This is a genomic window from Alphaproteobacteria bacterium (genome assembly GCA_002869105.1).
GTDB lineage: Bacteria > Pseudomonadota > Alphaproteobacteria > UBA7879 > UBA7879 > UBA7879.
In genome coordinates this window covers 1-57,671 of the sequence record PKTP01000005.1, presented here as the reverse complement: position 1 = coordinate 57,671, position 57,671 = coordinate 1, and the positions used below count along the sequence as shown (strand labels likewise).

49 protein-coding genes, 5 tRNA genes and 2 pseudogenes (1 of these 56 running past the window's edge) are annotated in these 57,671 nt (G+C 41.5%); 34 read left to right on the top strand and 22 right to left on the bottom strand.

Annotated elements, in window-relative coordinates:
* The 4 genes in view from hemC to C0582_02620 are tightly spaced (at most 17 nt apart) and all read left to right on the top strand, a layout consistent with a single transcriptional unit that may run on beyond the window.
* Positions 1-167: the 3' end of a hydroxymethylbilane synthase gene (gene hemC, locus C0582_02635; protein ID PLX29899.1), read on the top strand. 505 nt of this gene lie to the left of the window's left edge; only the last 167 of its 672 coding nucleotides appear in the window; its start codon lies beyond the left edge, outside the window; its stop codon occupies positions 165-167.
* Positions 164-883: a hypothetical protein gene (locus C0582_02630; GenBank protein ID PLX29898.1), complete on the top strand. Its 720-nt coding sequence runs from the start codon at positions 164-166 to the stop codon at positions 881-883. Before hemC ends, C0582_02630 begins: the two co-directional genes overlap by 4 nt.
* 17 nt (positions 884-900) lie before the next feature.
* Positions 901-1,752, top strand: a complete 852-nt coding sequence (locus C0582_02625; GenBank protein ID PLX29897.1) for a hypothetical protein — start codon at positions 901-903, stop codon at positions 1,750-1,752.
* Positions 1,749-3,059, top strand: coding sequence for a hypothetical protein (locus tag C0582_02620; protein PLX29896.1), 1,311 nt, complete (start codon positions 1,749-1,751; stop codon positions 3,057-3,059). Before C0582_02625 ends, C0582_02620 begins: the two co-directional genes overlap by 4 nt.
* A gap of 285 nt (positions 3,060-3,344) precedes the next feature.
* Here C0582_02620 and C0582_02615 read toward each other — a convergent pair.
* Positions 3,345-3,432 (bottom strand) — tRNA-Leu (locus tag C0582_02615).
* A gap of 51 nt (positions 3,433-3,483) precedes the next feature.
* Here C0582_02615 and C0582_02610 point away from each other — a divergent pair.
* Positions 3,484-4,458 carry a hypothetical protein gene (locus C0582_02610; protein ID PLX29895.1) on the top strand — a complete coding sequence of 325 codons (975 nt, stop codon included), beginning with the start codon at positions 3,484-3,486 and terminating at the stop codon, positions 4,456-4,458.
* Positions 4,459-4,460: 2 nt separating this feature from the next.
* On the opposite strand, the gene trpS is transcribed toward C0582_02610, so the two are convergent.
* Positions 4,461-5,456 (bottom strand): tryptophan--tRNA ligase, encoded by a 996-nt coding sequence (gene trpS, locus C0582_02605; GenBank protein ID PLX29894.1) that lies wholly within the window; start codon positions 5,454-5,456, stop codon positions 4,461-4,463.
* 93 nt (positions 5,457-5,549) lie between these two features.
* On the opposite strand from trpS, the gene C0582_02600 reads away from it, so the two are divergent.
* Positions 5,550-5,635 (top strand) — tRNA-Leu (locus C0582_02600).
* Between the two features lie 81 nt (positions 5,636-5,716).
* On the top strand, positions 5,717-6,316 hold the full coding sequence (locus C0582_02595; protein ID PLX29893.1) for a hypothetical protein: 600 nt from the start codon (positions 5,717-5,719) through the stop codon (positions 6,314-6,316).
* Between the two features lie 235 nt (positions 6,317-6,551).
* Here C0582_02595 and C0582_02590 read toward each other — a convergent pair whose 3' ends face one another.
* The 5 genes from C0582_02590 to C0582_02570 all read right to left on the bottom strand — a co-directional run bounded on the left by C0582_02590 (position 6,552) and on the right by C0582_02570 (position 12,485).
* Complete coding sequence (locus tag C0582_02590; GenBank protein PLX29892.1) at positions 6,552-8,369, bottom strand: elongation factor 4; 1,818 nt, start codon at positions 8,367-8,369, stop codon at positions 6,552-6,554.
* The gene (locus C0582_02585; GenBank protein PLX29891.1) at positions 8,366-10,759 is read right to left on the bottom strand and encodes a phenylalanine--tRNA ligase subunit beta; all 2,394 of its coding nucleotides are present in this window, start codon (positions 10,757-10,759) and stop codon (positions 8,366-8,368) included. Before C0582_02585 ends, C0582_02590 begins: the two co-directional genes overlap by 4 nt.
* Complete coding sequence (locus tag C0582_02580; protein PLX29890.1) at positions 10,756-11,838, bottom strand: phenylalanine--tRNA ligase subunit alpha; 1,083 nt, start codon at positions 11,836-11,838, stop codon at positions 10,756-10,758. Before C0582_02580 ends, C0582_02585 begins: the two co-directional genes overlap by 4 nt.
* Positions 11,839-11,915: 77 nt before the next feature.
* Positions 11,916-12,272 carry a 50S ribosomal protein L20 gene (locus C0582_02575; protein PLX29889.1) on the bottom strand — a complete coding sequence of 119 codons (357 nt, stop codon included), beginning with the start codon at positions 12,270-12,272 and terminating at the stop codon, positions 11,916-11,918.
* Positions 12,273-12,284: 12 nt separating this feature from the next.
* Positions 12,285-12,485: a 50S ribosomal protein L35 gene (locus C0582_02570; GenBank protein ID PLX29888.1), complete on the bottom strand. Its 201-nt coding sequence runs from the start codon at positions 12,483-12,485 to the stop codon at positions 12,285-12,287.
* A gap of 333 nt (positions 12,486-12,818) precedes the next feature.
* On the opposite strand from C0582_02570, the gene C0582_02565 reads away from it, so the two are divergent.
* Positions 12,819-13,802 carry a hypothetical protein gene (locus C0582_02565; protein PLX29887.1) on the top strand — a complete coding sequence of 328 codons (984 nt, stop codon included), beginning with the start codon at positions 12,819-12,821 and terminating at the stop codon, positions 13,800-13,802.
* Here C0582_02565 and C0582_02560 read toward each other — a convergent pair.
* On the bottom strand, positions 13,799-15,019 hold the full coding sequence (locus C0582_02560; protein PLX29886.1) for a hypothetical protein: 1,221 nt from the start codon (positions 15,017-15,019) through the stop codon (positions 13,799-13,801). The genes C0582_02565 and C0582_02560 overlap by 4 nt on opposite strands.
* Positions 15,020-15,117: 98 nt before the next feature.
* Here C0582_02560 and C0582_02555 point away from each other — a divergent pair, with 98 nt between their 5' ends.
* Entirely contained in the window at positions 15,118-16,155 is a 1,038-nt protein-coding gene (locus C0582_02555) for a hypothetical protein (GenBank protein PLX29885.1), read from the top strand.
* On the opposite strand, the gene C0582_02550 is transcribed toward C0582_02555, so the two are convergent.
* Positions 16,152-17,351, bottom strand: coding sequence for a coproporphyrinogen III oxidase (locus C0582_02550; protein ID PLX29884.1), 1,200 nt, complete (start codon positions 17,349-17,351; stop codon positions 16,152-16,154). The genes C0582_02555 and C0582_02550 overlap by 4 nt on opposite strands.
* Positions 17,323-18,045 (bottom strand): ribonuclease PH, encoded by a 723-nt coding sequence (locus tag C0582_02545; GenBank protein PLX29943.1) that lies wholly within the window; start codon positions 18,043-18,045, stop codon positions 17,323-17,325. Before C0582_02545 ends, C0582_02550 begins: the two co-directional genes overlap by 29 nt.
* Positions 18,046-18,159: 114 nt before the next feature.
* Between C0582_02545 and hrcA the strand changes: the two genes are divergently transcribed.
* From hrcA to C0582_02530, 3 genes are read left to right on the top strand one after another with little or no spacing between them, the layout of a single operon-like run.
* Positions 18,160-19,212, top strand: coding sequence for a heat-inducible transcriptional repressor HrcA (hrcA, locus tag C0582_02540; protein ID PLX29883.1), 1,053 nt, complete (start codon positions 18,160-18,162; stop codon positions 19,210-19,212).
* A gap of 31 nt (positions 19,213-19,243) precedes the next feature.
* Positions 19,244-19,819 carry a nucleotide exchange factor GrpE gene (gene grpE / locus C0582_02535; protein PLX29882.1) on the top strand — a complete coding sequence of 192 codons (576 nt, stop codon included), beginning with the start codon at positions 19,244-19,246 and terminating at the stop codon, positions 19,817-19,819.
* Between the two features lie 21 nt (positions 19,820-19,840).
* On the top strand, positions 19,841-21,766 hold the full coding sequence (locus C0582_02530) for a molecular chaperone DnaK (protein PLX29881.1): 1,926 nt from the start codon (positions 19,841-19,843) through the stop codon (positions 21,764-21,766).
* A 78-nt stretch (positions 21,767-21,844) separates the two neighbouring features.
* Here the strand turns inward: C0582_02530 and C0582_02525 are convergent, their stop codons facing one another.
* Positions 21,845-22,102 (bottom strand): hypothetical protein, encoded by a 258-nt coding sequence (locus C0582_02525; GenBank protein PLX29880.1) that lies wholly within the window; start codon positions 22,100-22,102, stop codon positions 21,845-21,847.
* A 337-nt stretch (positions 22,103-22,439) separates the two neighbouring features.
* Here C0582_02525 and C0582_02520 point away from each other — a divergent pair, with 337 nt between their 5' ends.
* The gene (locus C0582_02520) at positions 22,440-23,063 is read left to right on the top strand and encodes a hypothetical protein (protein ID PLX29879.1); all 624 of its coding nucleotides are present in this window, start codon (positions 22,440-22,442) and stop codon (positions 23,061-23,063) included.
* Between the two features lie 198 nt (positions 23,064-23,261).
* Here C0582_02520 and C0582_02515 read toward each other — a convergent pair whose 3' ends face one another.
* The 5 genes from C0582_02515 to C0582_02495 form a co-directional block, all read right to left on the bottom strand.
* Positions 23,262-23,990, bottom strand: coding sequence for a glutaredoxin (locus tag C0582_02515; GenBank protein ID PLX29878.1), 729 nt, complete (start codon positions 23,988-23,990; stop codon positions 23,262-23,264).
* 130 nt (positions 23,991-24,120) lie between these two features.
* Positions 24,121-24,197: transfer RNA gene (locus C0582_02510), tRNA-Met, on the bottom strand.
* Between the two features lie 165 nt (positions 24,198-24,362).
* On the bottom strand, positions 24,363-27,419 hold the full coding sequence (locus tag C0582_02505) for a hypothetical protein (GenBank protein PLX29877.1): 3,057 nt from the start codon (positions 27,417-27,419) through the stop codon (positions 24,363-24,365).
* Positions 27,420-27,628: 209 nt separating this feature from the next.
* Positions 27,629-28,765, bottom strand: a complete 1,137-nt coding sequence (locus tag C0582_02500; protein ID PLX29876.1) for a hypothetical protein — start codon at positions 28,763-28,765, stop codon at positions 27,629-27,631.
* A 33-nt stretch (positions 28,766-28,798) separates the two neighbouring features.
* Positions 28,799-31,210, bottom strand: coding sequence for a hypothetical protein (locus tag C0582_02495; GenBank protein PLX29875.1), 2,412 nt, complete (start codon positions 31,208-31,210; stop codon positions 28,799-28,801).
* 196 nt (positions 31,211-31,406) lie between these two features.
* Here C0582_02495 and C0582_02490 point away from each other — a divergent pair, with 196 nt between their 5' ends.
* From C0582_02490 to C0582_02470, 5 genes are all read left to right on the top strand, one after another.
* The gene (locus C0582_02490) at positions 31,407-32,885 is read left to right on the top strand and encodes a leucyl aminopeptidase (GenBank protein ID PLX29874.1); all 1,479 of its coding nucleotides are present in this window, start codon (positions 31,407-31,409) and stop codon (positions 32,883-32,885) included.
* Between the two features lie 8 nt (positions 32,886-32,893).
* Positions 32,894-33,376: a hypothetical protein gene (locus C0582_02485; GenBank protein ID PLX29873.1), complete on the top strand. Its 483-nt coding sequence runs from the start codon at positions 32,894-32,896 to the stop codon at positions 33,374-33,376.
* Between the two features lie 79 nt (positions 33,377-33,455).
* The gene (locus C0582_02480) at positions 33,456-33,878 is read left to right on the top strand and encodes a nucleoside-diphosphate kinase (GenBank protein PLX29942.1); all 423 of its coding nucleotides are present in this window, start codon (positions 33,456-33,458) and stop codon (positions 33,876-33,878) included.
* Positions 33,856-35,043: a hypothetical protein gene (locus C0582_02475; protein PLX29872.1), complete on the top strand. Its 1,188-nt coding sequence runs from the start codon at positions 33,856-33,858 to the stop codon at positions 35,041-35,043. The genes C0582_02480 and C0582_02475 overlap by 23 nt, the downstream gene beginning before the upstream one ends.
* Positions 35,033-35,593, top strand: coding sequence for a CDP-alcohol phosphatidyltransferase (locus C0582_02470; protein ID PLX29871.1), 561 nt, complete (start codon positions 35,033-35,035; stop codon positions 35,591-35,593). Before C0582_02475 ends, C0582_02470 begins: the two co-directional genes overlap by 11 nt.
* Here C0582_02470 and tsaB read toward each other — a convergent pair.
* The 4 genes from tsaB to C0582_02450 form a co-directional block, all read right to left on the bottom strand.
* On the bottom strand, positions 35,590-36,228 hold the full coding sequence (tsaB, locus tag C0582_02465; protein PLX29870.1) for a tRNA (adenosine(37)-N6)-threonylcarbamoyltransferase complex dimerization subunit type 1 TsaB: 639 nt from the start codon (positions 36,226-36,228) through the stop codon (positions 35,590-35,592). The genes C0582_02470 and tsaB overlap by 4 nt on opposite strands.
* A complete protein-coding gene (locus C0582_02460) occupies positions 36,228-36,866 on the bottom strand; it encodes a (d)CMP kinase (protein ID PLX29869.1) in 639 nt (212 codons plus the stop codon). Before C0582_02460 ends, tsaB begins: the two co-directional genes overlap by 1 nt.
* 23 nt (positions 36,867-36,889) lie before the next feature.
* Positions 36,890-36,966: transfer RNA gene (locus C0582_02455), tRNA-Pro, on the bottom strand.
* A 112-nt stretch (positions 36,967-37,078) separates the two neighbouring features.
* Positions 37,079-37,155, bottom strand: a tRNA-Met gene (locus tag C0582_02450).
* 168 nt (positions 37,156-37,323) lie between these two features.
* Between C0582_02450 and C0582_02445 the strand changes: the two are divergent.
* The 10 genes and pseudogenes from C0582_02445 (at position 37,324) to C0582_02400 (ending at position 46,889) form a co-directional block, all read left to right on the top strand.
* Positions 37,324-37,870: pseudogene (locus C0582_02445) on the top strand (type VI secretion system contractile sheath small subunit).
* 32 nt (positions 37,871-37,902) lie between these two features.
* A pseudogene (locus C0582_02440) lies at positions 37,903-39,373 on the top strand (type VI secretion system contractile sheath large subunit).
* Between the two features lie 24 nt (positions 39,374-39,397).
* Positions 39,398-39,919, top strand: coding sequence for a hypothetical protein (locus C0582_02435; protein PLX29868.1), 522 nt, complete (start codon positions 39,398-39,400; stop codon positions 39,917-39,919).
* 55 nt (positions 39,920-39,974) lie between these two features.
* Entirely contained in the window at positions 39,975-40,604 is a 630-nt protein-coding gene (locus tag C0582_02430; protein ID PLX29867.1) for a hypothetical protein, read from the top strand.
* Positions 40,605-40,607: 3 nt separating this feature from the next.
* Positions 40,608-41,087, top strand: a complete 480-nt coding sequence (locus C0582_02425) for a type VI secretion system baseplate subunit TssE (protein PLX29866.1) — start codon at positions 40,608-40,610, stop codon at positions 41,085-41,087.
* 77 nt (positions 41,088-41,164) lie between these two features.
* Positions 41,165-42,967, top strand: a complete 1,803-nt coding sequence (gene vasA / locus C0582_02420; protein PLX29865.1) for a type VI secretion system baseplate subunit TssF — start codon at positions 41,165-41,167, stop codon at positions 42,965-42,967.
* Positions 42,946-43,992 (top strand): type VI secretion system baseplate subunit TssG, encoded by a 1,047-nt coding sequence (locus C0582_02415; protein ID PLX29864.1) that lies wholly within the window; start codon positions 42,946-42,948, stop codon positions 43,990-43,992. Before vasA ends, C0582_02415 begins: the two co-directional genes overlap by 22 nt.
* Before the next feature lie 2 nt (positions 43,993-43,994).
* A complete protein-coding gene (locus C0582_02410; protein PLX29863.1) occupies positions 43,995-44,366 on the top strand; it encodes a hypothetical protein in 372 nt (123 codons plus the stop codon).
* Positions 44,321-46,123, top strand: coding sequence for a type VI secretion system tip protein VgrG (locus tag C0582_02405; GenBank protein PLX29862.1), 1,803 nt, complete (start codon positions 44,321-44,323; stop codon positions 46,121-46,123). The genes C0582_02410 and C0582_02405 overlap by 46 nt, the downstream gene beginning before the upstream one ends.
* A 10-nt stretch (positions 46,124-46,133) precedes the next feature.
* On the top strand, positions 46,134-46,889 hold the full coding sequence (locus C0582_02400; protein ID PLX29861.1) for a hypothetical protein: 756 nt from the start codon (positions 46,134-46,136) through the stop codon (positions 46,887-46,889).
* A 117-nt stretch (positions 46,890-47,006) separates the two neighbouring features.
* Here the strand turns inward: C0582_02400 and C0582_02395 are convergent, their stop codons facing one another.
* The gene (locus C0582_02395; protein ID PLX29860.1) at positions 47,007-49,934 is read right to left on the bottom strand and encodes a hypothetical protein; all 2,928 of its coding nucleotides are present in this window, start codon (positions 49,932-49,934) and stop codon (positions 47,007-47,009) included.
* Positions 49,935-49,981: 47 nt separating this feature from the next.
* Here C0582_02395 and pgk point away from each other — a divergent pair, with 47 nt between their 5' ends.
* A complete protein-coding gene (pgk, locus tag C0582_02390) occupies positions 49,982-51,181 on the top strand; it encodes a phosphoglycerate kinase (GenBank protein PLX29859.1) in 1,200 nt (399 codons plus the stop codon).
* Positions 51,182-51,227: 46 nt separating this feature from the next.
* Entirely contained in the window at positions 51,228-52,631 is a 1,404-nt protein-coding gene (locus tag C0582_02385) for a hypothetical protein (protein ID PLX29858.1), read from the top strand.
* 7 nt (positions 52,632-52,638) lie between these two features.
* Here the strand turns inward: C0582_02385 and C0582_02380 are convergent, their stop codons facing one another.
* Complete coding sequence (locus C0582_02380; GenBank protein PLX29857.1) at positions 52,639-53,787, bottom strand: hypothetical protein; 1,149 nt, start codon at positions 53,785-53,787, stop codon at positions 52,639-52,641.
* Between the two features lie 788 nt (positions 53,788-54,575).
* On the opposite strand from C0582_02380, the gene C0582_02375 reads away from it, so the two are divergent.
* The 4 genes from C0582_02375 to C0582_02360 all read left to right on the top strand — a co-directional run bounded on the left by C0582_02375 (position 54,576) and on the right by C0582_02360 (position 57,479).
* Positions 54,576-56,129, top strand: a complete 1,554-nt coding sequence (locus C0582_02375; GenBank protein ID PLX29856.1) for a hypothetical protein — start codon at positions 54,576-54,578, stop codon at positions 56,127-56,129.
* A gap of 81 nt (positions 56,130-56,210) precedes the next feature.
* Positions 56,211-56,795 (top strand): hypothetical protein, encoded by a 585-nt coding sequence (locus C0582_02370; GenBank protein ID PLX29855.1) that lies wholly within the window; start codon positions 56,211-56,213, stop codon positions 56,793-56,795.
* Complete coding sequence (locus tag C0582_02365; GenBank protein ID PLX29854.1) at positions 56,795-57,139, top strand: hypothetical protein; 345 nt, start codon at positions 56,795-56,797, stop codon at positions 57,137-57,139. Before C0582_02370 ends, C0582_02365 begins: the two co-directional genes overlap by 1 nt.
* On the top strand, positions 57,111-57,479 hold the full coding sequence (locus C0582_02360) for a hypothetical protein (GenBank protein PLX29853.1): 369 nt from the start codon (positions 57,111-57,113) through the stop codon (positions 57,477-57,479). Before C0582_02365 ends, C0582_02360 begins: the two co-directional genes overlap by 29 nt.
* Positions 57,480-57,671: the final 192 nt, after the last annotated feature.

Below are 57,671 nucleotides of genomic sequence, written 5' to 3'. Positions count from 1 at the left end.
CCGTTGGCGCATATGCGCGTCTTGATGGCTCAACGTTGTCCCTTAAGGCGATGATGGCAAATGAAACGTTAAGCCACACTGTTTTTGCTGATAACAGTGGTATAGACTTTGAAGGTGTGGCTGAGAAAACAGCGCATGATTTACGCGCAAAACTCAAAAACACATGACTTTGCTTTTAACGCGCCCCCATGGTGACAATGAAAAAGTGTCAACTTTTCTTTCTCATTATGGAATTGAGACACTGACTTGTCCGTTGTTAAACGTCTTTTCAAAACCTATTGCGGATGAGGACTATCAAAAGTATATAGCTTCTGCCGATTGCCTTATTATAACGAGCAAAAATGCGATCAAATCTCTTAAGGAGCTCCCATGCGTGCGCGCTATTTTTGTTGTCGGCGATAGGCTTGCTGAGAAAATAGTTAGGATTTATCCTGGCATTAGCGTGCACGTTGCTCAAACTGCGTTAAGCCTTCTAGAAATTATTTTGGCGAGTTCAAAACAAGGGCGTTACGTTTTTGTCTCTGGAAATAAAGTAACTCTCGATTTTTCTACTCATCTTAAAAGAAAAGGGGTTCAGTGTAGTAGAGTGATTGCTTATCAGACTCTTCCCAGGGAAGATGCCAATCAGGATCTTATTAACATGATACAATCAGGCTCTATCAGAAGTGTCGCTTTTTTTTCAAAATATTCAGCTCAAACATATGTTCGAATCATTGAGCGTCAAAATCTTAGAAAATACTGTCATTCTCACAAATTATTCATGCTTAGTAAAAACATAAGTGAGGTATTTAAAAATCTCCCTGTTCATGAATTTCACATTGCTCCTCAGCCAACTATAAAAAGCCTTTGTTCAATGATGGTAGAAGTGCTACAAAAGAAGTAAGTATTTTTTTATCGTAAATGTCTAACCAACCAAAAAGTAAAACTCTTTTTCATTTTATAACTATCCGCATAGTTGTGCCTTTGGTGCTGTTTTTAGCGGCGGTTATCGCTGTTTATTACTTTGCTTTTTATCAAAATAGACATGAAGACCAACAGACGATGAACTCTGAAGCAACTGAATTGTTGAACGATGCATCCTTAGCTCAAAGTGGGGAGGAGCCTTCCCACCCTCAATTGTTGCCGAAACAAGAAAACCAGCCTATTTATAACACTGAAAAAGCGACTGTTTACAAAGAGAGTGAACAATTGCCGCAGGCACACCCTGATAAAAGTGCAATGCGTGAAAAAGAGCACGATTTAAAGCTATGCATTTTATTCTCTGACTTTATTGTCAGAGCAAGAACTGGGCTTTCTTATGAATCAGCCCTGTTTCATTTACACGAGGCCTTGAGAGATGAGAGATTGAAAGACCAACTCAAAAGACTGTCCCCTTATGCAGAGCAAGGTATTGGCGTGTGGTCTGTTATATTAACTGATTTAGATAAAATTGTTGATAAAGGCGTTCATAGTCGCGCGCGACAATCAGATCCTTGGATTATTAAATTCATTAAAAGCTTTGTTCATGTTCGTAAAAAATCTGAGCTAACACCTTTGCTGAAAGAAGCAATCGCCCAACATGATTGGCCCGAAGCCTACCGTTTGACGGATGAATTGATTGATCAAGGGTTTAAGCTTAGACGGTGGAGAAGGCGATTAAAAAACTATGTGCAAGGTCATGTTTTATTAAATTCTTTCTTCTTAACTTATCAATCGAGTTCTTTATATTCACAGTCTTTGAACGCGCACAGTGATCCTGAGGGAGGCAAATGATCTACTTTGTTTGGGTTATTAAACTTCTTATAATTTTTGCGGCAATTGCTTGGGCTTCTTATGTCCCCGGAGAAATTACCCTCGATTGGCAAGATTATATTATTAAATTTTCATTGAGAACCTATGTTGGCTTTACAGTTACACTGCTTATTCTTTTGCTCACCCTGTATGATGCATATAAAGATTTGTATAATCGCATTCGTACCAAGCTTGAACGCAAGACCTATTTAAAGCTTGTTAAGTTTCATGAAAAACTCATACAAGGATTTATCGATCTTGAACTTCATAATGTTAAACTCGTTGATCAAGAGAGAAAATTTTTAAGCTCAAAATATCCGGATAATCTGCTTGCGCTATATTACCAATATCGTGTTGCTGTGACGCGGGATGAAAAAGATAAGCTTGAAGATTTAATTGCAAAACTTCAACTGAATCCAATACTAAAACCCTTGGCCTTAAAGATCCAAATTCGAGCTGCTGTTGCAATGGGCAACGATACATTGGCGTTTAAGTTAACCGAGGAAGCTTTAAAAACATCTCCTTCAGCATGGTTCTATAAGTCAGCTGTTTTTTTATGTATCAGCACCAAAAAGTACCAAGAAGGGCTTGAGTATCTTCGTGAGGGTGGTAGCTTATATAGCTTGGACACAGCTTATGAAAATTATCTCTTTTCGATGATTTGGTATCAATATGCAAAACATCTTGGTCCTGAGAATGAAAATTATATGGCCTATCTTCAAAAGGCGCACGAGCATAATCTATCTAATCCACAACCTTCTCTCAGTCTTGCTTCTTTTTACGTTGATAAAAATCAGTCTGATCGTGCTAAGAAAGTATTGATCGAGACATGGAAAAACAACGCCCACTCTTTTTCTATTGCCAATATGTATGCTGAGCTTGGCGCAACACAGGTTGAACAAGCCCAGCAAGCGCGAGAATTGGTTAAAGTAACCCCTGAGGCACCGATTGCACAACTGGTTTTGGTTCTAAAATATATCCAAGCTAAGTTGTGGGGTGAAGCGCAGCGCGAGCTTGATGACTTTTCTCAAAAATATCATGAGTCTCATCAGCCAGAGATCGACTATTTGACTGCTCTTTTGGTTCATGATGAGCAGGGTGAAAATGAGAAAGCTTATGAAATTTTAAATAAACTTTTACAACAGAGACTGCGGCGTAAGTGGTCTTGTAAATTTTGTGGACATCAAGCAGAATCTTGGCAGCCTTTCTGTGAATCATGTAATAAATTTGATCACCTGGAATATGCTGAGGTTTCACAGAACCCACTTTTATTGCCTTTCATTCCTTAGGATTCGAGACTACTTAAAAACTCTTTCTCTTTGACGCGCTGTAAAGCCAGAGAGCTTTCCTTGTGGATGTTCGCGTTCTTTTTGGATTGCAGAAGAGAGTATGACTTGTTGTCCCCCTCAAATTTTAGTCGCACCCCCTGGGGCCTCAGGAACTGCTCTCGTGGAGCATTCACTTATCTCGTTGGTTTGAAATGGGCAAAAAGCCATTCATGCGTAGATGTTTTTAAATATGAGGGTATACTGGGAGGCAGTACAGAACCAGCATTTCAAATGTAAGGACAATGATGGTGCCCGCTGCCGGACTCGAACCGGCACGGCCGCAGTGGCCGAGGGATTTTAAGTCCCTTGTGTCTACCAATTCCACCAAGCGGGCGACCAACGTCAAACTAGCCCAACAAGCCCACACTTGCAATAAAAATATGAGCTGGAAGTTCGTTTGAAATGCGGTATCATAAAGTTCTCTTTGCGTTCAATTTATATATGCTTAACCCAAGGTGAAACTGTGATTGGCAAAATTCAGAAGTTGATATCTCCTAATATCTATGGATCTCTTTTAATCATTGCATCGGGTTTGTTAGCGGCGCTTTCTAACAGTTTTATCCATGGTATGTCAGTTAAACTCTCTGTGTTTGAATTGGTTTTTCTGAAAACAGCTGTTGGACTTATGGTCTTATCCATCGTTTATATGCGCTCAATAACAATCATTACAAAAACAAGGATATTAAAATTTCATCTTATAAAATCTATCTTTGGTGTTTTGGGAAATTTTTTTTGGATAGGGGCTTTACTTTACTTGCCTTTGGCGCAATCAGCATCCTTATCGCTCACCAGTGCTCTTTTTACGTCACTAGGGGGGTGGCTTTTATATAAAGAGCGCTTTAGATGGCCTGTTTTTCTAAGCTTGGTTATTGGTTTTGTGGGAGTTTTGATTATCTTAAACCCGCTAAACACTCAAATTGATCACCTTATTTATATTGTTTTCCCACTTATTTCTGCGATGTTATTTTCGGGATCCTCACTTATTATTAAAACCATTTCAAAATCAGACTCTTCTCTGACAACTTTATTTTACCTTATGCTTTTTATGTGTCTATTCTCGGCGCCATTGGCCTTGTGGTATTGGCAGTGGCCAGAGCTTTCGGATACTCTACGGATTGTATTGGTGGGGTTGTTTTATATCTTAACGCAGATGGCTCTCATTGAAGCCTACACTAAGGCCGAGACGTCTTTCATTGCCCCCTTCAAATTTGCTCGGTTTCCTTTAAATATTTTTGCTGGGATGGTATTTTTTATGGAAATACCTATTTTTGAAACACTGTTTGGGGCACTTTTGATCCTTGTCTCTAATCTTTTACTCATCCGTTTTGATAGACCGAGAAAAAAAGCGAAGATGGGTTAAAATTACAAGGGAAGCCCAAGGGTTTTTTTAACATTTTTTAGGGTTTTTTCTGCAATGGAATTGGCTTTTTCCTGCCCTTGCCTCAAAACATCTAACACGTAATCGGATTGATTGGTCAGTTGCAGATAGCGCTTCCGAATGGGATCGAGGTGATCAATGCATATTTCAGCAAGATCTTTTTTGAAAAGGGCAAAACCTTTATTTTGATAATTGTCACAAATATTTTCCGAGGAGTCGCCAGACAAAACGCTGTATATTTGAATCAGGTTTTTGATATCCGGGCGTTCAGATAAATCTTCATCACGCGCCGGAAAATCACCGCTGTCTGTTTTGGACTTTTTAAACTTTTCTACAATCATCTCCGGTGTATCAAAGATGCCAATGCGGCTCATGTCTGATGGATCTGACTTGCTCATCTTTTTAGTTCCATCTCGTAAACTCATGATACGACAGCCAGTATTTTGAATGAGAGGTTTAGGGATGGTAAAAAGATCTTGGTTGAATCGTTGATTCAGGGCGATCGCTAGATCACGTGTTACTTCTATGTGTTGCTTTTGATCATCACCAACAGGAACATGCGTTGTTTGATAAAGTAAAATATCAGCTGCCATCAAAACAGGATAAGAGTAAAGACCCAAAACCGCTTTATCTTTGTTTTTACCAGATTTTTCTTTAAATTGTGTCATGCGATTAAGCCAGCCCATGGGGGTATAGCAGCTGAGAAGCCACATCAGTTCACTATGAGCAGGAACCTGGCTTTGGATAAAAATAGAGGATGTTTTAGGGTCAATCCCCGCCGCAAGGTATAAAGCCGCTCCTGAGAAGATGCTATCATTCAAGCTTTTTGGGTCAGGTTGCGTTGTAAGGGCGTGTAGGCTTACTAGACAAAATAAACATTCATTTCCATCCTGAAGAGGGACCCAGTTTTTAATAGCACCTAAATAATTTCCAAGGTGCATGTTGCCAGTGGGTTGTATGCCAGAGATAATTTTTTTCATGAATTTTATGTAACAAATTTTTATAAGGTTATCCAGGACTATAAATCTGTATTGATCTTTATGCAAGATTGAGTATAGTGCAACTAATGGTGCGCCCCTGTGGCGGAATTGGTAGACGTGGCAGACTCAAAATCTGCTGTCCTTCGGGCGTGGGAGTTCGAGTCTCCCTGGGGGCACCAAAAAATTATTTATCCCAGCTATTTCTCAGATACTTGTATTAATTATTCGCTCAATATACACTGTGTATAGACAGGGAGTTAATGATGCTGCGTTCATTTGTTTTATTTTTTGTTATTATTACTCAGTCTGGGGCGGCTCAAGCTGAAAAAACACACCGATTCCGGTCAAAAGTAGGCCCCTCAAGCGCCTCTTCTAAGAAGTCTGATTTTAAAAGTTTAGAAAAACCTGCTGACGACTATGACAGAAAGACATCTTCAAGTTTCAGCTCAATATCTTCACCTAATTTAATTAAAAATGATGACTGTTTAAGTCGAGGAAAAAAGTTTCAATCTATGAAAGATCTAGAAAATCATTTTTTTTCAGGCAAAACAAAAATGGAAATATTTCAATACTGCTACGATTTGATCAAAAAAGATTGTAACAAAATAGCTGCACTTGTTGATATCCATCAAAAAAAATTTCTAAAGGGATTATCAAAGAAAAAAAATGGTGATGCCCTCTATAATTTGAGACATCATTTTATTAGACTCGCTATCTTTGTTCCAAGTACCTATCGTATGGAAATCATGATGCACCTTGTTCGCCTACCAGCCAAAAAAGCAGATAAAATTGCCCTTGCGGCTTTTAATATGTCACAGGGCAGTTGCCGTTCAGACATTATTATTGAGAAAATTAAGTGAAATGCTTTCCAAAGATTTGAAAGAGCCGGTGTCCATAGGAAAGTTACAGGCGAATCCCCTTTATCAATCATCTAGGGATTAATAACTAAAACGGAGGTAATAAAGATGAATAATCAATGCTCTTGCAAAAACTGTTCGTGCACAACTTGTGGATGCACTAAAAATTCTTGTCAGTGCCAAGGATCAAATTGTGGATGTGACTGCTGTTAGAAGCTAAACTACTGAGCAGTTTTTTTTAATCGTCATCCCCCATTTTAAGGGCAGCAATAAAAGCGCTCTGTGGCACTTCAACATTGCCAATGTTGCGCATCCGCTTTTTCCCTTTTTTCTGCTTATCGAGCAGCTTTCGTTTACGGGATACATCGCCGCCATAACATTTAGCTGTTACATCCTTGCGCATGGCTGAAACGGTTTCTCTTGCGATGATTTTACCCCCAATGGCTGCTTGAATAGCAATTTTGAAAAGTTGCCTGGGAATGAGTGCTCTTAAGCGTGTGCAAAGAAGGCGTCCACGATACTCAGCTTGGCTTCGATGCACAATTAGTGAGAGGGAATCAACAGGTTCGCTGTTGATCATAATAGAAACTTTAACTAAATCACTGCGCCGATAATTTTCGATTTGATAGTCAAAACTGGCATATCCGCGAGTAATTGATTTGAGGCGGTCATAGAAATCAAAAACAATCTCATTGAGAGGGAGTTTATAAACAACCATGGCACGATTGCCGACGTAGGTAAGTTGCGTTTGTTCACCGCGCCGTTCTGTGCACAGGGCTAAAACAGGCCCTAAAAACTCATCTGGAACCATAATGGTTGCTTCAATCCAAGGCTCTTCAAGATAATCAATTTTCATGATATCTGGAAAATCAGCAGGATTGTGCAGCTCAATGTTTTGGCCATTCCGTAAATAAATCCTATAGACCACGCTAGGAGCTGTGGTGACGAGGTCTAAATCAAATTCACGCTCGAGACGTTCTTGAACAATTTCCAGGTGTAACAGTCCTAGAAATCCACAACGAAACCCAAAACCAAGAGCTGCGGAAGATTCAGGCTCAAAATAAAAGCTGGCATCATTCAGGCGTAGTTTTGCTAGAGCGTTCTTTAAATCATCGAATTGGGCAGCGTCGGATGGAAAGAGCCCGCAGAAGACAACAGGAATGCTTGGCTTGAAACCAGGCAACGCTTTATCAATCGGATGCTGAATGTCAAAAATTGTATCCCCAATTTGGCAATCAGCGACTTGTTTAATGCTAGCATTTAAAAAGCCAATTTCACCAGGTTTGAGTTCTGACATCTCAACTTTTTTGGGCGTAAAAACGCCAACACCCTCTACTTGATATTCGCCGCGTGTTGCCATCATTTTAATACGTTGCCCTTTGGCAAGCGTGCCAGCAAAAATACGTACAAGAGTAATAACGCCAAGATATGTATCATACCAGCTATCTATTAAAAGGGCCTGAAGAGGGGCTTTTGGATCAGCTGCTTTGGGCGCCGGTAGGCGTGTGACAATTGCTTCTAAAACATCTGTGATACCCAGACCCGTTTTTGCTGAAATTTCAATACTATCACTGGTATCAATCCCAATGACATCCTCAATTTGCTGTTTAACCCGATCTGGTTCCGCGGCGGGCAAATCAATCTTATTTAAAACAGGAATGATTTCATGGTTATGCTCAATGGCTTGATAGACGTTGGCAAGAGTCTGCGCTTCAACACCTTGACTAGCATCCACCACTAGGAGAGACCCCTCACACGAAGAGAGGCAGCGACTGACTTCGTAAGAAAAATCAACATGTCCAGGCGTATCCATAAGGTTCAGGGTATAGGTGTGACCATCTTTAGCTTTGTACTTTAGGCACACCGTTTGTGCTTTAATAGTGATGCCCCGTTCCCGTTCAATATCCATGGAATCAAGGACTTGGTCCTTCAGTTCCCTGATTGTGAGCCCCTCACAGGCTTGAATAAGACGATCAGCTAAGGTTGATTTACCATGATCAATATGGGCAATGATGGCAAAGTTACGAATGTAATCTGGTGAATAAGGTGTTGTCATAGTCTAAATTCAACTCCTTGAATGGCTGTTGTTAAAGCAATGGCTTTGTCATATAGATGGAGGATTTCTTTTTCGTTCAGTGTGTGAGTAATGGGTTGAACGGTTAGCCGAAAGGTTATGGACATTTTACCTTCTGGAACGCTCTTCCCCTCATATATATCAAACAAAGATACGTCTTTGATGAGTTTTGGATCTGCTTTCGCCATAGCCAATGCAAGCGGGCCCAACTCAACGGTTTTATCAACCAAAAATGAAAAGTCACGGCTGAAAGATTGAAATTTAGAGATGTTTGCTGGTCCTTTATTGACTGTCTTTTCTTTAAACGTTGGCAGGGCGTCTAGATTTAGTTCAAATGCATATGCAGGCTGTGAGAGGTTGAAGTGTTTGAGTGTTTGTGGATGGATTTCACCAAAATGTCCAAGGCATATTTTGGGGCCAAGCATGAGGAGGGCTGAGCGACCTGGATGATACCAACAGGGAAGGTCATTGGTAGAAAGTTGAATTTTAGTCGTAGTGAGGCCGAGAACATTAAGACATGAAAATGCATCTTCTTTCACGCTGTAAACATCAGCTTTTACTGAGGCTTGACGCCAATCCATAGGAGAGGCTGAACCAAAGCGTATGCCTGCGATATGAAGAGGTTGATCTTCAGGCTTGAGACCATGATAAACATGACCAGACTCAAAAACGTTCATACGTTGATGACCTTTATTGAGATTTTTTTCCAGAGCATTAAGCATTTGACAGAGAAGAGAGGGTCGCATCCATTCCAAATCTGCGCTGATGGGGTTTTTAATCTTTAACTGCGGGTTGTTTTGGTCAAATAGCTTCGCAACAGGTCCTGGGATCATGGACCATGAAACTGTTTCATCAAAGCCGCGGGTTGGTAGAAAATGGGTGAGCTGAAAGTATTTTTGTTGTTGAATGTTCAAGCTTGGAGCTTGGCTCACAGAAGGAAGGGGAGCTTTTTCGATTTTCTCATAACCATAAATGCGAGCGATCTCTTCTATTAAATCTTCTTCAATGCGTATATCTGGACGCCAAGAGGGAGGTTGAACTATTAATTTTTCACCCTTGCCATCAGTCTTAACTTCCATTCCTAACTTTTTAAGAATGGCGGTGCTGGTTTTGAGATCAATAGAAATTCCAAGCCGCTTTGAAATACTGGAGGGGGCTAATGATATTTGATCCGCGTCTTTTGGGGGCGTGCCAACAGCGATTATTTCACTGACTTCCCCACCACAATGCTGTCGAATGAGGTGTGTTAAGTAGGTCATTCCGAAAGCACACCCGTGGGTGTCTAGCCCTCGCTCCATGCGTGTGCGACAGTCAGTATGAATATGATGGCGCTGCCCCATCTTTGCAACCTCAGTCGGATCAAAGTAGGCCACTTCCAAGAAAATGCGTTGAGTGGTGTTGCTACATCCCGTATTCTCACCGCCAATAATACCTGGAAGAGCTATGCTTTTTTGATCGTCAGCAAGCACAAAATCTTCTTCTGAAAGCGTATATTGTGTGTGATTTAAGGCTGTAAATCGCTCTGATTTTTCTGCATGCCGGATAGATATGGGACCTGATATCGTTTCAGCATCATAAGCATGAGCAGGGCGGCCAATATCATGGGTTATAAAGTTTGTGAAATCAACGACAGCTGAGATGGGCTCAATATCAATGGCCCGCAAAAGGCGTTGAATCTCTGGGGGAGATTCCTTGTTTTTAATGCCAGAAATTTCACGACCAAGATAGTGTGGGCAAATAGAATGATGAATACTGACTTTGATTTGACTTTGAAAAGAGCCTTTGACTTCCGGCATCTCCAAAGGCTTAAGAGTTCCAAGCCCTTTGACAGCGAGGTCTCTTGCAATCCCCCGCACGCTAAAACAATCGGCTCTGTTGGGGGTGATGGCAACATCAATAATGGGATCGTCTAGATTCAGATGCTGGGCTAATGGTGTGCCAGGAATTGAGGTATTTTCTAATTCTAAAATTCCCTCGGCGCGATCCCGACTTAACCCCAGTTCATCAGCTGAGCAAAGCATCCCATGACTTTCAACGCCTCTGATTTTACCTGCTTGAATTTTCATTTGGTTGGCTGGTACAATGGCATTTGGTAAGGCAAGGGCGACCTTGAGCCCACTACAGGCGTTGCGGGCACCACAGACAATTTGCTGCGTTTTACTTCCATCATTCACTGTGCATACTTGCAGCCGATCAGCATCAGGGTGTGGGTATGCTTCAATAATTTCAGCAACAACAAATTTATCCAATGCTTCTGAAGGATTTATGCAGGATTCAACTTCAAGTCCAATGGACGTGAGGGCCTCTAAAATTTCTTCAAGTGTATGATTGGTTTCAAGGTGTTTTTTTAACCAGGTCAGGGTGAATTTCATCGGCCAATTCCTCCTTGCAATCGGTTAAGTATTCCGGGGGTTTCATAGGATTTGAAACCATAATGATTAATCCATTCTTGATCACCTTCAAAAAAGGTTCTGAGATCTGAAATGCCATACTTCAACATCGTGATCCGCTCGAGACCCATGCCAAAGGCAAAGCCCTGATATTGTTTCGGATCAATGCCACAATTTTTAAGAACTTGTGGATGCACCATACCGCAACCAAGAATCTCAAGCCACCCTTGACCTTCGCCGATGGTAAAAGTTTCTCCTTCACGATGGCACCCAATATCTACTTCAGCTGAAGGCTCGGTGAAAGGGAAATAGCTTGGCCGAAAGCGAATGGGTAAGTTTTTAACGCCAAAAAAGCTGGTCAAAAATGCCTCTAAACAGCCTTTTAAATGACCCATATGAATTTCTTTATCGATATAGAGCCCTTCAACTTGGTGAAACATAGGCGTGTGTGTTTGGTCGGAGTCTGCACGGAACGTGCGTCCAGGTACGATGATTTGTATGGGAGGCTCTTGGTGGAGCATGGTTCTAATTTGCACAGGAGAGGTTTGCGTGCGGAGAACCATTTTTTCACTTTGGTCCGTGTCCGGCATATAGAATGTGTCTTGATCTTGCCGTGCGGGATGTTCGGGAGGGATATTCAAATAATCAAAGTTGTAATCGTCACGCTCTATCTCGGGGCCTGTTTCAAGCTTAAATCCCATTTGGCCAAAAATAGCAATCACCTCTTGAATGGTTTGTGTGAGGGGATGAATTTTTCCATTTGTTGAAGGTTGAACTGGCCTGGTCAGATCTATTTTCTCTGAAACAAGTCTGTGTTCGAGATCTTGCTTTTCAAGCTTGTCTTTTTGTGTCTGAAGTTGATCGGAAACTTGTTTTTTGATGATGTTAAGGCGTTGCCCTTGATCTTTTTTTTCTTCAATAGAAAGCTTGTATAAAGCTTTTAATTCCTGAGTGAGGATCCCATTTTTCCCTAACAGTTCAATACGTTTTGCTTCAAGATCGTTGAGGTCAGCAATAAGGTCGATGGACTGTAATTGAGCGTTAAGATCAAACGAGGTCATAGCATGGTTTCTTTAAAAAAATAAGGTTTCAAGTTACGTCCTGAAACCTTATCAAATTTATATAAAAGTGTTGATGTTTATTTTAAGGCTTCTTGGGCTTTTTTTACAACAGCGGCAAAAGATTGGGGAGCCTCAACAGCCATATCTGCTAAAACCTTGCGATCCATTTCAATGTTTGCCTTCAGCATGCCATTGATCAGCCTTGAATAGCTCAAACCATGTAGACGGGCTGCTGCGTTGATTCTTTGAATCCATAACGCCCGGAATTGTCTTTTACGATTACGACGGTCTCTGTAGGCATACTGCAAGTTTTTTTCAACGCGCTGAATGGCGATTCTAAAACAATTTTTAGCACGGCCTCTTGACCCTTTGGCTTGTTTGATAATTTTTTTATGACGAGCGTGTGTTGTGACACCGCGTTTAACTCTGGCCATGATACTCTCCTTTTATCGATTGTATGGTGCGTATTTTTTGACGATATTTGCGTCGCACTTTTTCATGATGGTTGTTCCACGCGCTTTACGAAGCATACTGTTTGATCGTTTGCGCATGTTGTGGCGCTTTCCGGCTTGGCCACACTTGATTCTGCCAGATGCAGTGAAACGGAAGCGTTTTTTAACGCCGCCTTTAGTTTTGAGTTTGGACATTTTTTCCTCTTAAATTTAAAGTTTATAATCATATTTCAAGCAACGAGGCAGTCCATGAGAGCCAGCTACTTTGTCACTTGTATAAAGCCTCGCCTTAAAAATGGCAAGAGGAAACTATGGGATTCCGACATTGTTTAATATTTTCTGGCTTGCAAAGATGTTTTTTGTTTAAAATAGAAAACATCAGGGAGATATCATATGAAATTTTTGAGTTTATTTTTTTTAGTCGCTAGCTTTTCGTTCGCCATTGGCAAAGATTTAAGTTTAAGTCCGTAAGTCGAGAAAGTCCTTAAACAGCATTTAAATAAAGCCTTTGGAACCCCTGAGTATAAATTGATCGGTGATCTCTCTGCAGGCGGGTCTGGCGCAAGTTTGAAAATTATTGCAGTCAATGGAAAAAACTATGTACTTAGAACGATCAGCACCAAAAGGACGAAGATTCAAGTTCAGTCAGAGTTTGTTGCGACAGAAATCTCTTCTACACTTAATATAGGTCCTAAAATATATTTTTATGACTTGGCTCATAGATTTTTGCTGACAGATTACCTAACTCCCCTTAAAGGTCAGACTCCTGATTACCCAGGGAGAGTCGTTAATGATATGTCCCAATATCTTTCCAAACTTAATCAAATAAATATTAACTCAAACGATCAGTCGTTTAGGAATGTTATTAAAATTTTTCAATCCTGGAACTTAGATAAATGTCCTAAAAAAATAAAAAAAGCCCTTGAAAAAATATTATCTAAAGTTTTAGACAGTTATGAACTGTTTCAAGATTTTTCACCAATGCTCGCCCATAATGATTTGCATTTTGGCAATATTCTCGTTGGTAAAGAGAGAGCTTATATTATCTCTTGGGAAGAGTTCTATATTTCTAATGCTCCTTTTGAATTGGCCGCAACAATTTATCGGGTCGTGGCAGATGAGTCGTTAAAAGAGTCCCTTATGCAAAAGTTTTACAACAGAGTTCCTACAAAGATAGACCATGCTAAATTTAGGGTTGGATCCATCATTTACTTGTTCATGCAAGCGGTTAAAGACTTATCTACTTTAGATGAAAAAGATCGATTTGGTATTACATATAATGAATATAAAGCTTTACCAGAGCCAACGATATATTTGAAAAAAATATTAGGTAAAAATGAGGAAATTACGCTTGAAACTAAGAAAGTATATTTTTGGTCAATGATGAAAAAAGTTGATAGTTTAGTATCTGAGCGCGGATTTCATGATGATTTTAAATTGATTAACAAATCGGAAAAACGCGAGCCAAAGGCATTCAAGAGGACGGTTTTAGAGAGATTCAAAGAAAGTTAGGTTTTTTTAGCTTTCTTTTTTAAAACTTTTTTCACAAGTCGATTCAGGCGTTCCACAATGATGACGTAACCACTGTTTCCCAAAATATTACAGCCAGTGCCCCAGGGTTCGATAAATACTGAAATCGCTGTGATAAGTCCGATCATTTCAGGCGTGAAGCCAAAAGTTTTTTGCAGGTAAGGCACAATAATAATAACACTGCCGCCAGCAACAGAAACAGCACCAAATTGAGCGAGGGTGAGGATGCCAGCAAAAACAACAAAAGTGCTAAAGTCAGGGAGGGAGCCATTTGTAAAATAGTAGATGCATAAAGAGAGAATTGTCAGACCAATGGCATCCCCAACAGCATGGCAATTAACAGTTGTTGGAATGGTTAAATCAGCAATCTTAAAATTTTTAGTATTTTCGTAAGCAACCTGGAGTGTGACAGGCAGAGTAACCATGCTTGAGATCGATGAAAACCCGGTGATAAAAGCCGGCATGGCATTTTTAAACGCTCGTAGAGCACGATTGATAAACCCAGCGCTTCCGATCAGGAAATAGCCAAAAATATAAATAATTTGGGCGGCAATCATACAAAGGAAGAGACCTTTAAACGAATGGAAGAGCGCGCCAAAATCACCATCATGGGCAATTTTCATCAGGAACCCAAGGATATAGAGAGGCAGAATCGGGGTAAAAAGTTTGGCAAAAAAGAAGTCGCTGGCGTACTGATACTTTGCGAAAAATTTGGCAACTTTTTGGCTGGGGCGATGGCTTTGGATGATCCCTGCAATGGCTCCAAGGACCAGGGATAATTCAACGGGAATCGAAGGAAGTGATAAATTGATGTATGAAAATATCTGCTCCTGATCAAGAGCGATGGTATAGGGCTTGATCGTGATATAAGACGTAATGAGCTGCACAACGCCATAGCCATAAATAATCGCTGCAAATGTTGAAATAGCAACACCAAAGAGGATCAAGATGATTAGCAAGGCTCCTTGATCTTTTAAATCAGATAAACTGTTAAATATATAAGGCAGAACCAGAAAGGGAAGAAGAAAGATAAGGATGTTTTTCAAAACGGTACTTACCGTATACAAAACGCTTTTAACTTCTATTGAGAGATGATGCCAAAAAAAGAACGTGCCCAGAACAATTAAGGCAAGGCTTACAAGCATCCAGTATTGGCGCAACGGTGATTCTTTTGAGAGCACTCTTTTTATTTTTGCCATGACGTTAGTTATAGAGTTCTGTAAATCTTAGTGCAACTTGTTTTGTATGAGTTTCTTTGATAAATTGAAATTTGCAATAATTGTAGGGCTGGAATATTATGAAAACTCTTCCTAAAATAAAAAATTTAATCGCCGATTCTTTTTTAAGCCTTAGAAAAAACTTTTTGTGGTTTTTTCTGCTAGCGTTTCTTTTCAGTGCATTCCGATCTTTGAACGTCAGTCAACTCGTCCCATATGGATTGGGTTTTGAATTTTTGTTTGTAATTACTTGGAGTTTAATATTTACGGTTTTTGTGTGCAAGTCTATGGAAGGTAGGCCCAATAAGGACATAGGAATATCAGAAATGTTTAGAAAAGGGCTGATGCCAACGTTAAAATTTTCTGCGTTGACTCTAGTGCTGTTTGCATTGTTTTTAATACCGCTCATTTTTTTGATTGTTTCGTGTGTATCTCAGTATGAAAGCCCTTTTTATGGAACTTTGCTATGCCATAATGTGAGCAAGGCCATCGACTTTCTGTTGTTTTCTTTTTTAGATTTTAATTCCTTGGCCGCGAAGATCTTTTTTTATGGGTTTAAGCCAATTTTAGATGTCGTTGAGTTACTTTTTGATCAACAGCAATGGCCATTCTTAGTGGTGGCGTTATTGTTCGCATTGATTTTTTATTATTATTATCTCCGGCTTGTGCTTTCAGTCATCGCTGGTTGTTTTGGAGACCGGTCAACTATTGAACGGTCATGGAGCCTGAGCCAGGGAAGGGTTTGGTATTTGGCCAAGGTCTTCCTTTCGGTTGCTTTCATTATGAGTCTGATTGCTTTTATTGCACATTTGATTACTACCCCTGCGCTTGGATATCACGCGCCTGAGCAATTTAAGTATGACGCGAGAACTCCAGCTTTTTATCACAAAGAAGCTTCTATTAACCCTTTAGAGGACCCGTTAAAGACATATAGCCATTTAACGGCAAATCAAATCTTAATGGCGAAAATAACGCCAAAAGAAATACCAGAAGATCAGCGCTTTAATTTTGAAGGTGGCATTATTGGTATGATTATGAATTTATTCATATGTATTGGCTATTATCTCTTAACCTCCTGTCTTGCGCGGGTATATCTTCATGTTTGTTCTGAAGATTAACGGATAAGAAGGTAGCTTAAAACAGTATTCAGTTTTTTTAGTCCAAGTGCTGTTGTTTTTAAAAAGCCATCCGTTTTTTCTAGGAGACCTTCGCTATAGAGATGCGTCTTTTTTGGGGGGCCAACGTATTCCCAAAAGTCGCATGCTATTACCTGATTGAGTTTTGCGGTTGAAATGCCAGAAGTTAAGCGCAATCCCATTAGCAACATTTCTTCGAGTAGTTCTTCTCGGGTTAGTTGATCTTGGTGGGTGAGGGCGCATCCCTTGGATTTTATAAGTTCTAACCATTTTTCTGGTGAGCGATGTGCTCTGGTAGCTACTTTGAAATTATTTTTTGTGTATCGGCCATGAGCGCCTGGCCCGATGCCGAGGTAGTCTTCTGAACGCCAATAAGCCATGTTATGCTGACAAGCCTTGTTGGGTTTAGAAAAATTTGACACTTCATACTGTTCGTATCCAGTTGATTTAAGTGTATCAATGGTTTCATCAAAAAATTTCTCAGAGGCTAGCGAGCCTGGCATTTTGAACTTTCCAAGCCGTTCATACGATTGAAAAGGTGTTTGAGGTTCAATGGTCAGCTGATACAGCGATAAGTGAGGCGGTTGAAAAGATAGCAACTCCTTTAATTCTTTTTGCCACTCCTCGGGCGTATGTTTTGGATGGGCGTAGATAAAATCTAAGGAATGTGTTTCAAATATTTTTTGTGCCATTTCAATGGCTTTAAGAGCTTCTTGTTTGGAATGAGCTCGGCCAAGAAATTTAAGTGTTTCAGGTATAAGGGATTGAATGCCCAACGAAATGCGATTAATACCAGCCGCTTGAAAGCTTTGGAATTTATTGATTTCAGAAGAGTGTGGATTAGCTTCCATCGTGATTTCAACGGTGGAGGCGACAGGCCAAATTTTATGAATATGGGTAACAACCTCTTCGATGATTGAAGGCGGCATGAGAGACGGTGTCCCCCCGCCAAAAAAGATGCTTTGAACCTGATGATTGGTTGCAAATTGACTTTGGTTTCTGAGATCGGTGTAATAAGCCTGTGACCAGGACTGAGGATCTATTTGCTCACGGACATGGCTGTTAAAATCACAATAAGGACATTTAGAGACACAAAATGGCCAATGAATGTAAATGGCAAGAGGCTTTTGAGTGGTTGGCACGGAGGCGTTACATGCTAGTCTTGAGCAAAAGATCAGTTTGCTTAAGTGCTAGTTTTTTTGTGCCATCTTGAGCAAGCTTAAGCAGTTGATTGAATTCCTCTGGTGTAAAGGCATCTTTCTCAGCAGTGGCTTGAATCTCAACAAGTTTACCCTGACCCGTAATGATGAAATTAGCATCTGTTTCAGCGTTTGAATCTTCTTCATAATCAAGATCAAGAAGGGGGGTTCCCTGAACGATCCCACAAGATATAGCAGAAATGCTATCCTTTAAGGGTAGGGCTGGGATTTTCTTTTCAGCAACAAGCTTTTGACACGCTAGATTCAATGCAATGTAAGCACCTGTAATGGCTGCTGTTCTCGTTCCGCCATCGGCTTGAAGAACATCACAATCAATTTTTAGGGTGCGTTCTCCCAGTGCTTTTTGATCAACGATGGCGCGCAAAGAGCGGCCAATGAGGCGTTGAATCTCTTGCGTTCGACCGACTTGTTTGCCCTTGACGGCTTCACGATCGACACGGCTATGGGTGGCGCGGGGAAGCATGCCATACTCAGCGGTTACCCATCCTATGCCTTGGCCCCTTAAAAAGGGGGGGACTTTTTCTTCAATACTAGCTGTGCATAGTACGTGGGTGTTGCCAAATTTTATAAGGCAGGATCCTTCGGCATGAAGAGAGTAATTTGGAATGAGGGAAATGGATCGGAGTTGATTAGGAGAACGATTAGAGCGCATGATTGAGAGATGCTTCATTGTTGTGATAGCTTGATATATCATTACTTATAGAGTAATATCAAGCATGGATGTATTTCATAAAAACAAACATTTAATAGGCACTTTAATCTGGCAATGGAACTGATTCTTAATAATCGTTCGCTAGAAATATTCAAAAGCGTTGTCGATGCATATCTAGATACCGGTGAGCCGATAGGATCAAAGGTTCTCTCAGAGCGTCTCGGCATGAATCTTTCTTCAGCTACCATTCGTAACATTATGGCCAACCTTGAAGAGGTTGGCTTGCTGTATGCGCCTCATGTATCTGCGGGGCGGTTGCCAACTGAAAAAGGGCTTCGTTTTTTTGTGCATGGCATGCTGGAGGTAGGGGATTTAGCGGCAAAAGAAAAGCGCTCTATCGAGGAGATGTGTGGCTCGAGCAACTTAGATGTTGAGGCTATGCTCGATCAGGCATGTCGAACGCTTTCGGGTCTCTCTGGATGTGCTGGATTAGTGATGGCGCCAAAACAAGACGCGATATTAAAGCATGTTGAATTTGTCTATTTGGACGTCAATCGAGTGTTGGCAGTTTTGGTGTCTGATCAGGGTGATATCGAAAATAGACTGCTAAACTTGCCTGCTGGTTTTCCTCCAGCAAAGCTTGTTGAAGCCTCTAATTTCTTAAATGCTCATTATGTTGGCCGCACTTTGTCGGAAATTCAAAAAGTCCTTTCAACAGATGTGGTGCATATTCGCAAGGAACTTGATACCGTTCTGCATGATTTAGTTGAGAAAGGATTGGCTAAGTGGGTAGAGACGTATGATAAGCCAACACTGATACTTTCTGGCCATAGCCACTTGCTCAACAATGTTGCAGATCAGACTCAGCTTGATAATATCAAGCGCCTTTTTGAAATATTTGAGCGCAGGACTGATATTTCAAGTTTATTGGATGCCTCTATGAGTGGAGAAGGAGTTCAAATTTTTATTGGGTCAGAAAACCAGCTTTTCGAGGACACCGGCTGCTCGATGATTGTTTCGCCTTACTTAGATGCATCCGGGCGCGTTTTTGGATCGTTGGGGGTTGTGGGACCAACACGGCTGAATTATGCACGGGTAATTCCAATGGTGGATTATACAGCAAAAATCATTGGGCGCTTGATTTCTAAGCGTTATAATACTAGATAGGAAAGAGTAATTCACAATAATATGAGAGACTATGACAGATCACAGCGAAACAGATAATATGATGGATACTGACCAGGCTAAAACCTCAGAGAACAGTGAGGAGCAAGTGAATCAAAATGATTCCAAGCAACAGCAAGAGGAATCTCCAAACGGTGATGATTCCCAAAAAAAGCTTGAGGAGATGAAAGATCAGCTCCTACGCACGATGGCTGAGTTTGAAAATTATAAAAAGCGCTCGGAGCGTGAGATCAGTGACATGGCTAAATATTCTGTAACGAATTTTGCCAAGGATATGCTGATAGTTTCAGATAATTTCAATCGCGCGTTGGATGCGATTCCGGCGCAAGAAAACCAGGATAATCCGCTCATCAAAAGCTTGGCTGAAGGCATTAAGATGACTGAAAACGAACTAGCTAAGGCTTTTAAGAAGCATGGCATTGAAAAAATTGACCCTTTGGATAAACCCTTCGATCACAATTATCATCAAGCGATTATGGAAGTTGAGGCAGAAGGTGCTGAATCTGGAAGTGTCGTTGAAGTGCTTCAATCAGGTTACAAAATTCATGACAGGCTCTTAAGGCCTGCGATGGTTAAAGTTGCAAAATAATAAAATCAGGAGATAAAAAGTATGGCTAATAAAGGAAAAGTAATTGGTATTGATTTAGGGACCACCAACTCATGTGTGGCGGTTATGGATGGTGATAAACCCCGCGTTATCGAAAACAGCGAGGGTCATCGTACAACCCCTTCTATGGTTGCCTTTACAAAAGATGGCGAGCGTTTGGTTGGCCAACCCGCTAAACGACAAGCGATCACCAACCCCGAAAATACAATTTTCGCTGTTAAGAGATTGATTGGGCGTCGTTTTGATGACCCACTTACAGAAAAAGATATTAAGCTTGTGCCTTACAAGATTGTCAAATCACCGAATGGTGATGCTTGGGTCGAAGCCCAGGGTGAGAAATACAGCCCAAGTCAAATTAGTGCATTCATTTTGCAAAAGATGAAAGAAACAGCAGAAAATTTCTTAGGAGAAAAAGTTGAGCAGGCCGTGATTACTGTACCAGCTTATTTCGATGACGCGCAGCGTCAAGCAACCAAAGATGCTGGTAAAATCGCTGGTTTGGAAGTGCTTCGCATTATTAACGAGCCTACAGCTGGTGCGCTTGCTTATGGGCTGGAGAAAAAAGGCAATGGTACGATTGTGATCTATGATCTTGGGGGCGGTACATTTGATGTATCAATTCTTGAGATTGGCGATGGTGTGTTTGAAGTTAAAGCAACCAATGGGGATACATTCCTTGGTGGTGAAGACTTTGACCAACGAATCATCGACTTCTTAGCTGATGAATTTAAAAAAGAGCAGGGGATTGATCTTCGTGGCGATCGTTTAGCATTGCAGCGTTTGAAGGAAGCGGCTGAGAAAGCGAAGATCGAACTCTCAACGGCGATGCAAACAGAAGTAAACTTGCCATTTATCACGGCAGATGCTTCTGGACCTAAGCATTTACAAGTTAAAATCACGCGCGCAAAACTCGAAGCCTTGGTGGAAGATCTCGTTCAACGGACATTGGAACCTTGTAAGAAAGCCATTGAAGATGCTGGCATCTCTGCTAGTGAAATTGATGATGTGATTCTTGTGGGTGGTCAAACGCGGATGCCGAAGATTTTTGAAACAGTGAAGTCTTTCTTTAACAAAGAACCGCATCGTGGTGTAAACCCTGATGAAGTTGTTGCTGTGGGGGCCGCGATCCAAGGGGGTGTGCTTCGTGGGGATGTGAAAGACGTTCTTCTTCTTGATGTTACGCCACTCTCTCTGGGGATTGAAACCCTTGGTGGGGTCTTCACAAAACTTATTGAGCGAAACACAACCATTCCAACCAAGAAGAGCCAAGTCTTTTCAACTGCTAAGGACAATCAAACCGCTGTAACCATTCGTGTGTTCCAGGGTGAGCGTGAAATGGCTGCAGATAACAAAGTTCTAGGCCAGTTTAATTTAGAAGAAATCCCCTCCGCGCCGCGAGGGATGCCTCAAATTGAAGTCACGTTTGATATTGATGCCAATGGTATTGTTAATGTATCGGCAAAAGATAAGACAACAGGAAAAGAACAGCAAATCCGCATTGAAGCCTCAGGTGGTTTGAATGAGGATGACATTGATAAGATGGTGAAGGATGCTGAGGCTAATGCTGAGGCAGATAAAAAACGCCGAGCAATGGTTGAAGCCCGTAACCAAGCTGATACTCTTTATCATTCAACAGAAAAAGAACTGAAAGACCATGGAGATAAAATAGATGCCTCTCTTAAAAAAGAGGCTGAAGATAAGCTTGAAAAGTTGAAAAAAGCGCTTGAGGGAGATGGTCTTGAAGCGGTGAAATCTGCATCAACCGAATTACAAGCAACGGCTGGAAAAGTTGCACAAGCCGTTCAGCAGGCAGGCCAATCACAGTCTGCTGACGGGGGTGATTCTTCTTCGGGTCAGGCTGATGATTCTAAAAAGGATGACGATGTCGTTGACGCTGAATTTGAAGAAGTTGATGACGATAAGAAGTAAGTTCTATACATAGACTTGCTAAAGAAAGGCCCTCAATTAAGAGGGCTTTTTTTTGGAAATACGTGTCTAAATAAAGACTTATTTATATCTTTTAGCTGGCAAACCTTCTTCTAAAGAGTTTCCGCCTGTTGTTCTTTTGGCGGCTGCTCTGTTGTCTGGTTTTTTTTGCTCTTGTTGGTATAAAGAAGAGGGTAGATGCATACATCCTTCAACTGGGCTACTGGGTCTGCCAGCAGTTCCAGGATTTTGCGCTTCTTTTGGTGTGTCCATTGCAACCAGTGATAACGATGCGGGGGTGGCTATAAATGCCAGTGTGATGAAAGACTTTGTGTTCATAAAACAATACTCCACTTATGTTATTCTAAAAAATGAAGATAGACATTTGAAAGATATTAATAAATAAAAAAGTTATGTGGGTCAAAATTTATGAATTCTAGGTCTTAGGATTAAATAGAGGTTGTCCTAATAGAACTAGACCATTGGGATAGGATAAAAGGTGATAGGAAAGAAAACAAAAGCTTCTAATGCAATGCCATCTTTATATAAAGATGAGAGTTTTACTCTTTAATGCCATTAAAGTGCAACAGACCCAATCACGTTTATAAATTTTATTGACTATTTCAGGCTTATTTTAAATAGTGGTTTACTTAACAAAAAATTAGAGGGTAACCCGGTGAGATTCTATATTTTAATCGCTTGTTATCTAACATTTTCTCTGGCACTTAACGCTGCTCAAGGAAGTGGAGATGATCTTCAAAAACTATCAAAAGTTTGGGGACTAGAACCAGGCATTTATATTTCAACGCCTGTAAACAAAGTGCGATCAACACAAATCTTCTTTTTACGTCTGAATGATGATGAACGCCGATCAAAAGGAGGCGGAAATCAGAGTGACCTCCCATCTGCGGCAATCTATTCCATATATAATAACAAAAAAAGGTTATGGAAAAAGTTTTGTCGAAATTTTTGCTGGATGACAGGAAATCAAGATCCAATCCCTTCAATTACACAGATTTCTGATAAGAAATATATCCTCTGGGCACCAGAAAATCCAGAAGGGTCAAGACATGGAACGAATGGACGTCTTGAACTTTATGACGTAGAAAAAGAAACCCTTACACCCTTTGGTCCAGAAATATATATACACTACAGTGATTCAGGGAATCCTATAAAAGATATTTTTACAGAAAAAGACAAAACCTATCTCAAGATAGACACTCTTGAATTTATCGACATGAAAAACGCACCGGCTGAATATATTTATTGGAAGAAACCTCTCGAAATTGAAGTCCCCTAGATTTTTTGAAGAAAAAAAACTTTTTTACTTTTTTGCACAAGTTTTCAGCTCGACGCACCTTTGTTGGCATCCACTAGGGTTGCACACCTAGACAAAATAAAAGCAGAAAAACCAGATGAGGAGGCTGCCGCAGGTGATGACATCTGTCAACAGAGAATGGTTGGCCCAACAAAGTCATTTTAATAGCGGAAGTTTATTCTAAGCGAGACTGAATAGCATCCAAAGGGCCATGCCCATCATCATAAGGTTTTCAGTCAAAGATATAAATCCAAGGGGGACATTGCTATTTCCACCAACACAAGCGCATTTCAATTCCCGTTTATCGATATAAACAGCTTTGAAAACAGATACCGCACCTATCATCCCGATCAGCAGAGCGGCCGGGGCAGAAATCACGATTAAAAATCCTGATATCATAGACACACCTGCAAACATTTCAATAAAGGGATAAATATAGGCGTATTTGACCCATTTCTGCGCCAATAAATCATAACCCAGAAATTGCAAACTAAATGCTTCAAGGTCTTTTAATTTTTGGATGGCTAAGACGCACATGCTAAATGCGATGAAAAGCATTATGACTTTGGTGAAAGTTAATTCAGACATGGCCCATGCGGCGGATAAAGCCATTAAAAAAGTCGTTGAAAAGATTGCTATAATCGGCTTATAGGTTATTCCTTCATGGGCTTTACCAAAGTATTTTTTAAGATCGTCATATCCACCGATGCGCTTATCATCAATAAAAGTTTGTGGGGTGGTTTTAACACCATGAGTTTCTTTAAATATATCCGTTTCTTCTCTGGTCGTGAGATGATGATCTTCAACGCTATATCCCTGGCTCTTTAGCAGATCGACTACTTTCAATCCATATGGACATATATGCCTGCCCATAACCATTCGATAAACGACGGCTTTTTTACCTGACATGATGCTATCCCCCTGTTTTTTTAGTTATATATTATTTTAACTAGGGTAAAATAAGCGCATTCATTAATCAATGATAACTACATGATCATAAAATAAATTAAATTAAATTAAGGGAGTATTAGTAGGGAATTGGTTGCGGGGGCCAGATTTGAACTGACGACCTTCAGGTTATGAGCCTGACGAGCTACCGGACTGCTCCACCCCGCGTCAAGGATGTATTATTCTTTAACACAGTCATTTGGCTCTGTCTAGTATTCGTATGAATTTTTTTAGTTTTAAAAGTTTTTTAGGGATCAGGACATGGATCAGTGAGGATGAGCGAAGATAACAATGCATGAAAAAAATCTTTATCCCATTTCCTTTTAACCAATGTTAGGGAGCAGGGGGGTAATAACCTCCCTGAGGGAGGATAACGCCACCAGGCCAAGATATGTTTGGATTTGGCCCTTGAGACATTTGTTGAAACACGTATTGATGAGGGTCTGAAAAGGGCATTGGTACCCCACCGGGTGGCTGGTAGGCTGGTAAATAGTAAGGAGGGTATGCCATCGCAGCAGCAGAGGGGTAATTGTATGCCATAGAAGTTGGCTGCTGTTGCCTGAACAACATACTTGCTTGTTGGTATGCCGCCCATTGTTTGAGGGATTCTAGTTCAGATATTTCTGCTTGTGTTGCTAATTGTCTGAGCTGAGTAGATGTCATCATCATTGGGTTAGTTGGAGCGAGCGGCATGTAAGAATATTGCTGAGGAGGCTGGAATGCAGCACTTGCTTGTGGGTAAAAGTTTTGTGGTAAGTTGTGTGCTTGAGGGGCGAGAGTGTCATGCCTACCATAATGTTCAGTATATCCTGAGGGTGCAGAATTTTTGATTGGACTAGAGGGCGGTGCCGACTGTGCTGTATCACTAGTAGATTCACTTTTTAATAAATTTTTTTTAAGTAATAAACTTGCCTCAGCGGCTTTGAGATTTTTTATTAAATCATTATTGCGATCACTTTCTGGTTTTTTCGATTCGGCAGTTATTTTCTTTTTTAACTCAAGTAATTTTTCTTCAATTTCATCAATATCATCTGCATTCACTTCTTCTTTTTTTGGAGTTTCAGGTGCCGCTATGGGTGTTTCTTGATTCTCAAGATTTTTTGCTGGCTCTGCACGAGGAGGTTCATAGCTTAGTCTTCGTGCTGCCATTTCACTATATGACTTTGGAGGTGAAGGCGATTTCGTTGTGACAACTTTTTTTTGTGCTTCAGCTTTAAGTCTAGCTTCTGCTGCCGGTGATTTTTTCTTAACTTCAGCTTCTAGCACCGCTTGACGTGCTTCGGCTTCGGCTTCAGCTTTGCGCTTAGCTTTTTTTATTTCAGCTTGACGTTTGGTCTCAGCTTCAGAATCTCTACGCGCCTCTTCAGCAGCTTGACGTTTAGCTTCAGCCTCTGCTTCAGCAGCTTCTCTAGCTTTGCGTTGTACGTCTGCTTTGGCTTTGCTCTTAGCTTTTTTTATCTCATCTTTGCGTTTAGCTTCAGCCTCTGCTTCTGCGGCTTGACGTTTGGCCTCATCTTTAGCTTTTTTTTGCGCTTTCTTTGCAGCTTTGCGTTCGGCCGCAGCTTTGCGATTTTCTTCCTCAGCGATTAGCTCATCATATGCTTGACGTGCTTTTATGTCTAAAGCAGCATGGCATCCTTCTTGCCAGGATTTTAGGGCATTTCCTATGCGTTCTGCAGTTTCTGAAACACGCTGAGAGGTTTTATTTAATCTTTGAATGAAATTGGGAAAATCTCTTTCAATTTTAGCTTTCTCATCAAGAAGTTTTTGATTTTCAGTGGCTGACTTTAATACAAATGGCGCGGTTTGCAATATATCCTCTTGATCCCCTATAATTTCTGGATAAATATTTTCACAGTCTTTTACTGCTTGAGTATGACGCTTAGAAAATTCTTTGCTCTCAGCAATCATAGAATTATATTCTTTTTCTAAGTCGGAAAGATTTTTGCGATCAAAAGGGGTGTTTGCAAGACTTTTCGAAAATTCTTTAAGTTTGTTTTCTAATGTCTCAGCTTCTAGAGCAAGTTGCTCTTCTTGTGTTTGCATCAGGGCCCTGAAAGATGAAAGCTTTTGTTGGGATTCAAGGATCATATCTTTAATAACAACTGCCGGATCAGGAGAGAGGCTAGATGCTTTTGTCAGATTTTGTTTCAGTTCCTGATAATCATTTGCCAAACGTAAAATATTTTTTTCAGTGGTTGTTAAGTATTTATAGTCTTTATTATCATCAGGAATTTGAAAAGACCCTTGGGATAACCAATAAATAATGTTTTCTGAAGATATTTGATATTGAGCGAGACATGCCAATAGATTTGATAGGTTGTCTTGATGCGTGCGATTTTGTGATTCTGTTTGTGGGGGCAATGTCTGTGGTTTGTAAATCAATCCATTTTTAGCAGCTTCTCTAAAAGAACGAAGTTGCTCTGCTGTAAAAATATGATTGATGATTGATGGTTCAAAGGGGGATTTTAGTTCGTAATTCTCTCTTATAAAAAATGCACTTAGGGGTGATTTTTTAGAGAATTTTTTTTTCATCATGCCAATTCTATCTTCTTGGAGGGAGGGGGCATCTCGATAAAGTTCGCCATGAAACGGTATTGAAACTTGAGCAACTTCTTCAAGATTGACCTCATTCTCTTGAGAAAAGCGCTGTAAAAGATCTAACAGTTGTGGAAAGGTTCTCAATTGCACTTGATCAAGAAACACCTCTCTTTCACCATAAAAATACTGAATGAGGGTTGATAGGTCTAAGACCTTTAAGCATTTTTGTTTTGCTTCTTTATACAATGAGCTTTGATACAACGTACGTGCTCTTGTAATAAACTCTGGCTTTAAGCCAGCATCTTCCCATCCTTTTTCTTTTGCTAACCGGATGTCCCTGGTATTTTCATATCCATTTTTGAATAATTTTTTAAAAATATCATGCAATGCTTTGGCTTCGTCGATTTCAGATTTGAAAGAGTTGAGAACAAAAGAATAAATATTCTTCAATGTTTTGGAATGCATATCGATTTCTTTTTGATCAAAGCATTCACTTTTTGCCAGTGCCCCGCGAAAAATATTTTCTGATCTTGATATTTCTGATTGAGTGTAGACATCTGTCAAATGAATCTCTAGAAAGCAATCTCTTGAATGGGAACCTGCAGCACCGCTTCCGTCTAAAAGAGGTTTGGCCGCAATAGGTAAAAATCCAAAAGTGCGTATTGAAAGAAGCCGATAAAAGTTATCAAGATTAGCAGCAAATTGAAGCGCAACATTTAACTGCTTTCTAGGCATAGATACCAGGTTAAAAGGTGCTGTTTCAGGCATCTCAAGATCTGCGGGATCAACAGCTTGAGATTGTTGGCAGACAATGAGAAAAGCAAACAAAAAGAAAGATAAATGCTTCATAGTGGATAAACTGTTTTTAAAATTGTTTTGACAACTATAGCGATTTTGACTTGTTATTGTTTATCTTTCTTACAATTTTTGGACTTTTTTGTCCATGCTCTCTAGTTTATTCTTATTCTGTTTGAATGCAACATACCTAAAAAAACGTATAAGTCAGTTCACTATTTCTTCAATTTTAAAATCTAAAAGGATATACAATCCATCTTTTATCAATGGCATGGCCCCCTTGGATGAGTTGTGTATGGGGGAAATCCTTGAGCAGCTGCTGTGCTTGCAGGCAAGAAGAATGCAGGTGCTTGCCCACCCACCATAGGGAATCCATGAGCTGCAGAGTAAGGCATAGCAGCGGCTGCAAAGCCTGGCTGCGGCCCCATGTATGGAATCATTCCTCTTGATGCTGGTTGAGGAGCTGGCATCATCAATGGGTGTCCGCTATAGGTGGTGCCATGAACAGCAAGATAGTGAGGGGCTTCTGCAGCAAATCTTGGCTGTGGTCCCATGTATGGAGTCATTTCTGCTCGTTTAGTTTCTTCGAGGCTTTTTTCAAGTTTTTTTATCTCTTCTTCCAATATTAGAAGGTCACGTTTGCGTTTGGCTGCAGCAAGCTGCTCTTGGAGATCTATCACTTTTTGTTGCTCTAATCGTTGCTGTTCCATCATCTGTTGTTGCAATCGTTGCTGTTCTCTGAGCCGCTGTGCATGCATGGCTGCTTGTTGTTGAGATGCAACGACGAATTGACTTGGATACATCCCTTGTGAACCATGGCTTCGGGCCTGAAATTCTGCCGCTTCAATGTTAAACCCTAGTGGTTTTGTTGCAAGTTTCTGCTCTTCTTTCGCTTTTGCAATCGCTTCTTCGGCTTTTTTCTTTGCTCTCTCCTCCGCTGCAGGGTCTTCTGAGGCGATCTTCTTTGTGATCTCCTCAGGGCTTATTGCCATAGGCGCACGACTGCTTTGAGCTGGGGGATGTTGCTCGACAGTTTGCTGGCGGGTTTCTTGATAACTGTCTTCTTTAGTCAGAGTGGAGTGGCCATCATTATGAAGTTTACCCTCTTCATCTCTTTCTTGAACAACCTCTGAAGATGGACCTGAGCGATTTAATAGTTTCATAAGCTGACCCGATAATGCTTGATTAGGGTGAGAGCTTTTTGACTTTTCTTCCTCAGAAACTCTTTTATTTAACAACAGGACTTTCTGGTCTTTTAACTTTTTTAGAACATCGTTTTCGATTTCATTGATCAAATCCAAATTGTCATCTTTTTTCGCAAGTTCTATTACTTGTTGAATTCGACTTTCAATTTCATCAATAGTCTCGGCATCCCTTAGATGGGGGATATCTTTTTTCAAATTTTCAAGGCTTGCTTGTGTATTCTCATTATATTATAATCTAAGCCGCTCACCTTGACGTTGATGAGTATGGTCAGCTTCAGCGGGCGTTATGGGTCCCACATTTCCATGACTGCGAAATCTTGGTTCTTGAGTGGGGAGAGCGCGCCGTTGAGAGGTTGCAGATCTTGGCTTTTTTTCTTTTTGCGCCGCTGCTTCTTCAGCTTCTCTTTTCTTTTCTAATAAAGCTTGCTGTATCCGATTAACTAATAGCGCTTCTTCCTCTGCAAGGCGTTTTTCAGCGTCAGCTTTGCTTTTGCCGTCTGCTTCAGCTTTGGCAGCCTTGCGTTTTGTTTCTTCTTCAGCTTTGCGTTTTGCTTCAGCTTGGTGTCTGGTCTCAGCTTCAGCAGCTTGACGTGCTTTTTCTTCCTCTTGACGTTTGGCTTCAGCCTCTGCTTTGCGTTTTGCTTTAGCCTTACTTTTACGTTTGGTGTCTCTAGCCTTACGGCTAGCATCTGCTTCAGCTTCAGCAGCCTTGCGTTTCGCCTCTTCTTCAGCCTCTGCTTTGCGTTTAGCTTCAGCTTGGCGTCTGGCCTCAGCTTCAGCAGCTTGACGGGATTCTTCTTCCGCTTGATGTTTGGCTTCAGCCTCTGCTTTGCGTTTAGCCTTGTGTTTGGATTTTTTTGACTGTTTGCTGTGTGCTTCTTCTGCAAGTTCTGCAAGTAATTCAGCAGCATTTCTGTCTGCAATTTCCTGAGCTTTATGAAGATAGCTTGCTTCTAATTTTTTAAATTCATCTTCAATCCTTTTCAATTGCTCTTGTGCAGTTTGTTTTTTTTCATCAATGCTTAAGCGTTTTTCTTTAACTTCCGCTGCTTCTTCCTTTTGTGTTTCAAACTTTTTCATTCTTTCGGAAGCAAAGGATTCTGGATCGTTTTTCTTCAACTGTTCTATATGTTGGGAAAAATCATTAATCGCTTCATTCCATTTTTTTTCTTGTTCCAATAGGGGAGATCGTTTTAGGTTGCTGTCAAATTTTTTGAGTTGGATCTTGAATTTTTCTAATTCTTTTCTTAATGCTTCTACCGGTTTCTTATCAGGTTGTGCTTCTTTTATTTGAGCTAATAAAGTTTGAAATTTTTTTTCAAAATCATTTATTTCGTTGAAATGTTCTTCCATGCTCTCTAGAAAAGATTTTTTACTTTTCTCTACATTTTTCTGGATTGTGGAAAGTAATTGAAGTTCATCATTTATGCTTCCGGTGTTTTTAGCTAATTCATAGGCGTCCGTAATAAGAAAAAGGTTTTTAAAGGTCAGATATTTAAAATCTTTGGGATCTTGAGGGATTGTCAATTGACCTTGAGAAAGCCAATGGACCGCATTTTGAACAGGCAATCCCTTATTATAAAAAAGCGCAGATAAGCCTGCTGTGGAGCTGTCTATATTACTTTTCAGCCCTTCTATTGGAGCAAGATTTCTTGGGCTAAACACACAGCCATCTTTTTGTACGTCTTTTTTAAATTGAGAAAGCTGTTTAGGAGAAAAAGGTGAGTTTTCTGATGGTAATTCAAATACAGAGTGACAGGTGTAATTTTCTTCTAAATAAAGGGCTTCGCTTAGAGTTAGTTGGCTGGCGCTGGTTTTTTCCAATAAGTTGTATTGGTCTAGGGTATACTCTTCGTCATCTCTATAAAATTCTTTATGAAAAGGAATGGAGACTTGGGTGATATCATCACGAGATATCACTTTTTCAGGAAAATCATTTAGAAGGTTTAGGAGCTGTGGATATGTCCTCATTTGGCTGGTGCCAACATAAACATCTTGAGCTTTGTAAAAAAATTGAACGACTGTCCACAAATCTGATATCAACAAGCATTGACGCTGAGCAAGTTTATTTAAAAAGTTTTGATAGAGCGTTCTTGTCTCTGTTAAAAAATCATTTTCTAATCCAATCTCTGCTAGACTTTTTGAAGTGATCTCATCTGTCTTCTTTAAAGACTTATTGTTTGATATTGCCTGAGTTAATATATAGGTTAACCTAGTGCTCTCCTGAAATTCAGGAGAAAAGTCATGTTTAATAAAATTAAGGATGGCTTTTTGTTTTGCTGTGAATTCGCTTATTTGATGAGAGGTGAATTTTTGAGTGGCAATCATGCTGTTGGTTAGTGATTGGTTGGCTTCAGCAATTTTATTTTGTAGTGCAGTTTCCGTAACAGGAGGCTGATTATTAGGACTCTCATAAAAAGTATTGACTTGCTCGGCTATCGAATACAGACAATGTTGCCCGAGTGTCTGATAAAAAGTTCGTAAATTTTTACAAAATGTCAGTGGAACATCTTGTTCCGCCCGCGACATTCTAATGAAATTAATATTGTCTTCTGCGGGGCTGGCTTCACCTGGTTTAGCAGCTTGAACAAAAAAAGATACAAATGTTAATAAAGTCAAAAATATGCGAAAATAACCCATAATTATTCCAAAAAAATTTAAATTATAGATATCTATTTAAATAATAATTTCAAGTATGTTTTTATATAAATTTTAAATTTTTTTAATCATTCATTAACCAATGGTGCTTTGATTTGTTTATTGATTGAATTTAATAAGTTTTTTATAGTGTAGACGCACAAGAATATGCAAATAAGCATTTTATTCCTTAAAAAAAATGGGAGATCCTATGATCAGACTGAATTTAACGACACATAACGCACTTAAAACAGAAATCACCTGTGTTCCTGTCTTTGAGGATCAGGACTTTAACATCGAAAAATTAGATATTAATTTAGAACAAACAAAAGCTCTTCTTAAGATGCTTGAATTCACGGGTAAACGTTCAACTTTTCAGGGGGTCACGCTCACAGATCGTTTTATGGTTTTTTATGGATTGGGCAAGGCTGAGGAACTTAAAAGCCATCATATCCGTGAAGTAGGCGCGCAACTCTATGTGGCGCTGCTTAAATATAAATGTTCTGATACCTCAGTCATTGCTCCTTGCATGGAAGACTCTAAACAATCAACTGATTTTGCTGCAGAGTTGGGATTTGGTATGCAGCTGCGCAGTTACGCTTTTAGAAAATATAAAACAGTACAAAAAGAACCTTTTTTTGACTTAGAAAGCACGACATTGATTGTGAGTGATGAGGAAGCAGTGCAAAAAAACCTCGCGGAAAAAGAGAGTATTGCTCAGGGCATGTTCTTGACGCGTGATTTAATGCATGAGCCCCCCAATGTTTTATACCCAGAAACATTTTGTGAGCGTATCGAAGAGCTTAAAAAACTAGGTGTTAAGGTGACAATCCTTGATGACAAAAAATTAGAATCTTTGGGGATGAACGCTATTTTGGCGGTGGGCCAAGGAAGCTCTCATAAACCCCGGGTTGCTATCATGGAATGGAACAATGGACCTAGCACCGAAAAACCGATGGCGTTTGTTGGTAAAGGGGTGACATTTGACACCGGCGGGATTTCTTTGAAGCCTCCTGCCAAAATGGATGAGATGAAATATGATATGACCGGTGCAGCTGTTGTGACTGGGTTGATGAAAACTCTGGCCTTGCGAAAAGCAACGGTCAATGTTGTGGGATTGGTTGGTCTAGCTGAAAACTCACCAGATGGTAATGCCTATCGTCCTGGAGATATTATTAAGACCTATTCAGGTCAAACTATTGAGGTAACCAATACAGACGCTGAAGGGCGAGTTGTCTTATCCGATGTTCTCAACTATGCCGTTAAAAACTATGATCCAAAATGTTTGGTTGATTTAGCCACTTTAACGGGCGCCATTGTGATTGCCCTTGGTCATGAATATGCGGGGCTCTTTAGTAATGATGATACGTTGGCGCAACAGTTGAATGAAGTTGGTACGGACTTGAATGAAAAAGTTTGGCGGATGCCGCTTTGTGAAGCTTATGATCGACTCATTGATTCAAAGATTGCTGATGTTAACAATTGTGGTCCGCGTCAAGCATCGAGTTCGACGGCTGCTCACTTCTTGCAACGTTTCGTAGAAGGCAAGCCCTGGGTGCATTTAGATATCGCCGGAACAGCGTGGGGTGAGAAAGCGCATCCATTAAGTGGTCATGTGGCTTATGGTTTTGGTGTTCAGCTTTTGAATGAATTTGTTAAACGCCATTACGAAGTTTAATAAACGGCATGTCCTTGGAGCAAGCAGCATTTTACCATCTTCAAAAGACAGGTGTCCTGGATTCACTGCCAGCTTTGGTTGATAAGATTTATGGTTTGGGTCTGCGGACTTTTATCTTTCATCAAGATAGGGGATTTTTGCAAGAGCTGGACCGCGTGCTTTGGACCTATACGCCGCTATCATTTATCCCGCATGGTGTGTTGGGCAGTGATTCGCCAGAAAAGCTATCTTTTTCCCCCGTTTGGTTGAGCAATGATCTGTCAAAGAGTGATGACTTTGATGTGCTGGTGGCTCTGAGCCCGTATCCTGTTGAAGAGATTTCTGAAAAAATCAAACGCGTTGTAGATATGTTTGATGGCACGCTTGAAACAGACGTTCAGCAAGCACGAGATCGATGGCAGGCGTTCAGCAAAAACAAGACACCGTGTGTTTATTGGACGCAGAGTCTTGAAGGAAAGTGGGAAAAGACCTTTGAAAGAAAGGCAAGTTAGGGTTGTTTTTGGGTTCTAAGGGTGTTTTTTGCACAAAATACAACCAGTTTGTGTTAAATAACGAACTAAATTTATGGAGATTTTTATGGAAAGAACATTATCAATTTTAAAACCAGATGCCGTTGCACGCAATGTGACTGGAAAAATTAACAGTCGCTTTGAAGAAAATGGTTTAAGAATCATTGCGCAAAAACGGATTCAGTTGAGCCAATCTGAAGCTGAAGGGTTCTATGCAGAGTATAAAGAACGTCCCTTTTTTGGAGATTTATGTCGCTTTATGACATCAGGTCCCGTGGTTGTTCAAGTTTTGGAAGGTAAAGATGCCATTTTAAAAAACCGGACATTAATGGGTGCGACCAATCCAGCTGAAGCAGAAGAGGGCACAATCCGCCGTGATTTTGCTGAGTCCATTGATGCCAATGCCGTTCATGGTTCTGATTCTTCAGAGTCGGCGCGCCGTGAAATTAGTTATTTCTTTAGTGAAATTGAAATTATCAGCTAACACATTTATTTGTGAGGTCCGCATGAAAAAAGCAGTGATTAGACTTTCAAAAAAAGCTAAGGCTGCTTTTTTTAGTTGCGCCTTACTCTTGCTGGCGCTTTCTGTGTCGGCGGATTATCAAATGCAAATCTCTGTAGATTCTCAGGGGGTCTCAGCACAACAAGCCAAAGAGCAAGGAATCACTCTTGGAAAGAAGAGAGCTTTTGATACCCTTCTCAGCAGGCTTTTGCCCAATAGCGAGCTTGAAAAGACAAAGCAGATCGCTGTTGATCCTGAAAAGTTCTTGGTGACATACCATCTTGCGCAAGAGCGCGTTTCGTCTACGCGATACAGAGCCGATATTTCCTATCAATTTGACTCAAAGCGCCTCTATTCTTTCTTTCATATGAATCAACTTTCATATTTGGATGCGATGATCCCTCGCTTTATCGTATTACCTTTGATTCGACATGAAAATCAGTTGAAGTTTTATTGGCCAGCTCTGGATATTCTGCGTGAAATAGAAGTTAGATACCCACTTTTGGACTTTCTTTTGCCCTTGGGGGATTTGAATGATGATCATCTTTTTGATGATCAGGCGCAAACAGCCCAGTCATTGTTTGGAAATTTGAATAACCGATATGGTCTGTCATCAACGCTTATTATCATTTTTGATGTGAGTAAGACGCTTGGGCGGCATTCTCACCCACACAATGAAGAGGGTGATTTTAAAGATCAAAAAAACACAGCTGAACAGGAAGAATTAATACTTAATAGAATTGTCATCAAACCCTTTGGATTGATGGACTTCGAAAGTTTGGTTTATCAGCTGCGGGCCCCAGATCCGTTAACCATTGATGTTATTAAGCAGCATCTTGGTAAGATTTTCCCAATGTTGATTGGCAACTGGTTTGACAACCATTTAGTTAAGGTGACAGCGCCCGGGAATTTTTTATATGAAATAAAAATTGATGGACTGAAATCTATGACAGTGCAAACCGATGTTTTGGAAAAAATGCCAAGGATGGATCAAATTCAGTTAAAAGAGTTTGATGAGAAAAATATGGTTGTGGCTTTGATTTACCGAGGTGACAGGCAGGATCTTGAGCGCGAATTGGCAGCTAAAAATATTTTATTTAAAGCTTTGAATCAGTCTCTACCTGCCTTTGAAGGGAATGAGATTTAGGAGGGGTGTCATGATTGCAAACATACTGACGATGCTCCGAGTGATTCTAACACCATTTATTATCGGTTTTCTTTTACATCACTATACCCAAACAGCTTTTTGGCTTTTTGCGATTGCTGGCATAAGTGATTTTTTAGATGGATATGCTGCGCGTTTCTTTAATCAAGAAACACAGGTTGGCAAAATACTTGATCCCGTTGCGGATAAAATTTTGATGATTAGTGTTATGGCAACGCTTAGCTGGATGGCGTGGATGCCATTATGGCTGTTTATCATGGTGCTACTTCGTGATGCGTCAATTTTAGCGGGGTTTTTATATTTAAAGATACGTAAAAATGATGTCGAAATCCGCCCGCTTAGAGTGAGTAAATTCAATACATCTTGGCAAGTTTTGACCGTGATCATCCTTTTGTTTGGTCGTATGTATGAGGGTTTTTCAGAAGTTTATATTGAGAGTGCTATTTGGATATTAGCCTTTACAACTTTAATTTCCGGGGTGTGGTACTTGATTGTCCTTCGGCAAACGCTTGTAAAAGAAAGGCTTACCTAAACAGGGCTTTTAAGATAGAGAATATCAAGATTAATGAGATCTTTTTGATTTGAATGTTGAAGCCAAAATTCTGCGAGCAGTCTAGCGTTTGGTCTTAGAATGTGCCATTCACAGGCTTCTGGCATTATTGTTTCTGGTTGATCCCTGTCACTGATGATTTTTTTAATATTTTTATTTTTTATAAAAGCATTTACATCTTCGTTATTAATGATTGAGTGGGACCACTTTCCATCGATGATATGTCCGGCATAAAAACTGTGACACTTGGTATCGAGTAAAAAAGCCGATTTTGATAACGGAACCTTGTTCTTTTCAAGGGATGAATGTAGCGCTTCAAAACTGGTCACTCCATAGAGTGGTGCGCCGGATGAAAGGGAAAGGCCTTGGACAAATGCCATACTACTTCTAAGGCCTGTGAATGATCCTGGTCCACGGTTCACAATATAGGCATCAATGGTATTGAGAGAGCAATCAGATTGTTTAAGAAGGTCTTCAAAGCGGCTAACTGTTTGTGCTGTACTTGAGTTTTGAAAGGAAGTTTGAATATCAAAATGTGTTATGCAAGCACGATCTTTAAACAGAGCCATGCTGAGTATATTTTGGCAGCTATTATCTATGGCAACGATTGTCGGCATCAGTCTAGATTTTTTGCATTAATAAGGGAAACCGCCATATTAAAAACGTCTTCTGGCGTTTCGGAGGTGAGATCTAAAATATGAGCATCGGTTGCTGGTTTTAAAGGACTTTCTTGTCTTTTCATATCCCGTAGGTCTCTGGTGATGATAGAGTGATAAATATCTTCATAGGTAATGATCTGATCTGTCATCTGTAGCTCAAGGTAGCGGCGACGGGCGCGCTCTTCAGGATCAACAATCAGATAGAATTTGATATCTGCGTTTGGAAAAAGAACAGTTCCAGCATCTCTGCCATCAATCACGCTTCCATGTTGAGTTTTATTTTCTTCAATGAGTTGGTGGCATAGGTCTTCGAATAAAGTCCTGATATGTGGAATTTGTGAAATTTCAGATGCTTTTTGGGCAATGGCTTCCGTGCGGAGATCTGGATTAGATAAAGAGGAGGCAGTGATATTTTCTTTGAGGGTTGATCTCTCTTTTGGATCATCAAGAACTCGATCAGGGTGATCAACAATGTATTTTGCGATACATCGAAAGACAGCGCCGGAGTCTAAATGAAAGAGAGAGTAGTGGTGGGCTAAGTTTTTGGCGAGCGTTCCTTTGCCGGAAGCGGCAGGACCATCAATGGCAATCAACATATATTATCTACCAGTTGTTTTAATGGTCGGAGTGGCGGGATTTGAACCCACGACCCCCACACCCCCAGCGTGGTGCGCTACCAGGCTGCGCTACACTCCGACACAATTATGCTGAACTATACTTATAGGATCGGGGTTTGACAAGAAAATACAGTAACATTTTGTTTAATTGACTCAGAATGAGGTTTGTGGGTTTCAGGAAGGGGGGAAAGTGGTAGCGGAGGAGGGACTCGAACCCCCGACACGCGGATTATGATTCCGCTGCTCTAACCAACTGAGCTACTCCGCCAAGGAAAGCGTTTTTTGTTCTAGCGCTTTAGACGCTCTGATGTCAAGCTTTATGCTTGAAACACATGCCTCTTTTTGACGTTTCATAAAGCAGAGGAAAAACTTTTGACAAGGGTTCAAAAAAGTGCCACTCTAAAATAAGTTAAGTTCAAATAACAGGGAGATTTAAATGGTTGAGACTCAATACCTGCTCAGTAAAGTAAGGCCACCAAGAGTACGGATTACATATGATGTTGAAATTGGGGATGCTATAGAAATGAAAGAACTGCCATTTGTGGTAGGCGTTATGGCTGATCTTTCTGGTGATCGTGATCCATCTGTTAAGATAGCACCTGTTAAAGAGAGAAAATTCGCTGAAATTGATCGCGATAATTTCAACACAATCATGTCTAAAATGAACCCGCGGGTGACTTTTCAAGTTGAAAATCACTTGAGTGGGCAAGGACGGTGACATGATGAACCTTGAGCTTAAGTTTAATAACATTGATGATTTCGATCCTGTGCAGGTTCTAAAGCAAGTGCCACAAATGGCTGATCTATACAGAACAAGAACTATGCTTCGTGACTTGTTGACGCGCCTCGATGGCAATGATGAGTTGGATGAATTGCTGACCAAGGTTCTAGAAACGCCTGCAGATCAAAACAAAATCAAAACGGCACTAAAATTGGATCAAGCCCCGGCTGGTGAAGATGCGCAGCCGAAAAGCAAAAAATAATCAATAAGTTTTAGAGGTTAGGGGAGATACTCATGGCAGACGATAAGGCGACAGCCACACAAAATAAAGATATCTTAAACGCCATCATGACAGATGGGGGGTTTAGTTCGGAATCCTTCTGATCAAGATTATGCAAATAATCTTGTTGGAACCTATGTAAAAGAAGTTCTGGCTCAGGACAAATCTGATGCTGTTCCTTCTGATGCGGTTGCATTCATCAATCAAAAGATTAGTGAAATTGACCAGATGCTCTCAACGCAGCTGGATGAAATTTTGCACCACGATAAATTCCGTGCCCTTGAAGGCTCTTGGCGTGGGTTGAACTATTTTGTGATGAACACAGAAACATCGACGCAACTGAAGATTCGTGTCTTGAACCTTAGTAAAGAAGAGCTTGCTAAAGATCTTGAGAAAGCCGTTGAGTTTGACCAAAGTAACTTGTTTAAAAAAGTTTATGAGCAAGAATACGGTACATTTGGGGGGAGTCCATACTCATGCTTGCTTGCTGACTATGAATTCACGTCAACGCCTGCTGATATGGAAATTGTTAAAGACCTGTCAGGGGTTGCTGCGGCTGCCTTTGCACCGGTTATTACGGCTGCTGCGCCAAGCATGTTTAACCTTGGATCATACCAGGAACTTGGTAAGCCCCGTGATTTAGCCAAAATTTTCGATTCTTTGGATAAGATTAAATGGAACTCTTTCCGGGAATCTGAGGACTCAAGATATGTTGTAATGACACTGCCACGCGTGTTGATTCGTGAGCCATACGGGCCAGACACCAATCCGGTTGAAGGATTGAACTATACTGAAACCGTTGATGGCTTGACTGAAAACACGTTCACTTGGGCTAACTCTTGCTACATGCTTGGAACCAAAATCACAACAGCCTTTTTTGACTACGGTTGGACGGCTGCTATTCGTGGTGTTGAAGGCGGGGGTCTTGTTGAAGATCTACCGGTTTACACCTTCCATACAACGGATGGAGATTTGGCCTTGAAATGTCCAACAGAGATTTCAATTACGGATCGTCGTGAGAAGGAATTAAGTGATCTTGGGTTCTTGCCCCTTATCCACTGTAAAGGAACGGATAAAGCAGCGTTCTTTGGCGCACAAACAACACAAAAGCCTAAGGTTTACAACAAAGCTGAGGCGAATGCGAATGCGAACATCTCTGCTAGAATCTCATACATTTTAGCTGCGTCTCGTTTCGCGCACTACATTAAGGCGATTGTTCGTGACAAGATTGGTTCATTCTTGACCAAAGATGATTTGAAGAATTATCTGCAAACTTGGGTTGCCAATTATGTTCTCCTGAACGAAAACGCCCCGCAGGAAGTTAAGGCACGATTCCCACTTAGTGAAGCACGGATCGATGTATTTGATATTGAGGGAGATCCAGGGAATTATAAGGCCACTGTCTTCTTAAGACCTCACTTCCAACTTGAAGACTTAACTGCTTCAATTCGGTTGGTTGCAACATTGCCTAAGGCGCCAAGTTAATCTTGGAGAAAAGGAGCGTAAGTTATGTCAACATACTTTATTAAAAACTCCATCGTTCAAGGGAGTGCCAAAGTAAAAGACTATATCAAGGCCGTTGCAGCCCATGATGTTGGATCTTTGAGTGTTACGAATAACCCCCTTCCAAACCGGACCGGTAACAGGATGCAGGGTAAGAAGCCAGACTTCGGCCCCATGTATTGGCAAGGCCAGTTGGGAAAAGACACTGTCACGTCTTTAAATGCATTGGGGTTGGGAACGAATCTTGGAACTATTGAAATTATCAAGGTTCAGTCAGATGGTCACAATAATGTTGAAGAGATAAAATATACTCTCGGGAAGCTCAATGGCGCAACATATGCCATCAATTGGTCGCTCTATTATGATGCAAACTCATCCTCAAAGTCAGGAAATGGCATTATTTATACGCTCGAGGTTGTGACCAATGGCATCGAAATTGAATCGAATGCCGTGGATCAAGATCAACAGGCTAAAGGTAAAGTTTCAGCTGGTTTGAGTCGACTTAATAGACAAGCAGTTCAATCATAGAGAGAAATTTAGGGGAAGCGATATGGCTACAGATGTTTAAAACCGCGGAAATGAAATGAGCAATAACGATGAGGTTTCAGTTAACCGTTCCGAACAATGCTTTCTCAGCATGGAAGGTATTAAAGGGCCTGTTACATCTATTGTGCCTGGCGCTTTTGCAGTTCTTCGCTACTTCATTAATTTTTCACGGGATGTTCAGGTTGCTGAAACAGGGCTTCTACAACCCGGTGGAACGTTGACAAGCTATTATTTTTCAGCTGTTATTCCACCCCCAAGTACACTTCCAACCCTGCAACAAGATTGCTTTAGTGGAAAGTTGTTGAAGAAAGTTGAAATCGTAAACTATGCAAATATCAACGCTAATAATAAAGAAATTTCAAAAATAACTTTGGGAAATGCTCGGTTAAGCCTTGTGACATCTAATTTTGATCCTGATAATATTGGATCTAGTATGAGTTCAAATGACGTTTTTGGCGCTACATCAGACCGGGAAGCGAATAAAAGAATCTTTCTTGATGTCTCTCAAAGGTTCCCCAACACCAGTGCGATTCCACATGTGTTGCTTAAGTATGCTTTTGAGACGTTTGATTTAACGGTTAATCACTTTCATGATGGTGGGGATGCCTCTGGTAAATCTGCTGTGCTCGTGGACTTAAACAAAAACACGTCTAAAGCATCTGGTTAATAAATGGCTCTGATCAAGACAGGGCATAACAACAAAGTCGCATACCGACCCTTGTTTGATCGTTTTAATGCTCACTCTGCGCGAGTTGAGGATTGCTTTCTGCTTTCGCGTGATGACTATTTGTTATCTATCAATGCCGCCCTATCAAATTTGCTGAACACCCGTTGTCATATTAGTGAGGATGACTACAATTCATTGCGCCCAGAAGATTTAACTTATGGTATCCCCGTTTTATATGGATTACCCGACTTTTCATACTACGACCCCATGAACCATCTTTCCTGGCAAAAACTTCAACGCTACATCAAAAATGCCATTCACCTGTTTGAGCCTCGCTTTGACGTCAGCCACATTGAAGTGGACCATTTTAATATCAATACGCAGGTGCTGACGTGCAAACTTGAAGGTTGGGTCAATTACGCCGAAAAAAGAGAGTTAATTTCCTATTCGGTGGGTATGGATACGCCGAATCGCTCATCCTAAAATTAAGCCAGTTTTAATTTGTTTCCCTGCGCACTCTATTGTATGATTAGATTTGTTTGAGGGAGCGCGATCATCCTATGAAAATTGATAAAGAACAGCTAGCGTATTATGAACGTGAGTTACAATACTTACGTAAGAGTGGTGCTGAGTTTGCGCGTCAACACCCTAAGGTTGCAAGTTCTCTTGGGTTAACGCCGACATCATCAAGTGATCCACAAGTTGAGCGGTTGATTGAATCTTTTGCTTTTTTAACCAGCACGCTTCAACGTAAGTACGATGATCAATTTCCAACCTTTTCTCAAACAATGTTGGGGGTGCTCTATCCCCAATTGGTAGCGCCGATTCCCCCCATGTCGATTGCTCAATTTGATATTGACCCCAGTAAAGGAAAAAGCACAACAGGCCAAACAATAGCTAGGGGAAGTAATCTGTATGTGCAGACTGATAAGGGAGTTCCTTGTCGTTTCCAGAGTTGTTATGACCTGACCCTATGGCCATTGAGTGTTGCTGATGTCCGTATTACACCAGCTGCTAATTATGACTTCCGGGATTCTTTTTGCCCCTATCCTTATGTTTTGCGGATCAGACTCAAAACGCAGGCTAAGAAACTGCAAGAGTATGATATTCGGTCCCTCTGCTTTTATATTGATGCGGATCATTTTATTGCAAACTGGATGTTTGAGTGCTTGTTTTTAGAAAACAATACTTATGCAACTTATAATCCCGCACAAGAAAGCCATCGTATTATGCGCGGGGAAGAAATTGTTGAGCGCGTTGGATTTAAGGAAGAGGAAATGGTTTTGCCAACTTATCCTCAGGCGCCGTCTTCTTTTAATTTGATTCAAGAATATTTTGCTTTGCCGCAGAAGTTTATGTTCTTTCGCCTCAATCAACTTGATTTTAGTGGCTGTGATGATGAAGTGGATCTGTTGATTCCAATGACGAGCTATGATGATTCCCTAAAGAAGAATCTGCAAATTACAACAGATAGCATTAAGTTAGGCTGCACGCCTGTTGTTAATTTTTTCACCCATTTAACTGATCCGATTGATTTTAACAAAAGAGCGTTGTTTTATCCATTAACTGCTGATGTGCAAAAACAGCGATACATGGAGATTCATACCGTTGAAGAGGTCCACCAAACCATTCGCGGATCAAAGGATGTTAAAAAACTCTCACCTTATTTTTCCTATGATCATGGCGATGTAACCAACCAGCAGAACTACTTCTATCATCTTCAGCAAAATCCAGCCATTGATTCTCCTGGCACAAAAACAGAAATTAGCTTTGTTGATTTAGGGTTTAACAAGCAAACGCCGAAACATGAGACGATTTATGCCAAGGTGAAGTGTACCAATAGAGATTTGGCGCATTCTCTGAGGCCAGGCACGCGGTTATATGGTGAAAAGCCGCTGCCGGTAAGTCAGGTGTCTCTTATCACGCAGCCCACAGCTTCGATCTATAACCCCGGAAGTGGCAACTATCATTGGCAGCTGATTTCACAACTAACCACAGATTATGTTATTTTAGGAGCCAAAGATAATGATGTGGCTGTAAAGGTTGTTAAAGAATCTATTAATGTCTTTAAGCGACAAGTTTCCCATGCCATGATGACCGATGGGAGTGATATTATGCGCTTTAGCACCCATGATATAGTTCGTAGAATTGGCCGCGATGCCTGGCGTGGTTTTTTAAATGGAGCTGCCTATCATATCACTTTCTCTGAGGCTAGTTATGCCAAGAAGGATGTGATGGGTTTTTCAGCTGTCTTAGATCATTATTTCAAAAATTTTAGTTACACCGTTTCATTCACTGAGCTGAGCGTTTTTAAGCCTGACGAAGAAAAAGTTTGGAAAGTATGGCCCGTTCAAAAAATATAGCTTTTGTCAGTGTCTATGAGGACTTAGCGCTTCAACCTAATAAATACACTTTCCTTGCGGCGGTGAAGCTTTTGCGATTGGTTTTGCCCGTTGATCGACGTACATCCTTTCAATCAAATCTTAAATTTTACTCTAACATTGAGCAGCGCCTTTTGGGCCCTGATATCGCCTCCATTCAAGTGGATCGTGAAAACCTTAAGATGGTGATCAACTCTTTTGGTATTGATGTTTTAAATGGTCCCCTGCCAAGAGCTTACATGGATAAAATCATTGAAAACGTCGTTTATGGCGATGGTTCTCTGTATGATTTTTTATCTATTTACAACAATCGCCTCTCGCATCTTTTGTACGAAACGCATAAGAAGTTTAAAGTCAGCTTGAATGCGGGGTATTCTGATCAATCCCCTTACGGATCCTTTCTAAAATCAGTGGCGGGCGCTTATGAATTTTATCCCTATGAGAAAACCCTGCCGCTGCGTTCTCTTATGTCCTATGCGCGTCTTTATTGGTGTCGGTCGGGAAATGGACTGCGGGTTATTTTAAATGATTTCTTCAAAATGCCGACAGGGGTTACGTTTTGCACAGGACAATGGAACAAAATCCCGGAGAATATCCGCACGAAAATTGGAGGGGTAAAAGCACGCTATCAAGCTTTAGGAAAAGAGGCCTCATTGGGATCACGGTTTTGGGATCAAGAAAACAAATTCAATATCCAGTTTGGGCCTTTGAAATTAAAGCAATATAGTCGATTCCTGAAATCTGGAGATTTGTATCCCATGTTGTGTGACCTTGTGCGTTTTTATAAGAAAAAACAGCAATCCTTTGATATCACATTAGAAATTGAGCCGTCAGAAGTTACTGAAACAAGATTGGGACAAGGACCAGCGCTTGGGTGGACCTCTTGGCTTAAATCAAAGGATCTTGCTCAGAATACACGTTCTAATACCCTAACGGCTTTAGGCGTTTACAATCCATCCGATCTGGATGATTGGTATGCTCAACATCAAACATTATACGTGTATTAACGATGGCTCAGTTTCAGCTTAATCATAATGCCAACACCTTTATAGAAATTGACAGCCCGTTTAAGGATGATGTTGTCTTGATTAGAATTGATGGCGGTGAATGTCTTTCTGAGTGCTTCAGTTTTCAGTTGGAACTTGTCTCTAAGAAAAACAACCTTTCTTTTGATTCTTGTGTCGGTCGAGATATCACGGCTACCATTATGGGCGATAAAGAAGAGCAAAAGCGCTATGTCAACGGTGTTGTCAATCGATTTGAACAAAGAGCGACGTATCTTGCTGAAACCAATGATGAGTACACCCTTTATTATATGGAAATTGTCCCACTGCTTTGGTTCCTGAAAAAAATGCGTATTGCCGTGTGTTTGAGGCTTTAACGTATCAGCAAATCATTGAGAAAATTTTGGGCGATTATAAAATTAAATTTCAGTACGCCGTTTCAACTGAGGGTAAGTTTATTAGAGATCTGACCATCCAGTACAACGAAAGTGACTTTAATTTTGTAAACCGCCTGCTGGAGGAAGAGGGTGTTTATTACTTTTTTAAGCATGAGCAGGGAAAACACACGATGATTATTACCGATCAATCAGATGAGTTTATTTCTGGGTCTCATGAAGCCCTTAATTTTATTGGACCAGGGGTTACAAAAGATCATGTGACCGGGGTGACGGATATCAGCTTGGTTTCTCAAGTTGTGCCTTCATCTGCGGCTGTAGATGATTATAATTTTATGACGCCAGATAATGATTTAATAGCACAATCTAAGGCAGAAGACAGCCAGGGAGGAACGGTTTATCATTATCCAGGAAAGTATTGGGATTTTACTCAAAAAGATGGTGAAGCCATTGCTAAGATCCGGCTTGAAAAAGAACAGGTCCAAAAAATTAAATTAAGAGCCCAAACAAGCTTGCCACAAATCAGTCAAGGATACTGGTATGAGTTTCAGAACCACCCCCGAACAGATTTAAACAAGCTTCCTTGGGTTGTGGAATCGGTTAAACATCATGCAGAGTTAAAGGCTAGCTTTCATGATTTGGCACCTCATGAACGATGGAAGCCTCAGCCAATTTCTTATCAAAACCATTTTTTTGCATTTGATAAAAAGTTCAACTATCGACCTGCCCTTAAAACACAAAAACCAAAAATATCGACTCAAACGGCTGTTGTGATTGGTAAGGAAAATGAGGAAATATGGACCGATGAATATGGCCGCATTCATGTTAAGTTTCATTGGGATGCGCGCGGTGACTATGAAGATCAAACATCTTGTTGGGTGCGAGTGATGATGCCCTGGTCTGGAAATGATTGGGGAATCCGTTTCACCCCACGCATTGGCCAAGAAGTTGTGGTGCAGTTTTTAGAGAGCGATCCAGATCACCCAATCGTGACGGGGTGCGTTTACAATGATGATAATCGCCCGCCTTACTTACCGGATAGTCCAACTGTTAGTACGATTAAAACGAACTCTTCTCCTGGCGGCGAGGGGTATAATGAAATTCGTTTTGAAGATAAAAAGGAAGAGGAGCAGCTTTTTATCCATGCCCAACGTGACATGGATACGTTGGTGGAAGCCAATCAAACAGTGACCCTGACCGAGGGTGATCGCACGGTTACTCTCCATGCCGGTAATTATACGCGGACGCTTGAGAAAGGGGATGAGACGATCAGTCTGGAAGAGGGAAGTCGTTTGGTTTCCATTAAAGGTGGGGATGAGACACATGAAAACGAGCAAAACTTTACCCACACGATTAAGCAAAATGATACGCGGAAGGTTGAAGGAGATCAGAGCGAAGATGTTACTGGCAATGTAACGCAAAAAATTGGGGGGAATTATTCTCAAGAGATTACCGGCAATGCTGCCATTAAAGTTGGGGGCAATTATCAATTGCAAGTAACCGGCGATATTGAAATCACTGCAACGGGTGCGATTAAAGTCAACACCACGGCTGGCTACACACTTATGTCTAGTGCCAATGTTGAAGTCACAGCGGGGGCTCAAATCATGATGACGGGGAGTGCGGGCGTGGCTGTGACCAGTGATGCCGTATTAAGTTTAACCGGAAATGCCACGGCGCAACTTACAGGGACAGGTATGTGTGAAATCGTTGGTGGCATGGTAATGATTAATAGTTAGAGTGTGATTTATGTCAATAAGCCCAGACCTTTTACGCCAAATCCGTGAACAGTCAAAAAAGAAGAAAGCTGCAAAGCCTTCTCAGAAAAGTTCTGATTCTTCTCAAGGGGGGGAGGAGAAAAAAGCACAGGATGTAACCGTTCAAACCATTAAAGATTCTCAGGGACGTAAAGTTCAAACGATTACCTTGAAAGGCGGTGTCAAAGAGGGGGCTTATACAATCTATGATCCTGAGACGGGCACCGTTAAACAGAAAATGACCTATCATAATAATGTTCTGGATGGCCCAATGAAAGCCTATGATCACAAGGGACAGTTGATCTTTCAAGGGCAATTTTTAAAGGGCAAGTTGCACGGACCAGCAAAGCAATTTGAGCATAATCAATTAGTCGGGACATATACATTTGCTCAAGGTAAACAGCAAGGCGTGAGTGAGATTTTTAAAAACGGTCAGAAGGTTACCTCAATCTCTTATGAGAAAGGGGTGATGTCTGGTCCTTTCGAAGTGTATCAGAATGGCAAGTTGGCTAAGAAAAATATCTATAAAGATGGCGTGTTGGACGGTGTGTCTGAAACGTATTATCCGAGCGGTGAGTTATTGCAACAAGCTTTGTACGAAAAAGGGAGCAGTGTGGGGGAAGAAAAGAAATTTTATCAAAATGGGGCTGTTATGCAGGTGACTCAATTTAAAGATGGCAAACCTGTTTTGATGCAACAGTTTGATCAAAAAGGAAAACTGGTGAAGGAAAAAGAGTTTAATCCTTGACCCTGTTTTAATGTTAAAAGTAGCTGGTCTGCTCTTGTTGGTATGGGATATAGATTTTAGAGTGATCTGAATCCAAATCACCTTTTAAGAAGGCCTCTTTTTAGTTAGAGGCCTTTTTTACATCCATTGACTTTGGCAGGCATAAATCCAATGCCCTGGGGTGTGGGGATCGGGTTTTAGGCAGTGGGCGCAAATGCCGCCCATCATGCATTGCAGAGGGCCACCAAGTTTGCGATGGATCTGCACTCCACTTATCTGTGCTTGATGCTCCACCGCTTTTGTTAGCTGCGGATCAGAAATCAGAAGATCTGTTGGATCTTGAGTGCTTAAATTGAGAGAACGGGGGAAGAAGTAATTGAAAATCTGAGACATGTTATTTTCGGCTTTAATATCTTGGACTTTTACACGGTCATAACGGGCCAATTTATTTTCTTTCTCTAATGCTTTCATGATTGAAAGGAGATAGTAATCCGTATCTTCAACCATGCACTGTACCTGAGCGTTTTCTGTTAGCTTGAGCGGTTCACCAACGGGGCCCATGAGAAAGATGGCTTCAGGATGTTTTGACCTTGTTTTGCCTCTAACAATCGCATTAAAGGTTCCCGCTTGATTATCGATATTAAAAGGGCTGATGGCTTGCCCCTTTAGGTCATGGTGCAAACTGCCCTCATAGCTTTGAATTTTGAAAAAGTGCCCCAGTTGATACTGTTTGAGATGGCTGGGAGCATGCACAGTGAGTTGAATATGATCGACTGCTATTTGCTCAGACTTGATCAGGGTTGCTTGAAAGGATTGGGCATAGTCTTGAAGATTGATGGGTTTTGAACCTGTTGATATTTTAAGCAAACGGTCAATTTGAGGGGCTGCATACTTAGCGCTCGCCAAGGCCTTGACAACGCTGCCTTGATACGTGGGATGAAGATCTCCCAAAGCTGTGACAGCTTTGGCGGGTGAGAAAAAAGTAATGAAAAAGGGTTGAGGATCTTTAGGATTTTTTGTGGGCGTCTGGATTTTTTGATCAGCGTCCATCCATTGCAAAGGGCGGCTCTTTATTTTAGCTGAGAGATTAATATCATCTGTGATGGCATTGGTATTTGGCTTTGTCCCCAGGGCCAGAAAAAGGGTGCGCGTGTTGAGTTGCTCTTGCTGACCAGAGCGTTGATTCAACACCGTTATATTCTGGAGGGTATCTCCCGCGCTATGCCATGAGATGAGCGTTTTTTGATCTTGGATTTCGATACCTTCTGCAAGGGCGTTGGCAACTTCAGGACGACTTTGACGGTAAGAGGGCGCTTGCGGAAGATCGCGGTGGTACAAAACAGTAACGCCGCCCCATGCCTTCAATAGCTTTTTCTTTTCTGTAGCGGTTGATGCTTTTGCCAATTCCCTGGCGTGAAGACAAAAGATTGCAAGCTGATCTTGGGGGATGTGTTGGACGTGGTCTGGATTTTCTTTTAAAGCCTTGGTGATAGCTGCCACTTGAACAGGATATGCAGCAAGTACTTCTGTTGCGGTATCGATGGCTGTCAGGCCGGCGCCATAAACGTATGCAGGTAGGGTGAGGGGGTTTTTGATCAACGTTTCCGGAAGAGGGCGTTGATGCAAGCCCATCAAAAAATCCACGCCCATGCGAACCCCTTTGGGCCAGGTTGTGGTGGACAAAGTTTTGGGTTTGCCTGCCCCTGTGCAAAGCGCAACATGATCAAACCCGTGATCGATTAAATTTTCAATAGAGAGCGTTTTGCCAATGCGAATCCCATCCAGGTAATGATAGCGTGAATGGCGCTCAAGGATGAGACGAACAAGCATGAGAAAATTTTTATCCCAGCGAGCTGTGATGCCATATTCAGCAACGCCGCCAAATCCTTTGATCTTTCGGTGTTCGAGGTTTTTAGTAAGTGTAGACCACGTTTGAATAAGGTCAAAATCGTTCTGACCTGTGCCGATAAGGTGAGTGGGCAAGGGATCAACCTTCAATCCTTCAAAGAGCATCACTTGATACCCTTTTCTGAGCATTTCATAACCAAGGCCTATTCCAGCTGGCCCCATGCCCACAATGGCGACGGACTGAGAGTGGGGCGGCAGCGGAAGAGGAGTTAGATGAAAAGGATTCCATCGGGTCAACAAGCTGTATATTTCAACCCCATAAGGGAGTGAGAGAATATCAAGGAGCAAGCGAGTTTCCCCTTGCGGAATATTAACGGCGGTTTGATTTTGAAAAATACAACTTTTTTGACAATCGTTACAAATGCGATGCCCTGTTAAAGCCAGCAGTGGGTTGTCTATCATGACGATTGCCAGGGCTGTTAATAGATGGCGTTGTTCCATCAGCTCAAACATTTCAGAAATTTTTTGATCCAGGGGGCAGCCAGGCAAATCATCTTTTGAGGTGAGAGGCGTGGCCAACCCTTTTCGGCAGCTATCTTTCTGGCGCGTGTGACACTTCAAGCAATAGCCTGCTTCTTCCATGGCATAGGGTGAAAGCTGAACGGGGTCGGTTAGGTCAAATCCTTGGCGGGCGCGTTGGCGCTCAACCTTTTCTGACCAAATGCCGTTGCCATTGTTGGGGAGAGGATCAATAGCTTTATCCAGAAACCGCCAAGAAGGAAGAGAATGATAATCATGGCGCAGCTGTGGATAGAGCATGAAGTATATGAACTGACCGTGCCAGGGTTCTAGGTTCTTTTCCCCGGCGGTCAAAACAAGGGCCGCAAAATCTTCAAGGGAAGGCAGAGAGCTTGGGCTATAGGGGCTGGGAGCCAAGATGTCTGCAAGGGGTGGAAGGTGTGCGGGTTTATCTTTTTTGAGAATAAAGCGTTGGATGATCTTTTTACGAAAGTCAGCAACGATGGTTTCAGAGAGATAACGCTGTTGGAGATGGTGATAGCTTTCTTCAATACCAAATAGATGCGTGATGAAAGATTCAAAGACAGTCGCTTGTTCATCTTTGGGCAGATTATCTGCGTGCTTATGGTACTGTGCATGAAGATGCTCAAGGCCTTTTGATGAATATAAGTGTGAGGGGGTGAGGTGAGAAGTAGTCATAACCTATGGCTGTGTGCTAGTATGCCCTTAACATATATTTGTAAATAATGACTTACCCTACACCAAATGACTTTGATGTGAAAGATCAAGTGGTTTTTCTGCGAGCAGATTTGAATGTGCCTCTTGATGATCAAGGGCGTGTGACGGATTTATCGCGGGTGCGGGCGATTAAGCCAACTCTGGACTTCTTGGTTCAGCGGGGCGCCCGGATTTTGTTAGCATCACATTTGGGTCGCCCCAAGGGCGTTGCTGATCCAAAATTGTCGATGGGGCACGTTCTGCCCGGCCTTAAAGAGGTGTATCCTGATTATGATTTTCAGTTTGTTACCAGCACTGACCCTGCACAGTGGGGGATGGAAGCTAAACATTTAAACCCAGGACAAATCTTGGTTTCAGAAAATCTGCGGTTCTATCTAGGAGAAGAGCAGGGAGATCGGGCCTTTGCCACCCAATTAGCAACTGGCGTTGATTTATATGTGAGTGATGCTTTTGCCTGTGCTCATCGATCTCACGCTTCCATTGTTACACTGGCAAAACTTCGACCCGCTATGATGGGATTTTTGTTTGCCCATGAAATTGAAACGTTGACGCATTATCTGCGCCCGGCAAAAAAGCCCCTGACAGCGATTATCGGCGGTGCGAAAGTATCGACTAAGATTCGGTTGCTTGAAGCCCTTGTTGACAAGGTGGATGCTTTGGTTGTGGTGGGGGCGATGGCCAATACGTTTTTCCTGGAGCAAGGTCTGTCCGTTGGGAAATCTTTGGTTGAACCTGATTTTGTTGACCAGGCCACACGTCTTCGAGAGAAAATATCCAATAGTCCGTGCCAGTTTTTTTTGCCAACTGATGTGATGGAGGCCGATTCAATAAATCCGAATGCTTTAACCCGTATCTGTGATATTGATGATCTTCAGGAAGAAGATATTGTTGTTGATGCTGGGCCTGAAACCATCGACATGATAAAAAAGCAAATTGAAAAAAGTCAGACCGTTGTTTGGAACGGGGCTTTAGGCATTGCGGAAATTGAGGCCTTTGCCACTGGAACCAATGAAATAGGCCTATTTTTGGCTGATGCGACCCAAAAGAATAAGTGTGCCAGTATTGCAGGCGGGGGGGATACGCTGGCAGTTCTAGAAAAGGCAGGCGTTGCATCTGGCTTTACCTATTTGTCAACAGCTGGCGGTGCTTTCTTGGAGTGGCTTGAAGGCAACAGTCTTCCAGGAATTCATGTCTTCGAGGCCCGATGAAACAAAATTCACTTGACTTTAGTGTTACGCTCAAGTTGGTTGTTTGATGAATAGAGAAACAATTATGTCTCCGAAAAATTTAACAAAATATCCAACCGCAAGCTTTCGCGAGCTCTTTGTTATTTCGGGCCCGATTATTTTGGGTGTGTTGACCGGACACCTCATGCTGCTTGTGGACCGCTTATTTCTGTCACGCTATGCTGTAGATGCTATGAATGGCGCAGCTGTTGCTGGAAATGCTTCCTATGCTTTGTTGCTTATCCCCTTAGCTTTATGTGCCATCAGTGAAGTTTTTGTTGGTCAGTATAATGGCGCGGGTGCTTACCATGAAACAGGCAAAGCAACCTGGCAAATGATTTTGGTTGCGCTCTGCTCAACTTTTCTTTTTGTGCCCAGTGCTTTTTATATTGCGCCGCATTTTATTGACAGTTCGCAACATGTCTATGCACTCCCATACTTAAGAATTTTTTTAAGTGGGGGGGCTTTGTTATGTTTGTCCGCTGCTTTGAATGGGTTTTTTGTTGGGATTGGCCAAACCAGAATCTCTCTCTATTCGTCATTGGTTGGAAATGTTGTCAATATTGTTTTGGATCCATTGCTGATTTTTGGGTATGGGCCCTTTCCCAGTATGGGCGTTCAGGGAGCTGCCCTGGCAACGCTCTTGGGAGAAATTGCCATTTGTTTGTTTTTAGGATTTCATTATTTAAAACCACAAATACGCCATAAATTTAAAACCCTGACGATGAAGTTTGACGCTCATATTATGAAGGAAAGCGTTAAAATTGGTTTGCCGTCGGCTATTGGTCATACCGTTGAGGTGTTAGGTTGGACGATGCTTCTTTATTTTTCCTCTCAGCAACGCGATGTCTTTTTAACGGTTTTTATCGTGGGACAAACTATTTTTATCTTTTTTGTGTTTTTCACGGAGGGGCTTGAAAAAGGAACCACGGCGATTGCTGCAAATTTAATTGGCTCGAAACAAAGTGCTTTAATTCCCAAACTTATTGCGTCAGCATCTAAACTGATAACCTGTTGGCTGCTTGTTTTGTTCCCGATTATGGTTATTTGGCCTGAGGTTATTTTAGGCGTTTTTGAAATCGACCGGGCCCGCTTTATTTATGGCTCTGAAATTTACACCCAGAGCATATGGGCCTTGCGTTTTGTTTGGGTGTTTATGCTGGTTGATAGTTTTGTTTGGGTGCTTATTGGTATTTTGAAATCTGCAGGGGATACCATTTTTACTATGATTGTCAATCCAACATGTGCCTTCCTGTTTGGTTTTATTCCGTGTGTGGTTCTGATGAAAATGGATCTCATTAGCCCGTCTAATCAATGGCTGTTTATGATCTTTTATGCTGCGATGAATTTGATTTTCTTTAGCTATCGTTACCGATCAGGGAAATGGAAGAAATTAGACCTTGGCAGAAAAAACCAACCAGACCTTGGATAACCCAGTATTAGTCTAAATCTTCTGCTAAAATGTCAAAGATGTCTTTGTACGATTTGGTTCGAAGTATTGATAATCTGCAAAAAGGGATGACTTTTTCTAAATAATTCCAATCATTAATTTTTGCACCACTGATATCAAGTTGTTTCAGTGTCGAAAAAAAAGGGCCTATATGCCAAATTAAGCGCAAGGTATGAAGATGACTTTTGTCTGGAATAATTTTTTCAACAAAAGCGCGACGGTGAGCTAAAGGCACATGGGAAAGCGATTCTACAATCATTCTTGTGATGCTAGGAAAGCCATTTTGGTGCATGTCGTCTCTCGCGTCGCTGCTTATATTTTCATGAAATTCTTTTGCTAATTTTAATAAAGATTCTTTCTCATCTTCACGTGCAAAACGTTCAAGTAAAGCAATTCCTCTTAAACTATGAACATCTGGATGTGAAGGCTCAACTTCTGTCATGAAATCTGCAGCTCTTTTTAGCTCTTGTAGAGAATCATCAGATGAGAGAGGTTTGGTAAGGACCCCTCGAGCAAATGTCTCAAGGTGTGGGAATAGTTCTTTTTCTTCATCGCTAAACTCCTTAAAAGAGCTGAGATGCCAGGTCTCTACGCTGAAATCTATTGGAGCATAAGCCTCAGTTCCAGAATAGATTGAAGATAGCTTTCTAATGCATTCGAGAAAATCATCAGTTGGCGGTAACTCATCGGGAGAATAAGTATAATCTTTGTAGGTGAGGACTGTATTACACAACCTATATTGCCGCGTGCGATCTCCAAATTTTGCGAGGCTTTGTATTGTGCCTGCTAATATGAATGCCTGCCATGACGGCTCAGCTGTTTTTGGTAAAAGGGGTTCAAGTTTTTTGATGAGGCCGTTGAGATGTTTTTTTTCAGGAAAGAGGAGGTTATGTGCGCTTCCATAATCGATTTCAAGCCCGATTTCATACCAGGTTCTATATTCGATTCTACCGCTGATTAAGTGGAGTTCAACGTCTGAAAAAAGAGGATGATTCTTTTCTTCTGGGTAACCCGGCATTGAATATAGATTCATTTTTGTGAGGAGCAAAAGAAAAAAGCAGAAAAGGTATTTCATTGTCATTTTTTTTAGGTGTTTATTATACAATTTTAAAAGTGGATGCAAGGGTGGGTGACGCATTTTCTGATTTAAAGTGGCTTAATATAAGTAAAAATTAAGCAAAAACAAGTAACAAATCATATTAAATAAAAATTTTAAATAAAATTGTTGACATTGAATTATTGACCATATATGCATGGACTCATACTGATTGAAGTATAACTTTCTACAAATCCTTTTCCTTTTTTCCATATTATTCAGAGATAGATCTGCTAGATTCCCACAGCATGGCTGTGAAGTTTTTTTTAAGGATAACGTTGGTTTTTCGCCGTTGCTAGGTGGATGCACGGCCCCTACGTGGCAATCTCTAGATCTTCAAATTTATTATCAAGCACCAGAGCAGCAACAAAAACCGGCGGGGTTGTTTGGCTGTATAGGATAAGGAGCCCATTCCCCATTCCATCCTTGGTAAGGAAAGTTGCATGCTTTTGGACAGTTATTTTTTGCGTCATCTTCATTTGTTATTGGCGTTGATGTGTTAGCGACTTGGACGGATCCAGTAGGGGAGGTGCAATTTGCAGCATATCCAGCACCAGGACCAGAGCCGCGTGGTTTGGTTCCAACCTTTTTGGCGGTGACGGCATGAATCAAATGTAAGGAGGCAATAGAGATGAGGAAGAAGAATAAAAGTTTTTTTGAAAAATACATGATTTATTTCCCTGTTTTTTTAAAGCTTAGCTCAAGAATGCCAAGCTGTCTAGGTGGGAACTTCCCGCTTAATGACAGAAGCGTGTCACGTCGGCATCATATGCCGCACCGCTTTCACCCCTTTTTTAACACCCTTTTCAATTTAACCAAAGGAGAGACATATGTCGCACATCAAGCATAGCATGGCTGTGCAACCTTTAACCCTGAAGTCCATTACGGAGATGGGTCACTTTACTGGCTATGCCAGTGTTTTTAATGTGCCAGATCAAGATCAAGATCAAGATATCATTTTGCCTGGTGCATTCAGCGATTCATTGCAGCGGTACCACAACAAAGGTAAACGCCCCAAACTGCTTTGGCAGCACGATAGAACAGCACCGATCGGCCAGTGGACGGAAATCATTGAAGATGCCCATGGCCTGAAAGTGACGGGCAAGTTGTTGTTGGATGTGGCCCAGGCCCGCGAGGTTTATACCTTGCTCCAAGAAGGCGAAATTGATGGCTTGTCTATCGGTTTCATCAGCCAGAAACATCAACCCAATGGTGCGGGGGGATTCACCATTGAGAAGGTGGATTTGCTGGAAATTTCTTTGGTGACCTTTCCCGCACATCACCAAGCGCAGGTGCATAGGGTGAAACACCAAGCGCTGAACAACACTTGTCATCCATTTAATCAACAAAAGGAGATCATAGATATGACACAAATACAAAACACTGAAATACAAGAAAGACCAGCTGTTGCGATGACGCACAAGCAAGACAAAGAATACGGCTTTGCTTCGTTTGTCCGCTCGGGACAGGGATGGCACCAAAAGGGGTTGACCACAACTGCAGATGCCAGAGGGGGACATTTAATTCCAGAGATTCTCCATGACAAACTGCTGTCGGACATTGAAGCACTTTCGCCTTTAAGAAAATTAGCGCGGACGATGCAGATTTCGTCAAGCTCTGTTGATGTGCTTTTGACGCACTCCATCGCGGATGCCGGTTGGGCCACTGAGTTAGATGATCGTGCTGAGACAGAAGCAGGAGAGATCAGTAAACTTCGCATCAATGTTCATGAAATTTATGCCAAACCCCGGGCAACGCAAAAATTATTAGATGATGCCAAGGTTGATGTGGAAGCCTGGTTGATTCGAGGCGTGGCCGATCGAATGGCTCGCATGGAAACAGCCGCGTTTGTAAATGGGGATGGCAACAATAAGCCAACGGGGTTTTTAAGACATCAACGCTGTGACATCGCCGAGCATAATCCACAAGCCATTGGCACTTTAAACTCTGGTGTGGATGGGGATTTCCCCGAACAAAAACCAGCGGATCTTCTGATTGATTTGATGCAAAGCCTTAAAACCAAATATCTCCGCGGTGCCTGTTGGGTGATGTCCCGCTCAGCCATGGCGGCGGTACGGAAGCTGAAAGATCCGGCAACAGGTCATTACCTGTGGCAACCGGGCCTTGGTGGGTCAGTATCAACACTCTTGGGATATCCGGTTGAAGTTTGCGATGAAATGCCGGCTTTACAAGGCGGACAAGCCGCAACAGCCATTGCTTTTGGAAACTTCCAGGAAGCTTACCAAATCGTTGATCGTAGTGGTATGCATATTCTCCGTGATCCATACAGCGCTAAACCCTACGTTGAGTTCTATATCACCAAACGGACGGGTGGCGCAGTGGTCAACCCGGAAGCCTTGAAACTTTTGAGTTTCCAAACGTAACAAGACATTAAATACAGATAGCGCCTTTCAAGCAAGCGATCCAGGTCAATCCTGGATTTTTTTGTTTGGGGCGCTTTTTTTATGAAAGGACACCCCATGATTAAGATATTGGATCCACCGGCCCAGCCAGCGGTTTCCGTTAATGATCTCAAAACTTACCTGCGCATCAGCCATGATCAAGCAGATGAGATCTTGATGCAGGCGTTAACCGCCGCTCAGGAAAATCTTGAATTAAAACTCAATCTTAAATTAATCACCCAACGCATTTGGGCTACCTGTGCCGGTCGGCCTGTGATGCAGGGAAGTAGCAAGATGAAGCAAACATACAGGGGCGCGGTTGAGAAGATGATTGCCATTCCCATTGCCCCGGTTCAAAAAATTTACGCTGCGTGGGCCATTAAAAAGGGCCAGGAACGAGAACTTGATCTCACCACTCTTCAGCAAGAGCAAGAAGGAGAGCGCTGTCAAATCAGAGCCAACCTTCAGCCTCTCGAAGTTTTGAAAATAGAAGCCAAAGTGGGCTTTGGCCTGAATCCAGCAGATGTGCCGGGATCGCTGCGCATGGCAATTTTGATGCTGGCGCAAAGTTATTATCGAGGCGGTGTGGGACTAAACCTGGATGCATTGAAGGAGCTGCTGCTCCCCTTTATGAAGAGGGGGGTGTGATGGCCATAAAAATAACGCCTTTTGATTTAATAGACCCCATCACCGTGATTCATATGGATACGGACCGATGGGAACTGATAGCTGTTTTTAATGCCTGGGCAGCGGTTCGAGCCATCAGGCCCAGCCATGAACGATTGACCTACTATGCCGAACAAAAACAACTTCGGGCTTCCTACCGAGTTTGGACCGAGGGACGCCAACCCTTGGAACACCATCATTTGATTAAGTGGCGGGGCCGCTTTTTTGAATTAGCGTCAGAGCCAGTCCAGGATTCAGAAAATCCGTGGATGTATTTTGTCATGCAAGAGGTGCGATATGATTTATCCAACTATCTTGAAACTTAAAGAAGAGCTGGCGGAATACTTTCATCTACCGGTTTATCTGCAGGTGCCGATGAAAGCCAAACGCCCTTATGGAACGCTGGTTGTTGAAAATGTGACTGTGGGACAAGGAGGCTACCACCAACAGATTATGATGGAGGGAATCATCACAATTTGGTTTGATGGCTCGCAAGCGGCGATGGAACAGCGCCTGCTGGAGCGGTTGAGAGACCTATCTCAGGTGTCCATTGAAGATATTGAGGAATCGATGCAATTTTTAGCAGGGCCGACAGTCAAGATTAAGTCTATCAAAGAGGGCGGAAGGGGGTATCAAATTCAGTTGAGAGGACGGAGAAAAGGATGACGTTTATTGGAAGGAGATTGCCACAGTCGTTTCACTCCTTCGCAATGACGGTAAATAAAAACCACCGCCGCCTCGCAATGACGACTTTTATACACGTCATCCTGAGAAGCGCAGCGGCGTGAGGATCTAGGTTGAGGAAGGAGATTGCTGCGTTGGCCCAAAGGCCTCCTTGCAATGACGAACGGACGAGTT

Excerpts from the sequence above, each read along its gene's own strand:
- C0582_02460 (PLX29869.1), bottom strand. The coding sequence starts at position 36,866 with ATGTTGATTGCCATTGATGGTCCTGCCGCTTCCGGCAAAGGAACGCTC.
- C0582_02495 (PLX29875.1), bottom strand. The coding sequence starts at position 31,210 with ATGGGTTATTTTCGCATATTTTTGACTTTATTAACATTTGTATCTTTT.
- C0582_02575 (PLX29889.1), bottom strand. The coding sequence starts at position 12,272 with ATGGCCAGAGTTAAACGCGGTGTCACAACACACGCTCGTCATAAAAAA.
- grpE (PLX29882.1), top strand. The coding sequence starts at position 19,244 with ATGACAGATCACAGCGAAACAGATAATATGATGGATACTGACCAGGCT.
- C0582_02425 (PLX29866.1), top strand. The coding sequence starts at position 40,608 with ATGGCTCTGATCAAGACAGGGCATAACAACAAAGTCGCATACCGACCC.
- C0582_02580 (PLX29890.1), bottom strand. The coding sequence starts at position 11,838 with ATGACCTCGTTTGATCTTAACGCTCAATTACAGTCCATCGACCTTATT.
- C0582_02530 (PLX29881.1), top strand. The coding sequence starts at position 19,841 with ATGGCTAATAAAGGAAAAGTAATTGGTATTGATTTAGGGACCACCAAC.
- C0582_02430 (PLX29867.1), top strand. The coding sequence starts at position 39,975 with ATGAGCAATAACGATGAGGTTTCAGTTAACCGTTCCGAACAATGCTTT.
- C0582_02630 (PLX29898.1), top strand. The coding sequence starts at position 164 with ATGACTTTGCTTTTAACGCGCCCCCATGGTGACAATGAAAAAGTGTCA.
- C0582_02375 (PLX29856.1), top strand. The coding sequence starts at position 54,576 with ATGTCGCACATCAAGCATAGCATGGCTGTGCAACCTTTAACCCTGAAG.
- C0582_02590 (PLX29892.1), bottom strand. The coding sequence starts at position 8,369 with ATGACAACACCTTATTCACCAGATTACATTCGTAACTTTGCCATCATT.
- C0582_02505 (PLX29877.1), bottom strand. The coding sequence starts at position 27,419 with ATGAAGCATTTATCTTTCTTTTTGTTTGCTTTTCTCATTGTCTGCCAA.
- C0582_02370 (PLX29855.1), top strand. The coding sequence starts at position 56,211 with ATGAAAGGACACCCCATGATTAAGATATTGGATCCACCGGCCCAGCCA.
- C0582_02380 (PLX29857.1), bottom strand. The coding sequence starts at position 53,787 with ATGCGTCACCCACCCTTGCATCCACTTTTAAAATTGTATAATAAACAC.
- C0582_02400 (PLX29861.1), top strand. The coding sequence starts at position 46,134 with ATGTCAATAAGCCCAGACCTTTTACGCCAAATCCGTGAACAGTCAAAA.
- C0582_02560 (PLX29886.1), bottom strand. The coding sequence starts at position 15,019 with ATGGCAAAAATAAAAAGAGTGCTCTCAAAAGAATCACCGTTGCGCCAA.
- C0582_02625 (PLX29897.1), top strand. The coding sequence starts at position 901 with ATGTCTAACCAACCAAAAAGTAAAACTCTTTTTCATTTTATAACTATC.
- C0582_02515 (PLX29878.1), bottom strand. The coding sequence starts at position 23,990 with ATGTCAGGTAAAAAAGCCGTCGTTTATCGAATGGTTATGGGCAGGCAT.
- trpS (PLX29894.1), bottom strand. The coding sequence starts at position 5,456 with ATGAAAAAAATTATCTCTGGCATACAACCCACTGGCAACATGCACCTT.
- C0582_02595 (PLX29893.1), top strand. The coding sequence starts at position 5,717 with ATGATGCTGCGTTCATTTGTTTTATTTTTTGTTATTATTACTCAGTCT.
- C0582_02490 (PLX29874.1), top strand. The coding sequence starts at position 31,407 with ATGGGAGATCCTATGATCAGACTGAATTTAACGACACATAACGCACTT.
- C0582_02435 (PLX29868.1), top strand. The coding sequence starts at position 39,398 with ATGTCAACATACTTTATTAAAAACTCCATCGTTCAAGGGAGTGCCAAA.
- C0582_02360 (PLX29853.1), top strand. The coding sequence starts at position 57,111 with ATGATTTATCCAACTATCTTGAAACTTAAAGAAGAGCTGGCGGAATAC.
- C0582_02395 (PLX29860.1), bottom strand. The coding sequence starts at position 49,934 with ATGACTACTTCTCACCTCACCCCCTCACACTTATATTCATCAAAAGGC.
- C0582_02415 (PLX29864.1), top strand. The coding sequence starts at position 42,946 with ATGGCCCGTTCAAAAAATATAGCTTTTGTCAGTGTCTATGAGGACTTA.
- tsaB (PLX29870.1), bottom strand. The coding sequence starts at position 36,228 with ATGCCGACAATCGTTGCCATAGATAATAGCTGCCAAAATATACTCAGC.
- C0582_02365 (PLX29854.1), top strand. The coding sequence starts at position 56,795 with ATGGCCATAAAAATAACGCCTTTTGATTTAATAGACCCCATCACCGTG.
- C0582_02385 (PLX29858.1), top strand. The coding sequence starts at position 51,228 with ATGAATAGAGAAACAATTATGTCTCCGAAAAATTTAACAAAATATCCA.
- C0582_02555 (PLX29885.1), top strand. The coding sequence starts at position 15,118 with ATGAAAACTCTTCCTAAAATAAAAAATTTAATCGCCGATTCTTTTTTA.
- vasA (PLX29865.1), top strand. The coding sequence starts at position 41,165 with ATGAAAATTGATAAAGAACAGCTAGCGTATTATGAACGTGAGTTACAA.
- C0582_02410 (PLX29863.1), top strand. The coding sequence starts at position 43,995 with ATGGCTCAGTTTCAGCTTAATCATAATGCCAACACCTTTATAGAAATT.
- C0582_02585 (PLX29891.1), bottom strand. The coding sequence starts at position 10,759 with ATGAAATTCACCCTGACCTGGTTAAAAAAACACCTTGAAACCAATCAT.
- pgk (PLX29859.1), top strand. The coding sequence starts at position 49,982 with ATGACTTACCCTACACCAAATGACTTTGATGTGAAAGATCAAGTGGTT.
- C0582_02470 (PLX29871.1), top strand. The coding sequence starts at position 35,033 with ATGAGATTTAGGAGGGGTGTCATGATTGCAAACATACTGACGATGCTC.
- C0582_02570 (PLX29888.1), bottom strand. The coding sequence starts at position 12,485 with ATGTCCAAACTCAAAACTAAAGGCGGCGTTAAAAAACGCTTCCGTTTC.
- C0582_02525 (PLX29880.1), bottom strand. The coding sequence starts at position 22,102 with ATGAACACAAAGTCTTTCATCACACTGGCATTTATAGCCACCCCCGCA.
- hrcA (PLX29883.1), top strand. The coding sequence starts at position 18,160 with ATGGAACTGATTCTTAATAATCGTTCGCTAGAAATATTCAAAAGCGTT.
- C0582_02485 (PLX29873.1), top strand. The coding sequence starts at position 32,894 with ATGTCCTTGGAGCAAGCAGCATTTTACCATCTTCAAAAGACAGGTGTC.
- C0582_02620 (PLX29896.1), top strand. The coding sequence starts at position 1,749 with ATGATCTACTTTGTTTGGGTTATTAAACTTCTTATAATTTTTGCGGCA.
- C0582_02545 (PLX29943.1), bottom strand. The coding sequence starts at position 18,045 with ATGCGCTCTAATCGTTCTCCTAATCAACTCCGATCCATTTCCCTCATT.